Genomic DNA, 57,671 nt, shown 5'->3' on the forward strand with positions numbered 1-57,671 from the left:
TATTGTAATCGATGGTTTTAGAAGGTCTTTTGATAAAAAAGGACTTCGAATTAAAAAACGTGGTATCCTTCAAAGTATGGATATTAAAAAACCTTTAGAATTCGATTATGAAAACGATACCATTCAAGATATAGTTGAAAAGTTAGAGTACGCTATCGAGCAACATCCTTCATTTCTTAAAGTGATTCCTTCTGAAGAAATTCAGAGTGAAGAAGAACTTAACAAAGAGAGACAGTGGCGTTATTAAGAGAAGTTTTAAGTAGGAATTTTTATAATTCCATTTTTTCTAACTCTTTATAATTCTTGTATAACCTTTTCATTAAGATACCATAAATAATTCTGTAAAATAATAGTATAAGTACTATTAGTACGGTTCCAATTAATATTTGGCTTAAAAAAAACATGCTCATAAACCTTTCCTGAGTTACATCACTCAAACCAAAATCTTCAACCATATATTTAAAAACTATATCTTGGTTTAGGTAGTAATAAAAATTAATACAGATAAGTAATACCGTTGTAGCAGTTACATTGTAAATTACAAAGTATTTCACAGTTTTACGTGCGCGTAGAATATTCTGCATCAACTCCTTAACCGAGTCGGTTATCGATATTTTTCGATAATTTTTATAAAATAGATAGATAAATACTCCAAATACTGAATAATTGAGGATGTTTACAACAATAAGGGTGTTGTGAATTCCAATATCATTATTAAACTTAGTGTTCGATTCTGGTACTAAGAATGCTAAAATTGTCCAAAAAATAATTTCAGCGATACTGATATAGAATATCCACTTCACAATGGAAGAAGACTTTTTCAACAACATTTTATAAATGTCGTTAAAACTCAAATGTGGCAAATCCTGCTCACGGCTTTGCCATTGTTTTTTTAAAAGTTCTAATTCATCCATTATAATCTACGGATTTAAAATTTTTTTTAATTTTCCTTTTATTCTATTCATTTTCACTCTTGCATTTACCTCACTAATACCTAGAGTCTCGGAAATTTCTTTGTAATTCTTGTCTTCTAAGTAAAGAAAGACAAGGGCTTTGTCTATATCATTTAAATCTTTAACAGCACGATACATTAACTTTAGTTGTTGTTCGGTAGTATCGTCATAAGGTTCGGAAGAAATTTTAAAACTAACTCCTTCAAAATCTTGTGTTTTTATGGTTCTTTTCGATTTTCTATAAAGTGTAATTGCTGTATTAAGAGCAACTCTGTACATCCAAGTGCTAAACTTACTATCTCCTCTAAACTTTGGATATGCACGCCATAGTTGTATGGTTATTTCCTGAAACAGATCGTTGTGCGCTTCACTGTCGTTGGTGTATAGCCTGCAAATTTTATGTACAATGTTTTGATTTTCCTCAATTTGAGTGACAAAACTATGTTCCAGCTCTTTGTTCAAAGTTATTTTATTGGTACTAGGTTAGTATATGCTAGTTTAGCTTTGTTACAAAAGTCATAAAAATTAAATGAAGCATCTTAACAATTTGTAACTTTAATAAAAATTAGAGCTATGAATATTCCTAAAACCAAAAAGCAGCGTATAATTGTAATAGGAGGCGGATTTGCTGGGGTTTCCTTTATAAAAAAGCTTAGGAATGAAAATTTACAAATTGTACTTTTTGACAGACATAACTACCACACTTTTCAGCCATTGTTGTATCAAGTATCTACAGCTGGTCTTGAACCCGACTCTATAGCATATCCACTTCGGAAAATTTTTAGGAAAAATCTTGATTTTCACTTTAGATTAGCTGAGGTTGAACATATTAATACTGAAGAAAATACTATTTACACCTCAATAGGTAGCTTAACTTATGATTACTTGATAATTGCGACTGGTACGCGTACAAATTATTTTGGAAATGATAGTATAGCTGAAAACAGTATGCCGATGAAGACAGTTCCTCAAGCTTTAAATATCCGAAGTTTGATGCTACAAAATATTGAGAAAGCCGATATAACTTCTGATGAAAAAGAAAGAAAACGGCTTCTAAATTTTGTGATTGCAGGTGCTGGTCCTACGGGTGTTGAGTTAGCAGGAGCTTTAGCCGAATTTAGAAAGGGTATTTTGGAGTTCGATTACCCCGACATAGACGAAAAAGAAATGAATGTTCACCTTATTGAAGGGCAGGATAGAGTTTTGCCACCAATGAGTAAACAGGTTTCAAAAAAAGCACAAAAATTTTTAGAAAAACTTGGCGTTGAACTTCACCTGGAAACTTTTATTAGCAGTTATGATGGGAAAACGGTAACTACAAAAGATGGCAAAACATTCGAAACCGCAACATTTATATGGGCTGCAGGGGTAACTGGAGCTTTAATAAAAGGTATTGATGGAAAGGCTTTAATTGAAAAAGCAAATAGGTATAAAGTTGACGAATTTAATAAGGTTGAAGGTTTTGAAAATATTTACGCCTTAGGAGATATAGCATTAATGAAAACTATAGACTTCCCTAAAGGTCATCCCCAGGTAGCTCAACCCGCAATCCAACAAGGAAAGAACTTGGGAGATAATTTTAAAAAAATGCTGAACGGCAAAAAAATGAAACCTTTTAAATATAACGACAAAGGGACAATGGCTACCGTTGGAAGAAACAAGGCCGTTGTAGATATAGGGAAATTACACTTTGGAGGTGCAATAGCCTGGTTTTTATGGATGTTTGTTCACTTGTGGTTTTTAGTTGGCTTTAGAAATAGGGTGGTAACTTTTTTTAATTGGACCTACAGTTATATCAATTACGATAAAGCAGCTAGATTAATTATTAGACCTTTCAAAAAATAAAATAACTCTAAAGAATTACTTAATTTTTACAGGAATCGGGTTTCCACTTGGTATCCAACTCCCTCCAACTTCTTTTATATTCACATCCAATGCATTCGAGGATTCAACCTTTTTTATATTTACCTTCATTTCGTCGTAAGTGTCAATACTCTTCAGATTGACATTTAGCTTATCGTATGTATTAATGTCTACTAAACGTACATCCATTACATTATTTATAGGTTCAATTTCTTTGCTTTTGTTAGCATAAGCAGATGGAATTAAATTCAAATCTTTCACTAGGTTAAAAGTTAAACAAATTGCGATGATTGTTAAAATAGTCTTGGTGTAAGTATCTGTTTTCATAATTAAATAGATTAGGAATTATTTTTTAGCAATTTTTATATTTATCGTGTAAACCAACGCCTTTTTTAATTAATTCACTAGACTTATCCAGGCGTTTTTGTTGGGTTGCTTCTCGTTTTGCTTCACTGATATATTCAGCATATTCTCTTTGCCTACCGGGGGTTAGTTTGTAAAAGCTTTTTTCTAAAATTTTATCAGTTGCTAATGCGCTTTTAAGTAAAAGAGGAATTGAAACATCTTTTTTCTTAACAGGCTTCATTTCTTTACCAGCCTTAGCGTTTTCAATTGCCTCTTCTATATATTGGAAAATAAGCTTAGAATCAATTTTATCATCTTCTTTAAAGCGCCATTGCCTTAAAGTTTTAGTTACTCCTTCTTGGGCATTAATAAGGGTTTTAGTTTCATCCTTTAAAAACACACCTTGATGAAACCAAAGTGCTAAATGATTTTTGAAATTAGCCATAGCAACTACTAATTTTCCATTAAGGGTGTAAGTTGGTTTGCCTCATTTCACTTCTTCCTTCAATTCGGTTTGTTGAATAACACTGCGTAGAAGTTGAAGCTTATCTTTCCACTTTGTCTGTTTATGGATGAAAATATCTACTTTTTCTGAATCTGTCATTTTAAGATTGATTTAAACCGAAGATACAATAATTCTTTTTTTGTTCAGACTATGGATGATAGAGGCAAAACAACCATATCAGAAATTTGAATTTTACAAAATAGAATAAAGTATTAATTATAAACTTTTTAAGGATAATTCGTAGCTTGTGTGTTGATTATCAATTTAATGTGAATTTTTAAAATCTAAGAAGAAATTTGAATTACAATTGAGCTATGTTTTTTTACAGTTCAGATTGTTTTATTCAGAAATGCCGTGTGGAAAATTCATCTTTGAACCGTAAATCAAAATCCACCATTAGATGAAAGTTTCAGTAGTTTTTTTTCTAATAATTCTCTTTCCATTTTCCTTTTTTGCACAGAGCAAAATTTCGGGAATAGTAACCGATAAAAAAGGTGTTCCAATATTTGGGGCAAATGTTTATTTAACCGGAACTTATGATGGTACTACATCAGATCAAAATGGAAATTTCACATTTGAAACTACCGAAACTGGAGTACAAACCTTAACCGTATCCTATGTTTCATTTGAAACATTTACAATGATAGATGACGTTTTGAAACTAAAAAATCTTAAAGTTGTTCTGCGTGACGATGTAAATTCTTTAGAAACAGTAACAATTTCTGCAGGCTCCTTTTCAGCCGGTGATAATAGTAAAATTTCTGTTTTAAAGCCGATGGATATAGTTACAACAGCAAGTGCGGTTGGTGATTTTGTAGGAGCACTACAAACGCTTCCAGGAACTACAACCGTTGCTGAGGATGGACGCCTTTTTGTACGTGGTGGAGATGCAGGTGAAACGCAAATCTTTATTGATGGTATTCGAGTTTTTACACCCTATAGCCCTACAACCAATAACATCCCAACTCGCGGAAGATACAGTCCCTTTTTGTTTGATGGCATAACATTTTCTACTGGAGGTTATTCTGCAGAATACGGACAAGCGTTATCCTCAGTCTTACTATTGAATACCATAGACGAACCTGTACAGGAAAAGACAAATATTGCTATTATGAGTGTTGGTGGAGGGGTAGGACACACCGAAAAGTGGGATAATTCATCATTGAGTCTGAATACATCTTATGTAAATCTTGCTCCTTACATTGCTGTGCTTCCTGATAGAAACACTTGGGAAAAACCCTTTGAAACAGCTTCTGGAGAGGCTGTTTTTAGACAAAAAATTGGAGACGGATTATTAAAGGTTTATGGCGCTTTCGACTCTTCAAATTTTGAACTAACACAAGAAGATATTAATCTAGCAGAAGGCTTGTATTTTAAGTTGAATAATAAGAACTTCTATACTAATGCTAGTTACTCTGAAAAACTTAATAAAGGCTGGTCAATTTTTGGAGGTGGGAGTTATACATACGCAAATACAAAGGTAAACATCGATAAAGCACATATAAAGGATGTTGAAAATTCGGCACATTTAAAATTAAAACTCAACAAACGTTTTAGTAATTATTTCAAACTGAATTTTGGTGTGGAACAGTTTCTTACCGATTTTGATGAAAAATATAATGCGTCTGATTTTTCAGCAAATATTAGGTTTAAAAATAATTTGTCTGCCTTTTTCACCGAAGCAGATATCATTTTCTCACGAAAACTTGCATTAAAACTAGGTGCTCGTGGGGAGTATAGTGAATTGTTTAAGGAAGTTACAGTTTCACCTAGAGTATCATTTGCTTTTAAAACAGGTAAAAATAGTCAGCTTTCATTAGCTTATGGAGATTTCTTTCAACAACCAGATAATGAAATTTTAAAGTTTACTACAGACGTAGAAGCTCAACACACCCAACACTACATACTGAATTATCAATATGCTGCAAACAATAGAATATTTCGTGCTGAGTTGTTCAGAAAGCAATACAATAAGCTTGTAACATACAACGAAACCATTCCCGATGTAAATAGTTTATTTAATAATACAGGAAATGGCTATGCCCAAGGATTGGATGTTTTCTGGCGTGATAACGAAAGTATAAAGAATGTAGATTATTGGGTAAGCTATTCATATTTGGATACCGAAAGAAAATATAAAGACTACCCAATTAAGGCCACACCAAACTTTGCAAATACACATAATCTTTCGGTTGTTGCAAAATATTGGATTGACGATTGGAAAAGTCAGATAGGATTTAGCTATCAATACGGCAGTGGTAGAACTTACACCGATTTAAATTCGCCTGGCTTTCTTCAGAAAAAAACAAGAGATTATAACAGTGTAAGTTTAAACTGGGCGTATTTATTATCGCAACAAAAGATACTTTATTTCTCCATAAACAATGCTTTCGCTTTTAAAAATGTGAATGGATATCAGTACGCAAATACTCCTGATGCCAATGGGAATTTTGCTAGAAGGAAATTACTTCCAGCAGCAGATCAATTCTTTTTTGTTGGTTTCTTTTGGACTATTAGTGAAGACGGGAAAAATAATCAACTAGATAATCTGTAGGAGTTTAATATTACAATTCAGTCAATGTAATCAACATTTCAGCTGTTTCATTTTTAAATAATAGAAGTATTAAAGGAAATTTGAATAATAATAAAACTTTAAACCAAAACTAAAATATCAATTATGCAAAACGTACTCACTTACTTAAGTATAGTCTTAACTGCTTTTTTTATGCAGGTAGAGGCTCAAACAACTTCAACAGAAGTTTCGAAACCAACCAAATACCAACAAGGAATGCAAAAAGCATTTAAGCTTTGGCAGGAAGATAAATCTTGGGAAGCAGCCAACTTGTTTGAAAGAATTGCAACAGCAGAAACAGACAAATGGCTGCCGCCTTATTATGTAGCTCAAATAAATATTATAAACAGTTTCACAGAAAAAGACGCAGCGAAGTTGAAAGCGCAACTAGACAAAGCACAGAATTTTATAAATGATGCTACAGCTATATCAAAAGGTAATCCTGAATTATTAGTGCTGCAAGCACAGTTGTATACCGCCTGGATAGTTTTTGACGGGCAGCAATACGGAATGACTTATTCTCCAAAAGCGGCTGCGCTTTACAATCAGGCTTTAGCTATCGCTCCAGAAAATCCAAGAATAATCTTGGCTAAAGCTGAGTGGGATATAGGAAGTGCGAAATATTTTAATCAAACAATAGATACTTACTGCAAAGACCTTCAGCGAGCGATAGAACTTTTTGCTAATTTTAAACCCGAAGGAGAGTTCTACCCAACCTATGGTGAAAAAAGAGCAAAACAAATTGTTGCAGAAAGCTGTAAGTAAAACTTTTCCTAATTTCAAGATTATTAATTAACTGATATTCTTGTGTATAATTTTTAAAATAATCATTCAATGCGCATTTTTAAAGACATAGGGAAAGCATTTTTTGTAGGGACTATTGTGTTTATTATTCTTGTGATAATTCAACATATAAATGGACATTTCTTTAAAAATGGTCGTCAGCTGCTAATTGCTTTTTCGTACAACCAATTATATTCTGTAATTCTATATTTGGCTAATGCATACTATTTTGGATTTTTACTCAAGACATTTCCCAATCAAGTCTTTAAAACTAAAAACCTTTTAAAAGGGCTTTTAGGAGGTGTTTTGGTTACATTAGTAGCGCTTTTTGTTATTCGTATAATAACACAAGTAGGAATAGAAGGAAAAGATTTTTCAGTATTTATTTCTTCTGAAAAGATTGATTACTATTATCTCTCATTCATTATTTCTGTAGTAATTACTGCGATATTTTATTCTTTTTATTACTATCGAAATAAACAACAAACCATTGTAACAGAACAAAAACTAATTGCTGGAACAGCATCAGCAAAGTTTGATGCTCTAAAAAATCAATTAGACCCTCATTTTCTCTTTAATAGCCTGAACGTACTTACTAGTTTAATAGAAGAAAATCCAGAAGCAGCTACTCGTTTTACAACTTCGCTTTCAAAAGTATATCGCTATGTTCTAGAACAAAAGAATAAAGATCTGGTTACCCTAGAAGAAGAACTAAAGTTTGCCGAACTCTACATGTCTCTTTTAGCAGTGAGATTTGAGGATAGCATCATTTTTAATACACCACAACATTTAAAAAATTCGCAAGCGAAGGTGGTGCCATTATCGCTGCAATTACTGTTGGAAAATGCTGTAAAACACAATCAAGTTATGCCATCGAAAAAACTTTATATTACTATAACCGAAAAAGATGGGGTTTTAATGATAACCAATAACATTCAGCCTAAACAAGTTTTAAAACAAAATACAGGTTTGGGGCTGCGAAACATTCGAGAAAGGTATGCGCTTCTTACTAAGCAACCCGTTACTTTTAGTAAAAATCTAGAGGAGTTTAGTGTTGCAATACCAATATTAACAGAAAACTTTGAAGTTATGAATTCACCAAAAATATATATTTCAGAAAAGAAATTTAAACAAGCTCAAAAGAGAGTGGAGAAGCTAAAATGGTTTTATGTGCATTTAGCTATTTTCGTGTTTTTTATTCCAGTACTTATTTACTTAAATATAATTTCACATGCAGGATTTCCTTGGGCGTTATTTCCAATTTTTGGATGGGGATTTGGAGTAATAGGTCACGCATCAGAAACATTTAATTACAATCCGTTCTTTAGCAAGTCTTGGGAAGAAAGAAAAATCCGTGAACTAATGCGTAAAGATGAATAAATTACAATTCGTCGCCTAATAATGACGATTCAGTGCCTTTCTCTTTATAGCGAGCACATTATTCGATACTTTTAAGATAAGGTTTAAAATTACAGTTATGGAAATAAATAAAGAAGATCGTAAATATATCAAGGCAAAACGACGTGTAGAAGAAATGAAAAAGTTTTACACTAATGTTGCGATGTATGTTATTTTCATTTGTGCTTTAGCGGGATTAAATTACTATGTAAACGAATTTAAAAATCCTTGGTTTTTATGGGCTGCTTTTGGATGGGGAATCGGAATTTTTTTCCAAGCTATGAAAGTATTTAAATGGGCACCATTTATGGGTAAAGATTGGGAAAATCGTAAGATTAAGCAGTATATGGAAGAAGAGGAAAGGCGAGAAAATAAAAGCGATTTTTAATCAAATTAAAAATGGAAGACAAGAAAAGATTATCATATTTACGAGCTAAGAAAAAGGTGGAAACTCTAAAAGCATTTTATGGACATTTGTTGATATATGTGATTGTTAACCTTATAGTTGTTCTTATTTCGGCTAATGTTTTTAATAGCAAGCCATTAGACTTTAAACACTGGAGTAATTACGCGATTGCTTCTTTCTGGGGTATAGGATTATTTTCGCATGCTATTTATGTTTTTTTTGAATTCAAATTCAATAATGTGTTTTTGAAACGATGGGAAGAAAAGAAAATCAAACAGTTTTTAGAAGAGCAATAGCAAATTGATTTTCAAATAACATGAATTAAAATTTAAATAATACTATTAAATAATGGTAGCTAAGTAGTTTTAGTGTGAAAACACCTAGATGAAAACGCTACATTTACCCACACTAAATTCACGGAACCACATGAATGTAATAATTATTGAAGATGAAAAACCATCAGCTCGTTATCTTCAACGTATGTTAGCGAAACAAGATGTAAATGTAAGTCAAATGCTACACAGTGTTGAAGAAGCAGTAACGTGGTTTAAAACAAACGAGCATCCAGATTTAATTTTTTTAGACATTCAATTAAGTGATGGACTTTCTTTTGAAATATTTGATATTGTAGAGGTTAATAGTGCTATAATTTTCACTACAGCTTTTGATGAATATGCTTTACAAGCTTTTAAGCTTAATAGTATAGATTATTTATTAAAACCAATAGATGAAGAAGAGTTACAAGCTGCCGTTAAAAAATACATGTTTTTAAAGCCTTCAAATAATAATCTACAAATTAATTTTGAGGACATTAAAAAGCTTCTTGTCAATCCAGTTGAGCGCGAGTATAAAAAACGATTTACAACTAAAATAGGGCAGCATATCAAAATGATTTTGGTAGATGAGATAGAGTGTTTTTATTCTGAAAATAAAGGTACATATGCACACACTGTAGATGGGCGAAATTATCTTTTAGAAACAACTTTAGAACAGCTTGAGCAAGAACTTTCTCCAGAACTTTTTTTCAGAATTAGCCGTAAATATATCATAAATATAAACTCAATCGAGGATATAATATCTTACACAAACTCTAGACTTCAATTGAAGTTAAATAGCTATAAACAACAAGAAGTTGTTGTGGCTCGTGAGCGAGTGAAAGACTTTAAACTTTGGTTGGAGTAAAAAATAAAAGTCATTTAATTCTATTGTCCTGAAAAGAAGACGGTAATAATTTCGGAATAAATTTAACTAATAGCGGTAGTAGCAAGCTTCCCCCTGGTAAGAGAAAAATAGTGAGCGAAGGAATAGACTTGCAAATGTCTAATAATTGCTCTTTCACTTTATTTTTTTCTTCTGTTGTTAGATCACGAATTGTCGAATGTCCAAGTAAAATAACCAATTCACCACTTTCTTCAAGTTCTTTAGCAATTCTATCTTTATTTCTAAGAATTAGTAACTTAACCGTTGCAGAGGATTGCTTGTAAAATTGCTTTACGGGGTGTGAATATTCAAAGAGTAGAATTTTTTCCGTGTATTTTTCAGCAAAATTTTTAAGAGATAAAAGACTTCCCGCTAAATCCTTTTGAGAGAAATTTAAGGTGACTAATAATTGTTGTAAAAACTGATGTTCAGAAATATCCATTGTAAGATCTTCCCAAACAGTAAGGCAGCACAAGTCCAGGATAAACTGTTTTTCTAATGAGTTTTTATCGCTGTTTAAGTAGTTTAAACTCTCTAAAAAAGTAGCCGCACCACCTTCACTATAATCTATTATATAATCTGATGATGATTCAAAAAATGCTACTAATAACTTATCGTATTTTGTTTTTTCTTTTTTGGAAATTAAGGTGTAAAAACAAGCAGTTAAGGTAGTGGATTCTAATTCACGATAATAAGTTTTCACCGAACTAGGATCTTTTTGCCATTGTTTAAATGCAAGAATATCAAGGTAGAGTAGGGCGTGGGTGAGTAAAGAAATTGTATTCTTCTTTAAAATGGTATTAACCGACTGTAATCGCGCTGTTAATATATGTTCTAAAGTATTTGACGGACTTTGTGCTACAGAAAACATTTGAAAAAATCCTGTTTTCCCTTTTTCTAAGTGATTATAAAATGTTAGAATACTTTTTATGGCATCATCGTAACTCCCCTTTTCGTTGTTTTGAAAATATTGAAAAAGTAAAGTATGAAAGAGATTAATTTTAGTAAGCTCTTCTTTTGTATATTTTAAATGTCCAAGAGATTTTTTTGGAATAACAGAAACAGTAACACCATAAATAAATCCTGTTTGCTTTAAAGCTTCGTAAAATTGATGATTGTTTTTAAAAGAATCAACTAACTCCTCCTTTTCAAATAGATTTAAGAATTTTAGTATCCAATCGGGTGCTGAAGGGTTCATCGAATTTATTATAGTTATTTTTGACTGTTCAAGCCTTGATTTTTTCTTGTTTCCCAAAAAATATCGCATTTTTGAAAATCAAGATTGTACATTTAGACCTTCATTAAAATGAACAAGTAAAATTAATTAATAAAAACTTACTAAAAAGATGAAAAAATCAAAACTTTTTGCAGCCATAGGTGGCCTTGGAATGGTTGCATTATCTGCTTTTTTGATGTCTGCAGATCATATGGATGCCCCATCGGTAAAAGGATCTTCTGCAGATATAGCAGATTTTTACGCCTTTCAAGGTGAAAACAATAATAATTTTGTTTTTGTTGCTAATATTCAAGGATTACTGCCAGCAGGACAGGCTACCGAGCAAGCTGTTTTTGACGAATCAGTGCTTATAGAATTTAATATAGACAAAGACAACGACCTTAAAGAAGATTTAGTTATCCAAGCTATCAAACGTGGAGATTCTATGCATTTCTTTGGTCCAGCAGTTCCTGAGTATACGGGGGAGGAAGGATTAAGAAGTACTATTTTAAGCTCAAGCGCAAGAAGAAGTGTAAAAATTTCTACTATAGATGATATTCAGGTAGCTGAAATAGATGGGATTAAACTATTTGCAGGACCTCGTGAAGATCCTTTCTTTTTTGATCTAAACAAGTACAACAGCATCGTAGCTGGTGATGCAACAGAGTTCAGTACCGAAGGAACAGATTATTACGCAGGAAAAAATGTTTTAAGTGTAGTAATTGAACTACCAAAATCAATGCTTCCAGGTGGTACAGTAGGGGTAAATCAGTTTTCACCTGATACTCCAATGTACAATGTTTGGGTAGAGTCTAAAAGAAAGATTTAAAACGTTTTAATCAACAAAACAATAAACATGAAAACTTTAAAACATATAACGCTCTTTGCTGCTTTGGGTTCCTTATTATTATTCACCCAATGTAAAAATGATGACGATAATATTATAATTAATGCTACTTGTTCCGATGGTATAAAGAATGGGGATGAAACTGGAATAGACTGCGGAGGAAGTAATTGTGAACCCTGTGATGAGAGTGGTTTAGATTTTACTGGTGTTTACATTCAGGAAGACCAAATGGGTAGACCGTCTATAAATACTGTGTTTGGAACATCAGGCTATAGAGATACTTACAATGTAACAGTACCTTCAAAAATGCAAGTTGAATTTCAAAGTATAATGGAAAGTAAATTGTTGTTACTAAACCCAAATTATACAACAAACGTATGGGGATTAGATGCAGGTGCATTTTCTACTTTATTGTCAAACGATGTATTGTGGTTGGCTGAAACAGGAGAAACAACTTATTCAAACGGAGTTGATCTATTAACAGGAAGAGCCTTAGGGGAAGATGTGATGAATACAACACTTCAATTAATTTATGGCGGTGCCGATGGTACAGAAAATCCAGGATTAACTGATGATGGCGTATCTTCAAATGATGCCGAATTCTCTAATAGTTTTCCTTATTTGGCTCCGCCATTTTAATGGAATTACAATAAAACAAAAAAGAGAACTCAAAATGTTCTCTTTTTTTTTGGTTTTATATAATAGAAAAGCTATTACTTAGCTATAGTTCCTAATGTGTACAATTGTGAAAGATTAGGTGTTTCACTACCGCCTTCTTCTTCTAAAGTTATACCAATAGCCTCAGATAAAGAAAAATCTGAAAATTTATATATTCCATTAGCAACCTTGTTTTCAAGATTGATTAAGCCGATGCTTGTTGCGGTAAAGGGCTCCATTTTGAGTGTCCAAACTTGATAAGCCTTCCCATTAGGAGGTGCAGGTAGATTTTTAATATCTATATAAGTATTTCCTTCTTTTTGGTTTAAATATACCTTAACAAAAGCAGTAGGTGCTACAGCTTGATTACCTGCTAATGTAAAAGTTTGCACATCTTTAGCTCTTAAAATTTCAAGAATTTTATTACTTTCTTTTAATTGATTCTCTGTTTTAGAATTTTTGGTTTTTAAAACTGTATTCTGAACGGTAGCATTTTGTAGCGCTTTATTCAAATCGTTATTTTGTTTTAGCATCCACAAAATTCCTCCCATAAAAAATATAGCTGCCGCCCATCCTAAAATAGCCGGTAAATTGCGTGGTTTTGATTTTTTGATATCAGAAGCTGTATTCTCGTTCATTTAGATGATAATTTAATTTCTGTAAAAGTACTCATATTGTCGAAACATAATTAAGTATAAAAACTCTTGCTTAATAACGTTAAATAAATAAGGATGCTATTGTAAAGGTTGTAGCAGAAGTATTTTTTAATAGCTTTACAAGCACAAATAGTACAATTTATACATATTAATTAAAATCAACCCCCCAAAAAACATGAAAAAAGTTACAAGAAATTTATTTCTGGCGGCTGTCTGTTTGTTTTCAGGCAGTATGATTGCTCAGAATTTTTCAAAGACTATTTCCGACCAATTGAATCAATTTGTAGAGAAAGGAGAGTTATTACCTGAAGATCTTCAATGGCAAGTTACAGACGAATCTAAAAGTCGTACAAGTGGAATTCAGCACGTATATTTCAGACAATTATTAAACGATATCGAGATTTACGGTACCGACTCTGGAATACATACTTTACCAAATGGCGCTATTATTTCACAAGACAGTAAATTTATTAAAAGTACTTCCGAAAAATTATTTGGAAATACACAACCAGGATTAACAGCTTCACAAGCAGTTCAGGCAGCAGCAATGCAATTAGGTTTTACGCTTAATGAGTCCTTAACTGTATTAGAGAAAGCTAAAGGTGCTTCTAAAGAAACACTATTAAGTGATGGAGGTATTTCTTTAAGTCCTATCCCGGCAAAACTTGTGTATGCTATTACCGATGACAATCAATTAGTATTATCTTGGGATATTTCAATTCAAGAGAAAAGCCAACAAAACTGGTGGAGTTTAAGAGTTGATGCTACAACTGGTAAAGTTTTAGATAAAACAGATTGGATGGTAAGCTGTAATTTTGATCACGACCATAGTAACGACGTGAAAGAAGTGAATTTTAACACCAATTTATTTGACGTGCCTAATTATTCAGAATTAGTAGCAAAATCTAATAGTACTAATTGTACCGAATGTTATGAGGCATTCGCTTTACCTATTGAGAGCCCATATTTCGGAAATAGAACCATTGAAGTTCAACCGGCACACCCTGTGGCTTCTCCTTATGGATGGCACGATACTGATGGAGTTCCTGGAGCAGAGTATACAGTTACACGCGGTAACAATGCAAATGCTTACGAAGATGGGAATAACCCAGGATATCAACCAAATGGTGGACCAAATTTAGATTTTACCGGTTATCCGTTTAGTCAAACATATTCAAGTTCTAACCAATATGAAGATGCTGCAATTACTAATTTGTTTTATTTAAACAACATCATTCACGACGTAATGTATATGTACGGTTTTGATGAAGAAAGCGGTAACTTTCAAGAAAATAACTACGGTAATGGCGGTATTGGTGGCGATTCAGTAAACGCTGAGGCACAGGACGGTTCAGGTACTTGTAACGCAAACTTCGGAACTCCACCAGATGGAGGTAACCCAACAATGCAGATGTACATTTGTGGTGATAAAGATGGCGATTACGATTCGTTAGTTGTAATACACGAATACGGACACGGTATTTCAAATAGATTAACTGGTGGTCCATCTGCTGCGGGATGTTTGCAGAATTCAGAACAAATGGGAGAAGGTTGGAGTGACTTTTTTGGAGCTTTATTAACAATTTCTCCAGGTGATGTAAGTACAGATTCTAGAGCTGTAGGAACATACTTATTTGGTCAAGGACCAAACGGGGGAGGTATTAGAGATTATCCTTATAGTACTGATATGAGTGTAAATCCTCAAACTTATGATTTTATTAAAACAGCTGCTGTACCACACGGAGTTGGTTCTGTATGGGCACAAATGTTATGGGAAGTAACTTGGGCTTTAATCGATGAGCATGGTTACGATCCGAATCCATATAATTTTACTGGTGACGTAAACCAAGATGCTGGAAATATTATGGCTATGGCTATTGTAACGGAAGGATTGAAGTTACAACCTTGTAGCCCAGGGTTTGTTGACGGTCGTGATGCTATTATTGCAGCAGACCAAGCTATATACGGCGGTGCAAACGAGTGCTTGTTATGGGAAGCTTTTGCAAAAAGAGGTTTAGGCTACAGTGCAGACCAAGGATCTTCAGGAAGTAGAAGTGATGGAACTCAAGCTTTTGATACACCTCCTTCCAGTGCTTCATTAAGTGTTTTAGAAGAAGTATGTGTTTCTTCAAGTGTGATAACAGATTTAACTGGTGGCGCTCCAAGAGGTGGAGTTTATAGCGGACCAGGTGTAACAGATAATGGCGATGGTTCAACATTCACTTTCGATCCTATTGCTGCCGGTGTTGGAGTTCATACAGTTACTTATACTGTTCAAGCTAGTAATTGTACAGTTGCATCTTCTGACACCGATACTATTGAAGTTCTTTCAGTTCCTGATGGACCAACTACTGTAGGAGCAACAGACGTTTGTATCGGTGAAGAGGTTACTGTAACTGCAACTCCTAATGATCCTTCAAACATTATTAGATGGTTCGACGCTCCAATAGGAGGAAACTTTTTACACGAAGGAACAACTTATACATTCACACCAACAGACGATAGTAATGTATATGCTCAAGAAAGTGAACCGGGATTATTATCTAAATTGGTTATTTCTGAAATAAGCGTTGAGACTCCAGATAGATTTGAAATTCAAAATATTGGAGTAGCTACAAATTATGTAGGATATAAAGTTGCAATTAGTGATCAACCATATACAAACATAAATGCAGTTAATTCAATTGTAAGACCACTATTTCACATGGATGAAAATTCTGTAAGAGTTTTTAGTGATGAAAGTGGATCTGATTATTGGGGTAATAATATTTGGTGGGGTAATTCTGGTACTGGATGGATTATAATTATTGATCCCGACGGTAACGTTGTAGATTCTGTTTTTTGGGGCTTTAATGCTTCTCAAATTTCAAACCTCAATGTAACCATTGCTGGTTTTAACATTACTGCTTCCGATTTAGATTGGAGTGGTGCAGGTGCTGGCTTTATCAATGACTGTGGTTCTGATTCATTTAGAAGACACGGAGATACAGATTCAGCTGCTGATTGGTCTGGAATATGCGAGCCTTCAGATTTTGGAGTTCCTAACTCTGATATTAATATTGGCCCAACAGGATGCCAAGCATTAAGAACTTTAACTGAAATTACTGCAGAAACTGTAGCGCCAGTTATTACTTGCCCTGCCGATGTGGAAGTTGAGGTACATCCAGGTACTCAGTTTACATTACCTGATTATACAGTCGACGCAGTAGTAACAGATAACTGTAATTTAACTCCTACTATTACACAAAACCCTGCTGTAGGAACTATGGTGGATGCTGGGATTACAACTATTACGTTAACTGCTACCGATGCTTCAGGAAATGAAAGCACTTGTACTTTCACAGTTACAGTAGAAGATACTTTAGGTGTAGATGAAAATGAGTTTTTTAATAGTATTGCCCTTTATCCAAACCCTACTTCTGGTTACATTACCTTAGCCAATAAAACATCTGAACAGCTTGTTAATGCTGTGATAACTGATGTTAAAGGAAGTGTTGTTAAAAGCATCGATTTAAGTAAGTCTGGTACAGAAACTTCTATCTCAATGGAGAATCTAGCTGCAGGAATGTACTTTATGAAAATTAACACCCTTAATACAAGTATTGTTAAACGAATAGTGAAGCAATAAAAATTTATAAATTGAATACTTAAGAACCCGCGTCAAACTTGTTTGGCGCGGGTTTTTTTCAATAACTTTGTCGCCCAAATAAACTTATAGAATGAGTAAAATTCTTTTCCTAGCAGGTAGCAATAGCAGTACATCTATTAACCATAAACTTGTAAGCTTTGCTGCAACTCACATCCCAAATCACAATACTGAAATTATTAAATTAACAGATTATGATTTGCCAATGTTTGGGGTAGATCTTGAACGCGAAAAAGGTTATCCTGTTAATTTAAAAATGCTAAATAACAAGATACAAGAGTCTGATGCGCTTGTAATTTCAGTAAATGAACATAACGGAAATATTTCGGCTTATTTTAAAAATACGTTAGACTGGTTATCCCGTTTAGATAGAAAGTTTCTAGAAGGAAAAAAAGTGTTGTTAATGAGTACTTCTAATGGCAAACGCGGAGCAGCTTCAGCTCTGGAGTACACAAAAAATGTACTTCCACGCTTTGGTGCAAATGTGGTTGAGAGCTTTAGTATCCCATCTTATTCTGAAAATTTCTCAGAACAGAAAAACACCATTACCAATGAAATTTTACTATTAGGTTTTATAGACGTTATTCAAAATTTTGTACATCAAATTGAAATTTAATGCGGACTGTTAAGAGTTTTTCTTTTTCTTTAACCGAAGCATCTAAACAAAGCTTCCTTCATTGGGCACAGCAATATGATGAGGTAGTATGGTTAGACTCAAACAGCTATAAACAAGCTCACGAAAGCTATCAAGCTATTCTTGCAGTTGATGCATTTACGGCTATAAAAACCGATGCTTATAATGCATTTGATAAATTAAAAGAGTATCAAACCACAACTCTCGATTGGATTTTTGGTTACCTTTCTTACGACCTTAAAAATGATGTCGAGCCGCTTCAATCCAATAACTTTGACGGGTTACACTTTCCTGACTTATATTTTTTTCAACCTAAAAAGCTTTTTCTTTTTACTGAAGAAAATGTTGAGGTTCATTATTTAAATATGGTCGATGATGAATTAGAATCAGATTGGAAGGAAATTTTAGAATTTCTACATTCATCTAATTATATTAACCCTCATAAAGCTTTGGATATAAAAGCTCGTACAGCTAAAACTAGTTATATTGAAAAGGTAGATAAGTTTTTAGAGCACATAAAAAGAGGAGATATTTATGAAGCAAACCTATGTCAAGAGTTTTATTCTGAAAATACTGAAATAGACCCCTTAAATACCTTTTTCGAACTCAATAAAATCTCAAAACCACCATTTTCCGTTTTTTTGAAACTGAATGAATTATATGCACTTTCTGCTTCCCCTGAACGATATATTAAAAGAAGCGGAAATACTATAGTCTCACAACCTATTAAAGGAACGGCTAAGCGTCTAGCTAATGAAGTTGATGATTTTAATATGATAAAACAGCTTCAAAATGATCCTAAAGAACGCAGTGAAAATATAATGATTACAGATCTTGTGCGTAATGATTTATCTCGAATAGCTCAGAAGGGTACTGTAAAGGTGGAGGAGTTATGCGCTATTTATACATTTGAACAAGTGCATCAAATGATTTCTACAATTTCCTGTCAAGTGAGTTCAGAGACTACTAGTGTAGATATTTTAAAAAATTCATTCCCTATGGGAAGTATGACAGGCGCACCAAAAATTTCTGCAATGCAAATTATTGAAAGTACAGAAGATGCTAAACGCGGATTATATAGTGGTGCCATAGGCTATTTTACACCTTCAGGCGATTTCGATTTTAACGTAGTTATTCGGAGTATTTTATATAATTCTCTTAAAAAGTATGTTAGCTTTTCGGTGGGAAGTGCGATTACAATAAATTCTTTACCAGAAAATGAATACCAAGAGTGTCTGCTGAAAGCAAAAGCAATGCGCTTGGTTCTTAATCCTTCCATATAATCTCATTTATTAGCTTTTTAACTGATAAGCCTTATTTATTAGTGTTTAAGCTAATATAGTTTATTTATTAGTATTATGACTAATAAATTTGTATATTTGAATAAATTTATAATGAATGAAATATTCGGTTATATCTGGCGACATCATATCTTCTACTAGTTTAACAGGGGAAGATCGTAAACTCGTAGAGGAAAGATTAAAGAGTCTTCTAAAAGATTTAAAGGAAGAATTTAATGTATATGGTCGTATTATTAAAGGCGACTATATAGAATGTGTAGTGCCAAATGCATCGGAAGGGTTACAAGTGGCTTTAGCTATAAAGAGTTTTGTAAAAGCAATTCCAATTGAAGTTAAAACCTACAAAACATCCGACAGTAGAGTAAAACAATTTAAGACACACGGAATTCGTCTTGCTATAGGCTATGGTGAATTGAGTAGATATAGCCCTAAAAATGGAATAGTTGATGGTGAGGCAATTTACTTATCAGGCCGCGAAATAAGTGGAGAAACGACCTATAATAAGGAGCGAATCGTTATAAAAAACACTTTGTTTTTTGCTTCAAAAGACGAGTCTTTAAATAAAAATTTCCAACCTTTACTAGCACTTTTAGATGTATTAATAAGTAAAGCAACATCTAGACAATGTGAGGTTTTATATTTAAAGCTGATGAATAATCAAGAAGATGAAATTGCAAAACGTTTAGGTATTGGGCAGTCTGCAGTAAATCAGCACTCGACTAGTGTAGGTTGGAATGCAATTGAAGAAGCTGTAAATTACTATAAAATAATAGTTACAAACTAAAACACTATGGGAATAAAGGAATTATTGCTCCTCCAATTTATAGCACATTTGTGTTTGGATTACTTTTTTCAAACTAATAAATTAGCTAAACAAAAAAACACAATAGGCTTTAAAAGTTCGTTTTTGTATTGGCACGCTTTAATGTGCTTTGTATTATCATGGCTATTTTCATTACAAGTTGAATTTGTTTGGGCTGCAGCAATAATAACAATAACTCATTTCTTAATTGATGGATTTAAACTCCACCTTAATAACAGTAAATATTTGGGCAGGTACGCTTTTTTTATAGACCAGGCCTTACACTTAATAATCTTAACTGTAGTAGTACTTTTGTTTGATAAATGGCAAGGAATAAATCCCTATGTAAACACCTTTATAGAATTTAAATACCTATTAATAATAGCGGGATATATGGTGTGTTTAAAGCCTGCGAATATTTTTATTAGAGAAGTATTTAAAGCAACAGATATACAGGTTTCCAGCGATAATGAAATGCCCAACGCAGGAAAAGTAATTGGGGTGTTAGAAAGAATTCTAACGCTAACATTTATCATCGTTTCACAATATTCAGCAGTAGGGTTTTTGATTGCTGCAAAATCAATTCTACGTTATAGAAATGATGAAACATTAAAAACAGAATACGTGCTTATAGGTACTATGTTGAGCTTCGGAATAGCAGTAATAGTAGGTATAATTATTAATTTATTTTTATTCATTTAAGTGCTAACTAACTTCAAAAAACATATCGAGGAAAACTTTTCATTTTTAAAAGGAAAAAAAAATCTTATTGCTTGTAGTGGAGGAGTAGATAGTGTGGTTTTAACACACTTAACTAAAAATCTAAATCTTGAAATCGCTCTTGCACACTGTAATTTTTCACTTAGAGGAGAAGAAAGTGACGGCGATGAGCAATTTGTAACAGCGGTAGCTGAAAAATTAGATATTCCCATTTTCACTGAAACATTTGATACTCATAAGTATGCGGATGAACAAAAGGTTTCAACGCAAATGGCAGCCAGAACCTTGCGATATAATTGGTTTGAAGAGGTTTTATCCAATTTTAATTACGATTATCTACTAACAGCTCATCATCTAGATGACGATTTGGAAACTTTTTTTATAAATCTTTCAAGAGGAACAGGCCTAAATGGGCTTACGGGAATTCCAAAAAAGAATCATAAAGTAGTAAGACCATTATTGAATTTTTCAAGAGAAGAAATAATGAATTACGCTGAAGCAAATAAGCTTAAATGGCGAGAAGATAGTACAAATCAAAAAACGGATTATCTTAGAAATAAATTGAGGCTCGAAGTTATTCCTTACTTTAAAGAGACTAATGAAAATATCCTTAAAAATTTTAAAAAGACACAAGACAACCTAATCGCATCTCAAAACTTGATAGACGATTATATATCATTGGTATACAAACTTGTTATTTCCAAAAAATCTGATTCCTATCATTTAAATATCCAAAAACTACAGGAGTTACCTCATACTGACGAGTTACTATATGAATTGCTTAAGGATTTTGGCTTTCCCGAATGGAATGATGTTTCCAACTTGTTAGATGCTCAAACCGGGAAACAAGTTCTATCAAAAACTCATAGACTTTTAAAAAATCGCGATGAATTGATTCTTTCTGAAGTTGTTAAAAATCCCAAAGAAGAGGAATACTTAGTTCCTGAAGAGGGAATTAGTGCACCAATTAAATTAGAAATTAATCAATCTATAGCTATTGGCGAAACAGAAAAAAATACTATTTATTTAGATGCCGAAAAATTGAACTTTCCATTGAAATTAAGAAGATGGAAGAAAGGAGATAGTTTCAAGCCTTTTGGAATGAGTGGATCTAAGAAATTGAGTAAATTTTTTAAGGATGAGAAGCTTTCAGCAACCGAAAAGGAAAAAATTTGGGTTCTTGTAGATAAAAATAAAGTAGTTTGGATTGTAGGAAAAAGAATGGATGACTCCTATAAAGTAACTGATAAAACAGAGAAAATAGTTGAGATTACTTACGTTAGCTAAGTGCCTAAAAAGCGAAAATCTCGACTTGTGGTCGAGATTTTCTAACAAACCTAACTTTAGTAAACTTTATTTGCACTTTGAATATTTTCTATCCCCACAAAAAATATAAACAATGTGCATTATCCACTAATTCTATGATTCAAATATACAGCACGTTATTGTATTTTTATATACGTACTAACACGTATTTTTGTTTCTGACATTAATCATTAAATATTGTAAACATATATTGTAACTTTCCAATTATGAAAAACTCGATGAAAATAGGAGTGTTAACAAGTGGTGGAGATTCTCCAGGGATGAATGCTGCAATTAGAGCGGTTGTCCGTGCTTGCGAATATCAAGGTGTTCAATGTCTAGGTATTTACCGTGGATTTCAAGGATTGATAGAAGCAGATTTTAAGGAGTTAAATGCAAGATCGGTTAAGAACATTATTAATCGTGGTGGAACTTTTTTAAAATCTGCACGATGTGATGAGTTTAAAAATTCTAAAGGAAGAAAAAAAGCCTATGACAATCTTATAAATGAAAACATTAATGCTCTAGTAGTAATTGGAGGTGATGGAACTTTTAAAGGTGCTACAGCATTTCAGAAAGAATTTAATTTTCCAATTGTTGGTATTCCTGGAACTATTGATAACGATATTAATGGAACAGATTATACAATTGGTTATGATACAGCTTTAAATACAGTTGTAGAGGCTATTGATAAAATTCGAGATACTGCTAATTCTCATAATCGGCTTTTTTTGGTGGAAGTTATGGGACGTGATGCTGGAGATATAGCTCTTAATGCGGGAATTGGTGCCGGTGCTGAAGAAATATTGATTCCTGAGCAAGATATGGGCTTGGAACGTTTATTAGAATCGCTAGATAAAAGTAAAAAATCTGGTAAAACATCTAGCATAGTAGTAGTTTCTGAAGGAGATCAGATTGGAAAAAATATTTTTGAATTAGCCGAAAATATCGAGAAAAATTTAAAAAATTACGAAGTAAGAGTTTCTGTCTTAGGACATATTCAACGTGGTGGAGCGCCAAGTTGTTACGATCGTGTTTTGGCAAGTAGATTAGGAGTGGGAGCTGTAGACGCACTTTTAAATGGTGAAACTAATGTAATGGTAGGGATTGTTCATAATAAAGTAAAGTTAATTCCTTTTGCTGAAGCAATTAAATCTAGCAATCAATTTGATGTAAGTCTAGTACGTGTGGCTGATATTATCTCTATATAAGTAATACTTTCTCACATTCTATTTTTAAAAACTAATCAAATTCGCTAAATTAATTTTTATATTAAATAAAAAAACTATGATAAAAACAGGAATAAATGGACTAGGCCGTATAGGGCGTTTGGTTTTAAGAGCAGCATCAAAAAGAAATGATATCGAAGTAGTTGCTGTTAACGATTTACTAGATATAGAGCATTTGGCTTATTTATTAAAATACGATTCAGTACATGGAAAATTTCCGGGAACTATAACTGTAGATGACAATAACCTTGTTATTAATGGTAAAAAGATTCGAGTTACTGCTGAAAAAAATCCTGAAAACTTAAAATGGAATGAGGTAGAAGCCGAAATTATTATGGATTGTACTGGGATTTTTAAGGAAGTAGATTCAGCTTCTGCTCATATTAAAGCTGGAGCAAAAAAAGTAGTCATTTCTGCACCTTCCAAAACTGCACCAATGTTTGTAATGGGAGTGAATCACAAAAATGTAAAAGCATCAGATACAATCATTTCAAATGCATCTTGTACAACCAATTGCTTGGCGCCATTAGCGAAAATTATCAATGACGAATACGGGATTGAAGAAGCCCTTATGACTACTGTACACGCAGTAACTACTTCACAATCAACGGTAGATAGTGCCTCAAAGAAAAACTATCGTATTGGAAGAAACGCATTAAACAACATTATTCCAACAACTACAGGTGCTGCAGTAGCAGTAACTAAAGTAATCCCAGAACTTGAAGGAAAATTAACAGGAATGGCTTTTCGCGTTCCAACAACAGACGTTTCCGTGGTAGATTTAACTCTTCGCACTAAAAAATCTACAAACTACAAGGCTATAAAACAACTTTTTAAAAACGCTTCAGAGAATGAATACAAAGGTCTTGTAAATTATACCGAAGACGAAGTGGTGTCTCAAGATTTTGTTTCAGATCCATATATTTGCACTTTTGATGCTAATGCTGGGATTGCGTTAAACGATATTTTTTTCAAATTAGTAGCTTGGTACGATAATGAATATGGTTATTCGTCAAAATTAGTAGATTTGACAGTTCATATTGCAACGCTATAAACTATGACCCTCATAACTGATGGTGGCTCGACAAAATGCGATTGGGTCCTGCTAGATAATTCAGGAAATGTACTTTTTAAAACTACAACTTTAGGTTTAAATCCAACGGTTGTGCCTAAAGAAGAACTTTTGTTTCGAATTTCTTCCAACGAAAATTTAAAAAATGAATTTTCCCAAGTCGAAACACTTCACTTCTATGGAGCCGGTTGTGGTACTATAACTCCTAGAAGCGTTTTAAAGGAAGTTTTAGAAGCGCTATTTGTAAATGCATCTGTAAGTGTTTCAGAAGACTTAACTGCTGCGGTTTATTCTGCTACTTCAGAACCAGGAATTGTATGTATTCTAGGTACTGGCAGTAATAGCTGTTACTTTGATGGAGAAGTAATCCATTCAAATATTCCTGCTTTAGGCTACATTTTAATGGACGAAGCTAGTGGTAATTATTTTGGGAAAAGACTGATTAGAGACTACTATTACAATAGAATGCCTGTCGAAATTGCATCTGAATTTGAAAATAACTTCAATCTGAACGCAGACGATATCAAGGTGAATTTATATAAAAAAGCAAATCCGAATACATATTTAGCTTCATTTGCTCAGTTTATTTTTAATTCTTCTTCTCAAAACAATAACATAGAGGGAAATGATTTAGGTAAGGATAAAATAAACTCATATTTTTACGCTCTTATAAAAGAAGGAATTTCAAATTTTATAGAATGTCGTATTCTAAATTATGAAAATGCAAGAGTAGTGCCAATACATTTTGTTGGTTCAATAGCACATTTTTCAAAACAAATAATTAAAGAATGTTTTGACGAATACAATCTCGAATTGGGAAATATTGTACAACGACCAATCGATGGATTAATAGCGTATTATAAAAATATAATTAAGTAAAAACACCAATCACTTATAAAATGCCCTTACCTGCAATAAATCCTACAAAAACAAATGCTTGGAAAGCCCTTGAAGCTCATTTTCAGGAATTAAAAGATAAGCAAATGCAGGATGTATTTTCTAATGAACCTACTCGTGCAGGCCGTTTTAAAATAGAATGGAAAGACTTTTATGTAGACTACTCTAAAAATAGGATTACAGACAAAACAATTTCACTATTACTTAACTTGGCAGAAGAGGTAGGTTTAAAAGAAGCTATAAATCAACAGTTTTCTGGAAAACCTATAAACCAAACAGAAGGTAGAGCGGTTCTTCACACAGCACTTAGAGATTTAAATAACCTTAAACCTGAAGTGGCTAGTACACTTCAAAAAATGAAGGGTTTTTCAGAAGAAATACTAAGTGGAAAGCATAAAGGATTTTCAGGGAAACCGATAACAGATGTTGTAAATATTGGAATTGGAGGCAGTCATTTGGGCCCGGAAATGGTCACTGATGCACTTCAGTATTATAGAAATCATTTAAATATTCACTTTATTGCGAATATCGATGGGGATGATGTAAAGGAAATATTAAAAAAACTAAATCCTGAAACTACATTATTCATTGTTGTTTCTAAAAGTTTTACTACTCAAGAAACTATCGTAAACGCTACAGTTGTCCGAGATTGGTTCTTAAAAACTACAGTTGAAGAAAATATTCAAAGTCACTTTGTTGCGGTTTCGGCTAATATACAAGGTGCAATAGATTTCGGAATTTCAGAAGATAATATCTTCCCAATGTGGGATTGGGTAGGAGGTCGTTTTTCTCTATGGAGTTCCGTAGGTCTATCTATTTGTTGCGCTGTTGGTTATCATAATTTTGAAGCTATATTAAAGGGGGCTTCAGAAATGGATGGCCATTTTAAAAATGAAGAGTTCGATAAAAACATTCCTATAGTACTTGCTTTATTGTCAATATGGTACAATAACTTTTTTAAAGTTGAAAGTGAAGCCGTTGTAGCATATTCTCAATACCTAAATAAACTTGTGCCTTACCTTCAACAGGCTATAATGGAAAGCAATGGGAAGAATATTGATAGAAACGGGGACAAGATTGACTATCAAACTGGAACAATAGTTTGGGGGAATGTAGGTAGTAATTCGCAACACGCATACTTCCAACTTTTACACCAAGGTACCAAACTTATTCCAACCGATTTTATTGGCTTTTCAAAGCCATTACAAGGTAATTTCAAGAACCACAATATTTTAATGGCAAATTATCTTGCTCAAACTGAGGCATTGTGGGAGGGGACGTACAATAAGGAGGTTGAAAATCCTTTTAAATTCTTCGAAGGAAATAAACCTACAAATTCAATTTTGATTAAAAAGCTCACACCAAACAGTCTCGGAAAACTTATTGCGATGTATGAGCACAAGCTTTTTGTTCAGGGTATCATTTGGAATATCTTCAGTTACGACCAATGGGGTGTTGAATTAGGCAAAACCGTTGCCAAGGGAACCCTAAGTTCTATCGAGAATAAAAATGCTTCTGAAATTAAAAATTCATCCACTCAAAATTTGATTAAAAAATTATTAGACTCTTAGTTTAAATAAATTCAAAGGATTTTAATTATAACTCATACACTTTCTAAGGTTGTAAGTTTTTAATAGTGAGGGTTTTAAAGATTTTTGTTATCTTACTTAAAAATCTATTCTAAAACCTCAAGCATATGCTCACAAAAGTTTATGGAAGTGCCGTTTTTGGTGTAGAAGCTACTACTATTACCGTTGAGGTCAATGTAGATAAGGGAGTTGGTTACCATTTAGTTGGACTACCAGACAACGCTATTCGCGAAAGCAACTATAGAATTGCAGCAGCGCTTCAAAATAATGGATATAAAATTCCAGGAAAGAAGTTAATTCTCAATATGTCGCCAGCAGATTTGAGAAAAGAAGGTTCGGCTTACGACCTAACTTTGGCTATGGGAATACTTATCGCAACAGAACAGATACAACAACGGAATCCACTTTCAGATTTTATTATAATGGGAGAGTTGTCCTTGGATGGCAATTTACAACCAATTCGAGGGGCATTACCAATAGCTATTAAAGCAAAAGAAGAAGGTTTTAAAGGGATTGTTTTACCAAATCAAAACGCCAAAGAAGCCGCTATTGTTGAAGGTTTAAATGTATATGGAATCGATAACATTAAAGAAGTAATCGATTATTTCAATGAAGATATTCCATTAGAAAAAACTATAGTTGATATGGAAGCTGAGTTCTATAATCATCTAGAACACCCAGAATTTGACTTTGCTGATGTAAAAGGTCAAGAATCTATTAAACGCTGTATGGAAATCGCTGCTGCTGGAGGACATAACATTATATTAATAGGACCACCAGGTTCTGGAAAAACTATGCTAGCCAAACGATTGCCAAGTGTATTGCCTCCTATGACACTTCAAGAAAGTCTCGAAACCACTAAAATACACAGTGTAGCTGGGCGAACTATGGAAAAAGGTGGGATTATGACTTCTAGACCTTTTCGCAGTCCTCATCATACTATTTCGGATGTAGCCCTTGTAGGAGGTGGGCAATATCCACAACCTGGAGAAATAAGTCTTGCTCATAATGGAGTGTTATTTTTAGATGAACTTCCTGAGTTTAAACGTGGAGTTCTCGAAGTAATGCGGCAACCTTTAGAAGATCGAGAAGTGACTATCTCTCGAGCAAAATTTACAGTTACCTACCCCTCAAGCTTTATGTTGGTAGCTAGTATGAATCCTAGTCCAGGCGGGTATTTTAATGATCCTGATGCCCCTGTGATGTCCTCACCAGCCGAAATGCAGCGTTATTTGAGTAAGATTTCAGGTCCGTTATTAGATAGAATCGATATACATATTGAGGTTACTCCAGTTCCATTTGAAAAACTTAGCGAAGAACGCCGTGGTGAAGCAAGTGTGGTTATTCGAGAGAGAGTTACTAATGCCAGGAAAATTCAGTCTCAACGCTTTTCTGATTTCGATAATATCCACTACAATGCGCAAATGGGAGTAAAGCAAATACGTCAGTTTTGTAAACTAGATGAAGATTCTTTAGGGCTGTTAAAAACAGCAATGGAAAAATTAAATCTATCCGCTCGAGCTTACGATCGAATTTTAAAAGTAGCAAGAACTATTGCCGATTTAGAAGCTTCTGAAAGAATAAACGGCAACCATATTTCTGAGGCAATTCAGTATAGAAGTTTGGATAGAGATGGTTGGTTTGGATAAAAGATGACTGAGTGATTATGCCATTTTTTTTATTTAATTTTACTAAAGTCTAGATTTTAATTGTTGGTTCGTTTCTTGAACATAAGGTTTTAGTAGTACCTAATATTAGGAATTAAATCAATTGATTAGGTGATTTTATTTTAAAATAATTTTCAGCTAATTGATGGAAATGTTTATATCCCAGCTATAATCTATTTATCTTGCACTAAACTTTCTTATTTATGAAAAATCACTTGCTATATATTTTTTCAGCTTTAATAGTAATTAGTTGTAATAACCCCTCAAATAAAAATTCTGAAATTTCTAAAACAGAAGTTGTATCAATGGAAAAATTTGAAGATCCATCATTTACACTAGCTGAAGCGAACAAATTAATTGAACTTCCTTTACATTGTGTTGCTACAGAATATCCATATAAGCCTGGTGAAGTTTTAGAAAGTGAAGCAGATTTAGTAGAACCTATTAAGGTACATCCAATTTTTTATGGCTGCTTTGATTGGCATAGTGCTGTACATGGTTATTGGTCGATGGTTACACTTTTAAAGCAATTTCCAGATATGGACAAAGCCGAAGAGGTAAAGAATATTCTACAAGAGAAGATTACTGCAGAAAATGTAGCTACAGAGGTTGAGTATTTTAAAAAGCCTATCAACAGTTCCTTCGAAAGAACCTATGGTTGGGCTTGGCTATTAAAACTTGCGGAAGAATTACATAACTGGGATGATCCTACGGCTCGACAACTTGAAGAAAACTTAAAACCACTAGCTGATATTATTATTACTAGGTATAAAGAGTTTCTGCCGAAATTAAATTACCCAATTAGAGTAGGAGAACACTCGAATACCGCTTTTGGGTTAACCTTTGCTTACGATTATGCTAAAACAATAGGGGATGATGAGTTGAAACAACTTATAGAAAAACGAGCTAAAGACTTTTATTTAAATGATATAGATTGTCCTATTACTTGGGAGCCTAGCGGCTTTGATTTTTTGTCTCCTTGCTTAGAAGAGATAGATATTATGCAACGCGTACTTTCTAAAGATGAGTTTTTGAATTGGATAGATGCATTTTTGCCAGAATTGGCTAATGAAAATTATCAATTAAAAGTAGGAGAAGTAAGTGATAGAACTGATGGAAAATTAGTTCATCTAGACGGCTTAAACTTCAGTAGAGCGTGGGTTTTCTATGCCTTAGCTCGGGATTATCCAAAATACAAACACCTTAAAAATGTAGCTAATGAGCACTTAGCCTATTCATATCCTAATTTGGTGGGGGATAGTTACGAAGGTGGACATTGGTTAGGAAGCTTTGCTATTCTTGCTTTAAATACGCTTCATAAATAGTAAGAATAGTTCTGAGTTCAATTATTTTGGAGCTCTAAACTATTTACAAACATCCCAAAGCACATCAGTGGGAGTAGGGGCTTCAAATGTGAATTCTTCTTTTTGTACGGGATGAACTAAAGTTAGTTTTCTTGCGTGTAGATGAATGCTTCCATCGGGATTACTTCTGTCGAAACCGTATTTTAAATCCCCTTTTATCGGGCAACCAATAGAAGAAAGTTGTGAACGAATTTGATGATGTCTACCAGTTTCTAACTCAATTTCTAATAAGTAATAATTGTCTAGCTTCTGAATTAATTTATAATGAAGAATAGCTTTTTTACTTTCTGGAACTTCTTTTATGTGAGCATAAGACTTGTTTTGTTTAGGGTTTCGCTTCAAAAAATGAATTAAAGTATCTTCCGTTTTTGGTGGAGCGTTTTTCACAAGTGCCCAGTATATTTTTTGAGTTTCTCTTTTGGCAAACAGTTTATTTAAGCGGGTTAGTGCTTTTGATGTTTTAGCAAATAAAACAATTCCGCTTGTAGGTCTGTCTAATCGATGAACAACACCCAAATATACCGCTCCAGGTTTATTATACTTTTCTGCGATATATTCTTTTACCACTTCGGAAAGAGGCATATCTCCGGTTTTATCTCCTTGAACGATATCGCCAGGACGTTTGTTTATAACTATTAGGTGATTGTCTTCATATACAACTTGAAGATTCTCTTTAGTGCTGTGATTTTTTGAAGTTCCGATTATTAAGTAATTTTAGAATTCAACTTTTCAAAAATAAGGAAAAGAAAATTTACTTAGTTTGTAAAAAAATGAATAATAAATAAAATAACTATGGTTATAGGACGCTCTTAAGCACTACCTTTGCGCCAAACTATTAAAATGGAATCTTTTAACGACTTTAACCTAAATAAACAACTACAATTCGCAATAGACGATTTAGGCTTTGAAAAACCTACACCTATTCAGGCACAATCGTATTCGGTTATTTTGTCTGGTACAGATATGGTGGGTATTGCTCAAACAGGTACTGGAAAGACTTTTGCGTATATGCTGCCTATTCTTCAAGATTTGAAATTCTCGAAGGATATACATCCACGTGTTTTAGTAATGGTTCCTACGCGTGAACTAGTAATACAGGTTGTTGAAGAAATTGAAAAGTTTGGTAAATACTCTTCTGTACGTGTGATTGGAGTTTATGGCGGTACAAACATAAACAGACAAAAAGAAGCTGTTGCCGAAGGTGCAGATATAATAGTTGCTACTCCAGGACGATTGTACGATTTAGTGATTAGCCGAGCATTACAGCTTAAATCGGTTAAAAAAATGGTGATAGATGAAGTAGATGTTATGCTTGATTTAGGTTTCCGTTTTCAGCTTACCAATATTTTGGAACTGCTTCCAAACAAGCGTCAAAATATTATGTTTTCTGCAACAATGACAGATGATGTGAATGTATTTATTCACGATTTCTTTATTGCGCCAACTACTGTTTCGGTTTCGGTAAGTGGAACTCCTTTAGATAATATTTCACAATACGCATATAAAGTTAAGAACTTTTACACCAAAGCGAATTTGCTAAAGCACATCCTTCAGGATGAAAAAGATTTTAAGAAAGTACTTGTTTTTGTTCCTAATAAGAAGAGTGCCGATTTACTTTTCGATATTTTAGATGAATTTTTTGGAAGTGAAGTAGCCGTAATCCATTCAAATAAAACACAGAATTACAGGCTGCGTTCTATAGAAAACTTTAATGACGAAAAGACGCGTATTCTTGTGACTACAGATGTTATGGCGCGTGGGCTTGATTTAGATAAGGTTTCACACGTTATAAATTTCGACACACCATTGTATCCAGAAAACTATATGCACCGTATAGGAAGAACTGGTCGAGCGGAGCAGAAGGGAACGTCAATATTGCTTTATACGGAAGATGAAAATGAAGCGAAACAAGCCATTGAGAATTTGATGGATTTGAAGATTACTGAATTAAATTTTCCTGAAGAAGTTGAAATATCAAAGCAGTTAACCTACGAGGAGCAACCTAAGGTTTTAGAAATAAACAACCCCAATAATATAGAAGAGGTTGGACCTGCATTTCACGAAAAAAAGGAGAAAAACAGAAAAGAAAACTTAGGAGGTTCGTACAAACGAATAATTAAGCAGAAATATAAAAAACCTAAAACTAGAGGTGATAAAAATTATAACAAGAGGAATAAACGTAAATAAGCTATAACTATTTATCGAAATAGTAAGTTTTGAGTAAATTCTAAAAGGAAAAATCCAACTCACCCATAATTAATTTTAACTGATAACAGAATACTAATTACGAATCCTCGATTAACTTGAACTCAGAATCCCGTAATCCGATTTTAATAATTTTAGCGTTTTTCTCCATATATGTTATTTGGGGTTCTACGTATATGCTTAATAAAGTAGCTGTTACTGAGCTATCTCCGTTTTTTTTAGCTTCCATTCGCTTTACAACTGCAGGTGTACTTATCTTCATAATTGCTAAGGCAATGGGTAAAAGTCTTGCTATAACGCGTAAACAACTATTAAATACCATTATCGTTGGATTTCTTTTTCTTTCCTTTGGAAATGGAGTAATTGTTTGGGCATTAAAATACGTAGATAGTGGTTTTGCTGCATTGGAAATTTCTGCTCAGCCCTTGGTTGTCCTTTTTTTAATGAGAATTTTACAAGGAAAAAAGATTAAACTCATGTCTCTTATTGGGGTGGGGCTTGGTATACTAGGGATAACACTATTGGTTACTCAACAACAGATAGTAACTCAAGAAGGTTCAATAGTTGGAATGATAATGATTTTTGCCTGTATGCTTAGTTGGGCATTTGGTAGCTTATTTGTGGGAAAAGCAGAGTTTCCTAAAAACTTCTTTGTAAATACAGGGTATCAGATGTTTACGGGTGGAATTACACTTGCAATAGCCAGTTTGGCTTTTGGAGAAGCTTGGCTCGCACCAAACGAATGGAGTATGCAAGTACAATGGAGTATGGTATTATTAATAATTTTTGGAAGTATTGTAGCTTTTACATCTTTCAATTATTTATTAAAATCTGTTTCCCCAGATAAAGTTGCTACATCTACCTATGTGAATCCTCTTATAGCTTTATTTTTAGGATGGTATTTTTTAGATGAAGAAATAACCTCGCAGTCTTTAATCGCAGCTGCAGTGTTATTAACCGGAGTTTATTTTATAAATACGGCAAAGACAACTGTTACATTACCACGATTTACTAGTAAAATATTTAATAAGCATAAAAAAGAAGAGTTTTAGTAACGTCATTCACAAGGTCTAAAACTCCCTTTGTAAAAATAAAAAAGTCAGAAAATAATTGAATCATCGATTATTTCCTGACTTAATTTTTTAGAAGAAGGTTATAGGTTTTTCTTAAAAGTACTTCGTTCCTTATGCTGCTCTGGTGAATAGTCTTTCCAAAGTAATTGTACAGCAGTATTTTCTTTTAATTCAGGATTTGTTTCAACGGTATGAATTCCTTTTGAATTAAATAAATTTTGCATTTCTTCGAAAATAATGGCTGTAACCCCCTTACCTTGGTATTCTGGATCAATTCCAATTAAGTAAAATGCAGCGGTATCATTCTTTTTCTGAGCTTTCAATATATGAGTCCAACCAAATGGAAAAAGCTTTCCATTGGCTTTTTTCAAGGCTTTAGAAAATGAAGGCATTACTATTGAAAAGGCAATTAGTTTTCCAGTTTCATCCTTAATACAACAAATGTAATCTGGATGAATAAAGTTGAAATACTTTTTTTTGTAATAATCTATTTGATATTGTTGAATGGGTACAAATGTTTGAAGTGTATTATAGGTTTTATTCAATAATCCAAACATCTCATCTACATAAGGTAAAATTTCTTTTTTATCCTTAAAACGAATTACCGAAAGCTTATATCGATCACGTACAATTTTCGAAAACTTAGCAACTTTTTCAAAAATTGTTTCTGGGATTCTTAACCTATATTCTACCCAAGTCGCTTGTTTTTCAAAGCCTAGTTTTTCAAAATGTTCGGCATAATAGGGGTAGTGATACCAAGTAATCATGGTATTCATTTCATCAAACCCCATTGTTAGTATTCCAGCTTTTTCCATATTGCTGAAACCAACTGGCCCCTCGGTGTATTCTAAGTTGTGCTCTCTGCCTTTTTCATAAACTCTTTCCAATAGCGCTTTGGTAACTTCAATATCGTCTACCATATCAAGCCAACCGAATCGGATTTTCTTTTTTCCTTGTTCGTTAACTTCAAGATGGTTTAAAATTACGGCTATACGTCCAACAACTTTGTTGTTCTTATAAGCAAGGTAATACCAAGATTCTGCATTTTTAAAAACAGGATTTTTAGCCTTATCTAGCGTTTCCATTTCATCTTTAATAAGAGGAGGAACCCAATGCTTACAGTCTTTATATAGTTTAAATGGAAAAGTGACAAATTTTTTAAGATCACTTTTTGAGGAAATTAATTGAGTAGTAATCATATTGATTAATGCTATTTTTTAGCCGTTATTATCAGGAGTGAAGTCGTCTAAACGCTTTTCTTTTTTCTCTTTCTTTTTATCCTTTTTAGATTTCAATTTGTCTTTGGCTTCATCTTCCAAATACTCATCTTGTTTATGCATATCAAATCTATATGCCGCACCAACACGACCATAAAACATAGAAGGAGTGTCTTTTAAGCTATAAGTAAGCGAAAGGTCTACGTGAAAATCTTTATTAACTAAAACTGCTGCTCCGCCACGTATTAGTTGATCTGAGTAGAAATCACTTTTAAATCCTTGGTTTTCTAGAAAGATAGAGAAATATCGGTTGGTAGCGTGTGTAAGGGTAACGATATATCCGTAGGTAGGATAATCTGTAGTAACACGATCTACAATTAAGTTTGTTACAAATACCCAACCTCCAATCCAGTTATTTTGGGTGGATAATACAAACTTAGGGCTTATAGTGTTATCGCGTGGGGGTACAAAAGGATTAACAACATCTTCATCTATATAATCAAAGTTTGCACCTACATAGAGTGCCACAGCAGGAATTAAATCTTCTACTTGAAATCTATTATTCTTTTTCCAGCTATAAAGATTTGGACCTTCTAGTACTTTTTTACGATACGGGTCATAAATAAGGTATTTTAAGCCTAACGTATTACTCTTAAAATTTGCGACACTTCTTTTTTCTTCGGGTGTAAAATTGGTATAAGTGATATTATTTGATTGAAAATCTCCTATAAAGCTCACTTCTAATCGTTCTTTCCAAAACCCATATCTGATAGAATAATCAATATTTAATCCATTAGTTTCGGTATTTAGAAGAGAGTGTTTTTCTTTTCCAAGGCTCATACCTGCTTCAAACTGAAGTACATTTTTACCCACAGAAAAAGCACCTTGTGACACACCTGGACGATTGGTATTTATCATTTCGGTGTACTGGCCAAATGAATATTGACTAATAATTGTCGTGATAAATAATGTAAATAAAAGCTTTATTTGCATAGTGAGTCAGGTTTAAATTCAAAGATAGAAGATTTTACCATTTATTTAATAATCTATATTCGTCTTTTTGCACCCCAATCCTTATTTTTGGAGACAATTTAGATTATTATGATTTCATTTCTTAAAACGATTTTAATCGTTCTATTGATATATTTCGGACTTAAATTTTTATTTAGGCTCGCTACTCCTTATTTAATGCGTTACATTTCTAAAAAAGCTAATCAAAAGTTTGAAGAGTTTTTTAATACAAATTCAACTGCAGCTTCTCATCAACAACGTGAAGGAGATATAAGTATCGATAAAATGCCCTCACGAAACTCTCGAACCGCTAATAAAGTAGGGGAGTATGTTGACTATGAAGAAGTAGAGTAAATTTGGTTACCTATTTCTTCATAGCAACCACCTAATTATTTATTTTAACTTTCAAGTTTAGCGGAAAGCTCGAACCAACGTTCAGTTTTTTTATCTATTTCATCTATAATTTCCTGAAGTTTAATAGACTGCTTATCTATTTCTTCACCATCCCAATTTTCTGTTGCAAATTTATTTTGAAGCGTTTCTCGTCTGTTCTCTAAATTCGCTATTTCCTTTTCAAGTTTATTGTATTCCTTTTGCTCGTTATACGTTAGTTTAGCAGGACTTGAAGATTGTTTCCAATCTTTTTTTACTTTTGTAGCTGCTTCACTAGCCTCACGCTTCTCTTGAATATTGCTGTCTTCATAAGTCCTAAAATCGGAATAATTTCCAGGGAAATCTTCGACTTCTGCGTTTCCACGGAACACAAAAAGGTGATCTACAATCTTATCCATAAAGTATCTATCGTGGGAAACCACTAATAAACACCCAGGGAAATCTAACAGAAAACTTTCTAAAACATTTAAAGTAACTATGTCTAAATCGTTTGTGGGCTCATCCAGAATTAAAAAGTTTGGGTTTTTGATTAGTACCGTACATAAATACAGACGTTTTCTTTCACCGCCACTAAGCTTTTCTACATAATCGTATTGTTTCTTAGGATCGAAAAGAAAACGTTCTAATAACTGCGAAGCTGAAATCTGTCTTCCTTTTTTAAGTGGAATATACTCCCCGAATTCGCGAATAACATCTATAACCTTCTGACCCTCTTTTATATTGATACCTGCTTGGGTGTAATATCCAAACTTAACGGTTTCTCCTATTACAACTTTCCCCGAATCTGGTTTTAAGGCACCTGTAAGGATATTTAAGAACGAAGATTTTCCAGTTCCATTTTTTCCAATAATCCCTACACGTTCACCACGGTTAAAATTATATTCAAACTTGTCTAAAATTTTCTTTTCACCAAAAGATTTTGAAACACTGTGAAACTCAACAACCTTAGTTCCCATTCGTTCCATATTTAGCTCAAGTTGAACTTGGTGGTCGTTTCTTCGCTTGCTTGCACGTTCCTTTATATCGTGAAAGTCATCAATTCGACTTTTGCTTTTAGTTGTTCGCGCTTTTGGTTGACGACGCATCCAATCTAATTCTTTTTTGAATAGTTGTTTTGCTTTTCCAGTTTCGGTAGCTTCATTTTCTATTCTAGCATCACGCTTTTCAAGATAGTAGCTATAATTTCCTTTGTAGTTATAAAGTACTCCTTCATCAAGTTCTACTATTTCATTACATACGCGCTCCAAGAAATATCTATCGTGCGTAACCATAAATAGGGTGAAGTTTTCCTTTGCAAATAGATTCTCTAACCATTCAATCATTTCGAGATCCAAATGGTTTGTAGGTTCATCCATTATTAGCAAGTCAGGTGTGGTAAGCAGAGCGTTTGCCAGTGCTAATCGTTTTTTCTGTCCGCCACTAAGCTTGCCAACTTTAGCGTGTAAATCTTCAAGCTTTAATTTAAAGAGGATTTGTTTGTAACGTGTTTCGAAATCCCAAGCTTGATGTGCTTCCATATCGTCAAAAGCTTTTTGATAGGCTTCTGAATCGTTAGGGTTTTCTATTGCGTGTTCGTATCGCTCTATTATTTTAAGAATAGGGTTATCTGAAGAAAAAATAGTTTGCTCTACAGTAAGCTCAGGATTTAAATCTGGTTCTTGAGGGAGATAAGAAATTTTTAGTCCTTTTCTAAAAACAACATTTCCGGTATCGGCTTTGTCATTTCCAGCGATAATATTTAGGAGGGAAGTTTTTCCTGTTCCATTTTTGGCTACGAAACCTATTTTTTGTCCCTCGTTAATTCCGAAGGAAATATTTTCAAACAATACCCGCATCCCAAAGGATTTAGATATATTTTCTACTGAAAGATAATTCACAATTTTAATTTTTCACAAATGTAATGAAATAGCAGATAGGGTTTCATTATTTGCAAGTCTATAAAACGCCAAACTAAGATAATAAAAGAATATTAAGTATTCTTTTTTATTTTTAAGGTTGTTTTGATGAGATACTGTTGTAATTAACTTTCAGTTTCGATATTAACACCTATTTTAGTTATAAATGTAATAATGTTTCATTATTAATTGTGTTAGTTTATATTTGTTCATCAACACTCTAAGCTCTTTATGAAGTTTACATATATATTATTGTTTTTATTTTTGGTTATCTGTACTAGTTCATGTATTTCTACAAAGCAACTTACCTATTTACAGGAAAATCAGTCGAAAACAGACACCCTTTCAATTTTACGTAAAAGACCAGAACCTTACAGGCTGCAGATTAATGATCTATTAAGTATTCGCGTAAAAGCTTTAGATCAAGAAACAGTGGGTATATTTAATCCCATAAGTGATGCTAATCCCAATGCAACTGGTGAGGAAAAATTGTACTATGATGGTTTTGTAGTAAACGACCATGGTAACATTCGAATTCCAAGTCTTGGAGAAATAAATGTATTAGGTTATACAGTCGAAGAAGTGCGTGAAAAGCTCGAAGATAGACTGTTAAAAGATTACTTTAAAGCAGAAGCCAATGTTTTTGTAACTGTAAAATTAGCTGGTATTCGTTATACCATTAATGGAGAAATAGGAAGACCTGGTTCAAATATCATTTATCGCGACCAAGTAAGTATTATGGAAGCAATCGCAAATAGTGGTGATATTTTAATGACTGGCGATAAAAGTGATGTTGTAATAATAAGGCAGTATCCCGCAGGACAAAAAGTACATCATATCGATTTAACTTCTATTGATGCAATGAGCTCGGATTATTATTTTATTAAACCCAACGATTTAATTTTGGTTAATCCACTGCCACAAAAGTCTATTGGAACAGGCACAACGGGGTTACAGTCATTTACAACAATTGTATCCATTACCTCGGCGTTGATAACTACTATTTTACTTTTTACCAGATTATAAGTTATGAACGACGAATTTGAAATAAACGAATCTCACGCTACTTTTGATTTCAAAGGATTTTTAATACGACTATTGCGTCACTGGCCTTTGTTTTTAATTTCGTTAGCAATTGGATTCACAATAGCCTATTTTGTAAATATCCGGAAACAGCCAATTTATTTAATAGATAATGTAATTTCTATCAAAGACGATCAGAATCCATTTTTCACATCTAATACAAGCCTTACTTTTAATTGGGGAGGGACTACAGATAAGGTAAATACGGCTATAATTACTTTAAAATCAAGATCTCATAATGAAAAAGTAGTTGAGCGATTACAATATTATACCAACTATCTTAAAGATGGAAAATACGAGCAGATAGATGCTTATCAACAAACGCCATTTTATGTAAGTGTGGACACGGTAGGCCCACAAATGCTAGGTCATCAAATTCAAATAATTTTTAAAGACTCGGTAAATTTTGAGTTTAGCACTACTTTTCCTGAAAGTGGTAGTATTACAGTGCAAGACTACACTACTAAGGAGAAACAAAATATAGCAGTTACACCAGGTAGTTTCTCGAAAAACTTTAAAATAGGCACTCATATTAAACTTCCGTTTTTTAACGGAACATTTATGCCAAACCCTGAAGTAGGGGTGAACCCTGGTGTTAAATACTATATTTCGTTTGGTGATTTTGATGCTGTAGTAAGAAGATATCTTGGCATTCGCGTAGAACCAGAAAGCAAAGGTTCTTCGGTGTTGAAAATGAGGCTAACAGGTCACAACAAAATGCGTTTAGTAGATTATTTAAATACATCTGTGAGCGTGTTAAGTGAAAACATGTTAGAACGAAAGAACCTTTTTGCAACGAAAACTATAAAGTTTATTGACAGTAGTCTAGCTCAAAAATCGGAAGAATTATCTAATGTTGAAGATGAGTTAAATAGATTTAAAAATAAAAATGCCATTTTTAATCTTGAAGCTGAAGGGTCTGATATTACTGCTAAATTAAGTGAGTTAGATTTGCGTAAAGAATCAGTTAATCGAGAGCTAAATTATTACGAAACTTTAGAAAGTTACCTTATTAGTCGTTCCGACTATAGAGATGTGCCGGCGCCTTCAGTTGCAGGAATTTCTGAAGCGAGTATTGTAAGTGGTGTAAGCAGAATTGTAAATTTAGCGGAAGAACGAAATAAACTTCAATATTCATTTAAAGAAGGAGCACCTATATTCAGTGATATAGATCGAAAAATTGATGCAGTAAAATCGGTTTTACTCGAAAATATTCGTTCATCAAAAAGTTTAAAAAAGGAGGAGTTAAGATATATTAATGGTGAAATAGGTCGCAATGAAGGCAAAATCCGGAAGTTGCCTAAAGAACAACAAGATTTACTTAAAATTGAAAGACGCTATAACTTAAGTCAAGGTACTTACAATCTCTTTCTAGCAAAAAGAAGTGAAGCAGGACTGGTAAAAGCGGCAAACGTTAGTGATGTTATGGTAATCGATTCGGCCAAGGATACTGGTGGTGGGAAAATTGGCCCAAACACACAACTCAACTATATGATGGCAGCATTGTTGGGCTTGCTATTTCCATTTTTGATAGTATTTGCACGTTTTTTCCTAGATACAAAAGTAAATGGCATTGATGAATTAAAACGATTAACTCCAATTCCTGTATTAGGAGTTATTGGAAACAATCCAATAAAATCGAATTTAGCGGTAATTTCAAAACCAAAATCCTCAATTGCTGAAGCTTTTAGAGCTTTGCGATCGAGTTTACAGTTTATCTATAGAAAACAAGGAATTAAAGGGTCAAAAACAGTATTAATAACAAGTTCTATTAGTGGTGAAGGAAAAACGTTTTGCTCTATAAATATGGCTACTGTTTTTGCACTAAGCGGCAAAAAAACTGTTTTACTCGGGCTAGACCTTAGAAAGCCTAAGATATATGGGGATTTTAACTTACATAATGAGAAAGGAGCGGTTAACTATCTTATAGGTGAGTCTGAAATTGATGAAATAATTCAAAACACAGAATTGGAAAACCTAGATATTATAACCTCAGGTCCAATTCCACCAAACCCATCGGAGTTGTTAATCGATTCGCCTTTAGAGAGTCTTATAGAAACTTTAAAAGAAAGATACGACTACATTATTATCGACTCCCCACCTTTAGGATTAGTATCTGATTCCCTAGAGCTTATTAGATATGCGGATGCTACTTTGTATGTTGTAAGATTTAATTATACTCATAAAAACATGCTCACATTTGTAAATGAAAAGTATAAGTCTGGTGAAATTAAACATATAAGTATTGTACTTAATGACTATGTTGAGAAAGCAGGAAAAGGATATGGGTATGGTTACGGATATACATATGGCTATGGTGTAGATGGATATCATGAAAACGACAAAAAGCCTTCAATTTCTGAAAGAATTAAGAAGACTTTAAAGAGGTAGTAACTCTTAATCTAAATTTTTCCTTTAATTTTGCAGTCTTAAAAATTTATCATAACTAAAACATTGTAAATGATTCAAAATCCCACAATTGCTGTTATTGGCCTTGGATATGTAGGTTTACCACTTGCTGCTGCCTTTGCTGAAAAATATAAAGTAATAGGTTTCGATATTAATGCAGAACGCATTTCGCAATTACAAAACGGAGAAGACCTTACATTAGAACTTTCTTCGGAAGCATTAAAAAACGTTTTATCCAAAAATGACGGCATTGGGTTAACAGTTACAGATAATCCAGCTGACATGGAAAGTGCAACTGTATATATTGTAACCGTACCAACTCCAACAAATAAATACAATCAACCTGTTTTAATTCCTCTAGAGCGCGCAAGTGAAACAGTAGGGAAAATATTGAAAAAAGATGATGTGGTTATATACGAGTCTACTGTATATCCAGGGGTTACAGAAGATATTTGTGTTCCTATTTTGGAAGAACATTCAGGATTGAAGTTCAATAAGGACTTTTACGCTGGTTATTCTCCAGAACGTATTAATCCGGGAGATAAAGAACATACTGTAACTAAAATTATGAAAGTTACATCAGGTTCTACACCAGAATCAGCAAAATATATCGATGAGTTATACGCTTCTGTAATCACGGCTGGAACACATCTAGCATCGTCTATTAAGGTAGCGGAAGCTGCAAAAGTTATTGAAAACTCTCAACGTGATATCAATATAGCATTCGTGAATGAGTTGTCTAAAATATTCCGTCTATTAGATATTAATACAAACGATGTTTTGGAAGCTGCAGGAACAAAATGGAATTTCTTAAAATATAGTCCAGGTTTAGTTGGTGGGCATTGTATAGGTGTAGATCCATATTATCTAGCACAAAAGGCTCAAGAAGAAGGGTATAACCCTGAAATTATTCTAGCTGGACGTCGTATGAATGACGGAATGGGACAATATGTGGCTCAAGAAGTTGTAAAGCTTATGATTCGTAAAGAATGTAAAGTTAAAAACGGAAATATCTTAGTTATGGGTATAACGTTTAAAGAAAACTGTCCCGATATAAGAAATACTAAAGTTATAGACGTAATTACTGAATTAGAAAAATATAACTTAAATATTGATGTTTACGATCCTTGGGCTAATCCAAGTGAAGTTGAAAAGGAATTTGGAATTTCAATGATAACTGATGCTTCTAAATTACAAAAAGATTATAACGCAGTTGTTGTAGCTGTTCCACATAATGAGTTTAGAAGTTTTGAAATTAAAAATCACATGTCTGAACCATGTGTGGTATTTGACGTAAAGTCTTTATATCCTAAAAACACCGTTGACGGCACTTTATAATGAAAGAAAACATATATCACAATAACGACTTATCTTCTTTTTCCTTTTTAGTTACTGGTGGTGCAGGATTTATAGGTTCGAACCTTGTAGCTTATTTGTTAGAGAATAACGCAAAAAAAGTACGTGTATTAGACAACCTTTCTACAGGTTCCTTAGATAATCTTGCAGAGTTTAATGATGACTCTCGTTTTGAATTTCTTGAAGGAGATATCCGTGATTTACAAACCTGTAAAGATGCTATGGATGGGATAGATTACGTTTCTCATCAAGCTGCTCTAGGGTCTGTACCTCGTTCTATCAATGATCCTGTTACTTCCAATGAAGTAAATGTTTCAGGGTTTCTTAATATGTTGGTTGCTCAGAACGAAAGTAAGACAGTAAAGAGATTAGCTTATGCAGCCTCTAGTTCAACTTATGGTGATAGTAAATCATTACCCAAGATTGAAGATAACATAGGAAAACCACTTTCTCCGTATGCAGTTACTAAATTGGTAAATGAATTATACGCAGACGTTTTTTATAAAACCTATGGCACACCAACAATAGGGTTGAGATATTTTAATGTCTTTGGACCAAAACAAAGTCCAACAGGCGCTTATGCAGCGGTAATTCCATTGTTTATGCAGGCATTAAAAGATGGGAAATCTCCAACTATGCACGGCGATGGTGAACAGACTCGTGACTTTACATTTGTTCAAAATGCTGTTCAAGCAAATGTTAGAGCATTTTTCGCTGAAGATAAAGCTGTAAACGAGGTTTTTAATATTGCATTTGGTGAAAGAACAAGCTTAAATCAATTATGGGATAAGCTGAAAAGTATTTCAGAAAAAGAAATTGAAGCAACTTATGGACCACCAAGAAGAGGGGATGTAAGAGATTCTCTTGCTAATATTGAAAAAGCAAATAATTTAATGAATTACAAGCCTTTATATTCAGTTTCTGAAGGACTTAAAATTACGTGGGAAGCATTTATGAAGCAGTAAGTTTCTCACTCATTAAATGATAAAATATTAAAGCTCCAAATTTCAAAATTTATTGTTTTGAAACTTGGAGCTTTTACTTTATAGCTATTTGTATTTATTTCTTTTTAAAGTCTAATGAAAGTGAATTAACGCAGTATCGTTGACCTGTTGAAGTAGGGCCATCATTAAAAATATGTCCTAAATGGCTGCCACAACTAGCACAGAGTATTTCCGTACGAATCATTCCGTGTGAAGTATCTTTTACGTATTCTATTGATCCTTCAATAGAATCGTCGAAAGAAGGCCAACCACAATTACTTTCAAACTTATTGTTGCTTTCAAAAAGTGGGGTGTTACAAGCTCCACACACATAGGTTCCGTCTTCAAATGTCAGATTGTATTCCCCAGTTCGAGGAAATTCAGTCCCTTTTTCGCGTAGAATGTGATAGCGTTTGTCACCTAATTCTTTTCGCCATTCGGCTTCAGATTTACTAATTGGATATTTTTTTGAATCACTCATCTTTTGGAATAAATTTTAATGCAACGCCGTTAATACAATGTCTTTTACCCGTGGTTTCTTTTGGACCATCATTAAACACATGACCTAAATGACCACCGCAGGTAGCACAATGTTCTTCAACTCGTGTATAGCCTAGTTTTTTGTCGGTAGAAAAACCAACATTACCTTTTATTTCTCTATCAAAACTTGGCCAACCTGTACCACTATCAAATTTATGTTCGCTTTTAAAAACTGCTGTTCCGCAACCTGCACAAACATAAACACCTTCTTCATTGTTGTTGTTCAAGTCGCTAGAAAATGCACGTTCAGTAGCTTCTTGTCGCAAAACACTATATGCTAGGGGTGAAAGTTGAGCTTTCCATTCGGCATCGGTTTTTGTTACCTCAAACGGAATTTGTTGCTCCTCCTTACTTTTTTGAGCAGGTGAATTACAACTAATAAGTAATGAAGTCAATATTATTATTGAACTTAATAACTTCATCTTAAAATTCGATTTTTTCAACTTCAGAATCATCTATTTGCATAAGTTCTAATAAATCCTCCATCGATGGATTTGTTTTGGCAAACTCTGCAGGTACAACAGCAATTCGAAATGTTTGATTATCTAATACAGACCCATCGTTTAATGTAGAAAGGTCGAAATTACCCTCAATAATCATTTGGACATCTACAAATGTATTGGTAAAAATATACTGAATTATATCACCATTGTTATAAAATATGTTTTGTGGTAAAGGGCTCCAAACATCAGCCATATTACCGCCACCAATTCCAGCTTGACCTTCATATCTATAAACCAGAACTACATCACTTTCATAAACTGTAAAAGGAAATCCTATATATGGTGAACTAAATATGTTATTTCCATTTTCATATTGGAAATCCACGGTTGTTTCAAAAACTTGAGCCAAAAAGTCTTGTCCGTCTTGTCCTGGAGGTCCTGGATCGCCTTCACAAGAAGTAAATAAAATGGTTGAAGACAGTGCTAAAAAGAGAAGTAAATTTTTCATAATGCTATATTTTAAGATTTCATATCAAAGTTTACAAAAGTCATTCCAACTTTATAAAGTCTATAAATATAAGGGCTTAAAACGTCTTCATATATTAAAGAAACAATAAAATTTTCATTTGTGGAACAATATTTGAATTTTAGAATTTTTTTATAATATTAATCAATTTTATATATCTAAATTTAACTTTTTAACATAACACTTATATTTATGATACTTAGAAAATCACTTATAACACTCTTATTAGGAGTAATGGTTGTTGCTTGTAGCACCAATCCATTTACAGGAAAGCAAACATTGGCTTTGGTTCCAAATTCGCAAATTTTACCAATGGCTTTTCAGCAATACGATCAGTTTTTATCTGAAAATAAAGTTGTTAAAGGTACGGCAGATGCTAATATGGTTAAAAGTGTTGGTCAAAAAATGGCTGCGGCAGCAGAGCGTTATCTCAATGCAAATGGTTATGCAGGTTACCTAACAGATTATCGTTGGGAATACAATCTTATTGAAAGTAAAGACGTAAATGCTTGGTGTATGCCTGGTGGTAAAATTGTAGTTTATACAGGTATTCTTCCTGTAACTAAAACCGAAGCTGGACTTGCTGCAGTAATGGGGCACGAGGTTGCTCATGCCTTGGCAAACCACGGACAACAGCGTATGAGTGCTGCACAATTACAACAATTAGGAGCAGTAGCAGGAAATGTTGCCTTGGCTAATAACCCTGAAAATCAACAAATCTTTAATACCGCTTATGGTCTTGGAAGTAATTTGGGTGTAATGCTTCCTTTTAGTAGAAGTCACGAAACAGAAGCAGATCATATTGGATTGATATTAATGGCAATTGCTGGATACGAGCCTATGGCAGCTGCACAACTATGGGAGCGTATGCAAGCGCAATCACAAGGAGCACCACCAGAATTTTTAAGCACTCACCCTGCTAGTACTACAAGAATTCAAAATATTAAAGGTTGGGCTGCAAGTGCAAAAGCAGAAGCCAGAAAATTTGGAGTTACAACTTTTAAAAATTAGTATTTAAAATATTTCAACTTAATTAAAATCCCGTTTGTAGCGGGATTTTTTTATTAGTTTAGCGACTTATAAATTTAACCGAATATTTTTTATGCCATATTTACCTAAAGGAAGTAAAAAACTTTTGAATGCTTGGGCATTTTATGATTGGGCTAATTCGGTTTATAGTTTGGTAATTGCTTCGGCAATTTTTCCTATATACTACCAAGCATTATTTAAATCTGCTAATGTAGAGATTGTAAATGTTTTAGGAGGTGCTATCAGAAGCACTCCTTTAATTAGTTACACCACTGCAGCAGCATTTTTAGTTGTCGCTTTAATTTCACCCATACTTTCAGGAATTGCCGATTATGTAGGTAATAAGAAGAGCTTTATGAAATTTTTCTGTTATCTCGGGTCTGTTTCTTGCATGGGACTTTATTTTTTTAGTATTGAAAATATTTACATTAGCCTGCTGTTTTATTTCTTCGGACTAATTGGCTTTTGGGGAAGTTTAGTTTTCTACAATTCGTATTTGCCAGACGTTGCATTTCCTGAACAACAGGACAGAATTAGTGCTAGAGGATATTCAATGGGATATGTAGGAAGTGTTATTTTATTGCTTTTTAATTTGGCAATGGTAATGAAACCTGAGCTTTTTGGATTTGGAGAGGGCGGTGAAGCAAGTATGAAAGCTATGAAATGGTCTTTTGTAACTGTGGGGATTTGGTGGATTGTTTTCAGTCAATATTCCTTTTATTTTCTTCCTAAAGGTAACAAAAGTGGAAAAAAGGTTAGTGCCCAAATATTTTTAAATGGATTTAAAGAATTAAAAGGTGTTTACAATTCCCTATCAGAAAATATTCAACTTAAAAGATATTTAGCGGCCTTCTTTGTTTATAGTATGGCGGTTCAAACAGTAATGTTAGTTGCCACGTATTTTGGAGAACAGGAAATAGCTTGGGGTGGAGATGATAATAAAACAATGGGGTTGATTGTAAGTATTCTTATAATTCAATTGGTAGCAGTAGGTGGAGCTACATTAACCTCACGTGCTTCAGAAAAATATGGAAATATCTTTGTGTTAATTTCGATTAATATAATCTGGGTTTTTATTTGTGTTGTAGCCTTTTTCATAGAATCTCCGACACAGTTTTATGTTACGGCCGGAGTTGTAGGTTTGGTAATGGGAGGAATTCAGTCGTTATCTCGCTCTACATATTCAAAGTTTTTACCTGAAACAAAGGATACAACTTCATACTTTAGTTTTTATGATGTTGCTGAAAAAGTTGGTATCGTAATAGGAATGATGATATATGGTTTTATAGACCAAATAACTGGGAGTATGCGTAACTCAATTTTATTTTTAGTTTTATTTTTTATTACAGGAGTAATTTTACTCTTAAGAGTTCCAAGAAATAAAAACTTTTAAACAATTTTTGTTTAAGTTTGTCTCTATTATATTCCAAACAACCTACCGGATGAAGAAAATTAATTTTTTTAAAGTTGTACTTTTGGCATTACTTACTTTTCAATTTATTGCCTGTGAAGACGAGCCTCTAACTGGAGATTTTCCACAAGATGATGATACAAACGCTGAAATAGGCCAATTTAAAGCTTTAGTGGATGGCAATCAATTTATAGCAGCCACTACAGACGCTTCATTGTCATCAGAAAATGAATTGGTAATTACTGGAACAAAAGTTACTGGCGAAAAAATTAAACTTACAGTATTTAATGCTGCTGTAGGAGTTTTTGATTTAAGTGCAAATCAAAACCTAGGGTCTTACTATGATACTTCTATAAATGAAAGGCCATTTAATTCATCATTAGCAAATGGTGGTTCTGGAGAAATTGAAATCACTGAAATAAATACTCAAGAGTTAACTATATCTGGAACTTTTAAATTTGTTGGGTTTAGAGTAAAAGTGGATAGTAATGGCGAAACAGTTTTAGATGGCAATGGAGATCCTGTTTTAGAAAGCATTGATATTACTAAAGGAACCTTTAATGCCATTCCTTATCTTGACGGCGGAAGTGGAAATGGTGGAAACGGCGGAAATCCATTAGATGAATTCTTCGCAAAAGTTGACGAAGTTGGGTTTATAGCTGATAGCATTTCTGTTACAGAACCTATTGTTGCAAATACTAGAATGCTTAAGATTGAAGCATTTAACGATGAAGGAGCTTCTATACGAATAGACATACCAAAGTCCTTAGGAATAGGAACTCACAATATGGTGAATATATCAAACGGTACAGACTTAATTGGGCTTTACAATGCTGGTGGTGGTTCAGAGTTTTTAACTTCAAACCCGGGAACACTAACAATCACAGAGTTTGATTTAGAGTTAGGTATTTTAAAGGCTAACTTCTCCTTTAGAGCAAATGACCCATTAGGACAAGTTGGTGATGAAGTGCTAGTTACTGAAGGTAGATTAACTGCTCATTTTGAAGGAGTGCCTGGGGGTAATAACTTATTTAAGGCAAAAATAGGAGATGCATCGTATAATCCTTTAGATATTGAGGTAACTACTGATGTTGTTAACCAATATCCTACAATAACCATTACTACAAATATAGAAAGCCAACGTATGGTTTTAACCTTCCCTGCGACTATTTCAGAGGGTACTTATGCAATGGGTACAGAAGTAATTGAAGGAAATGAAATTGTTGGGACTTATACTCCTGAAGTAGGTACATCAATAGATTTTATCTCAAATCCAGGTACGCTTACAATTACTAATTATAACTATCAAGAAAATACAATTCAGGGAATTTTTACATTTAAAGCCAAGGACTTAAATGAAGTAGATCCTACAATCTACAATATTACTGAGGGTTCTTTCTATCTCGAATTAGAGTAATTTCTACATAATATTTTTTAAAAGTCGTTTTTATAATATTTAAAAACGACTTTTTTATTGGTGATTTTTGTGCTTGAACTTCTAAACTTATATCATAGACTGGCACAACTCTTGAATTACTATAGGTGGAAGACTGGAGATAGTTTGATTTTCAGGGTTTTTACGCAAAAAAGTTAAAAAAAATCAATAATAAGAATTGTGTTTGCTTTTAAAAGTGACACAATGTCCTAATACAATATATGGCTAAATCAAAATTCACATCAATAGACAAGTTGTCATTTCAAGATTTACATGAAGATTCTGAGTTCATTCCGTTAATGTCTGCTGAAGACGAAGACGCAATGCACAAGGAGGAACTTCCTGAAATACTTCCTATTTTACCTTTAAGAAACACAGTGTTGTTTCCAGGAGTTGTAATTCCAATTACTGCTGGAAGAGATAAATCTATTAAGTTAATTAATGAAACAAATAAAGGAAACAAGGTAATAGGTGTAGTTTCTCAAAAAGATGAAAATGAGGAAGAACCAGGTGTGTCTGATATCAATACCGTTGGTACAGTTGCTCAAATACTTCGTGTTCTTAAAATGCCTGATGGTAATACTACAGTAATAATTCAAGGTAAAAAACGCTTTGAAGTTGCTGAAGTTATAACTACAGAACCTTATATGACTGCTACAATTAGAGAAGTAGCAGAAGCAAGACCAGAGAAGGATAGCGATGAGTTTAATGCTATTATCGATAGCATTAAAGAAATGGCTTTGCAAATCATTAAGCAAAGTCCTAACATTCCAACTGAAGCTTCATTTGCAATAAAAAACATAGAAAGCCCAAGCTTTCTTATAAACTTTGTTTCATCAAATTTAAATATTGAAGTAGAACAGAAACAAGCGCTTTTAGAAATTAACAATCTAAAAGAACGCGCTTTGGAAACGCTTCGATATATGAATATGGAAATTCAAAAGTTGTCGTTGCGAAATGATATCCAAAGCAAGGTTCAGAGTGATATTAATCAGCAACAACGCGAGTATTTTCTTCAGCAACAAATGAAAACTATCCAAGAGGAATTGGGAGGTTCTTCTATGGAGCAGGAAATCGAAGAAATTCGCGAACGTTCTAAAGACAAAAAATGGAGTGAAGAAGTAAACAAGCACTTCCAAAAAGAACTTTCTAAGTTACAGCGAATGAATCCGCAGGTTGCCGAATTCAGCATTCAGCGTAACTACTTAGACTTATTGCTTGAACTTCCATGGAATATATACAGCAAAGATAAATTCGATTTAAAAAGAGCTAGAAAAATCCTCGATCGCGATCACTATGGTCTTGACGATGTTAAAAAACGTATTATTGAATACCTCGCTGTTTTGAAACTTCGAAACGATATGAAGTCGCCAATTCTTTGCCTTTACGGACCTCCAGGTGTTGGTAAAACATCCTTAGGAAAATCGGTAGCAGAAGCTCTAGGTAGAAAATATGTAAGAATGAGTTTGGGAGGACTACGTGATGAGGCAGAAATTCGAGGTCATAGAAAAACTTACATAGGCGCTATGCCTGGAAGAATTATTCAAAGTATAAAAAAGGCAGAAACAAGTAACCCAGTCTTTGTTTTGGATGAAATAGATAAGATTTCTGCAAGTAATCAAGGAGATCCTTCATCAGCTATGCTTGAAGTGCTTGATCCGGAGCAAAACAATGCGTTTTACGATAACTTCTTAGAGTTAGGCTACGACCTTTCAAAAGTTATGTTTATCGCTACGTCTAACAGTTTAAGCACCATTCAGCCAGCTTTATTGGATAGGATGGAGATTATAAATGTAACTGGTTATACTGTTGAAGAAAAAGTTGAAATTGCTAAAAGACACTTATTGCCAAAGCAATTAAAAGAACATGGATTAACTGGTGATTCTTTAAAAATCGCAAAACCTCAACTTGAAAAAATTGTGGAAGGCTATACTCGTGAAAGTGGGGTTCGTGGTCTTGAGAAACAAATTGCTAAAATGGTGCGTTATGCAGCTATGAAAATAGCAATGGAGGAAGAATACGATGTAAAAGTAAGCAATGAAATAATTGTTGAAGTATTAGGTGCTCCAAAAATGGAACGTGACAAATACGAAAACAACGAAGTTGCAGGAGTAGTAACCGGATTAGCTTGGACTCGTGTAGGTGGTGATATATTATTTATAGAATCGGCACTTTCAAAAGGTAAAGGAGCATTAAATATGACTGGTAACCTTGGGAAAGTAATGAAGGAGTCTGCTACAATTGCATTAGAATACATTAAGTCTAATGCAGAAAAACTAGGAATAGATCCAGAGATTTTTGACAAGTACAATGTTCATATTCACGTGCCAGAAGGAGCAACCCCTAAGGATGGCCCAAGTGCGGGAATTACAATGCTTACTTCTTTAGTGTCGTTATTTACACAAAGAAAAGTAAAGAAATCTATTGCAATGACAGGAGAAATTACGCTTCGAGGAAAAGTATTACCTGTTGGAGGAATTAAAGAAAAAATCCTTGCTGCCAAACGCGCTAGAATTAAAGAAATTCTACTTTGTGAAGACAATAGGCGAGATATTGAAGAAATAAAAGATGAATATCTAAAAGGCTTAACCTTTCATTATGTGAAAGATATGAGCGATGTTTTAGAGTTGGCACTTACAGATGAAAAAGTAAAGAACGCTAAAACACTTTAAGGTAACCTAATAAAAGATGATTAATGTATTTTTGTTTTTATGCAAATGTGCATTAATCATCTTTGTTTTCTTTTCTTTGCAAAAATAAATTACACTTGCATTCGTTTAGACTTTAGTTACGGTAACTCACACTTATGACCCAAAAGGTTTTCTTGGTAATTTTTGTATTAATTTCTCAGCTATTAGAAGCTCAGGTGGGAGGTAAGGCGACTTATCAATTCCTGAATCTAGTTAATAGTCCAAGAATGGCCGCTCTAGGAGGTAAAGTTGTTACAAATTACGATTACGACCCGTCACAAGCATTGTTTAATCCTGCAACTATTAATGCAGAGATGGACAATCAATTATCGCTAAACTACACAAACTATATTGGTGATGTAAATTATGGGACAGCAAGCTACGCTTACCTTTGGGACAGACGTACTCAGGTATTACACGCAGGTGTTAGCTATGTAAATTACGGGAAATTTGATGGATATGATGAAGCAGGAACCCCAACAAATAGTTTTAGTGGTGGTGAAGTAGCTCTTTCTTTGGGTCACGCAAGAAATATTCCTTATACCGACTTTCACGTAGGATTAAATGTAAAGCTTATATCTTCAAAACTAGAGCAATACTCGTCATTTGGAGCTGCTGTAGATATTGGACTTATGTACGTTTATGAAGATTGGGACCTTCAAATTACTGGAGTTGCAAGAAACTTGGGGACACAAATCACCCCTTATCATGAAGAATACGAACCATTACCATTTGAGCTAATATTCGGAATATCTCAAACGCTAGAGCATATTCCCATTCGATGGCATCTTACTTTAGAAAATATGCAGCAATGGAATGTAGCCTTTTCTAACCCTGCTAGGGAACAAACCGACCTTGAAGGTAATGTTCAAAAAGAAAACATTAATTTCCTAGACAATGCATTTAGACATACTATAGTGGGAATCGAGCTATTTCCAGAAAGTGGGTTTAATATTAGGTTGGGATATAATTTCAGAAGAGGTGAAGAGCTTCGTATAGTAGATAAACGTGCATTTGCAGGAGTAAGTGCGGGTTTTGGTATTAAACTTAATAAATTTCGCTTAAGCTATTCATATTCCAAATATAGCGCTGCAGCTACATCTAGTTTCTTTGGATTAAATTTAGATCTTCAATAATGAAAAAAATTACTATTGCTATTGACGGTTATTCTTCTACAGGTAAAAGTACAGTTGCGAAACAACTTGCAGATTACTTAGGCTACATATATGTTGATAGCGGTGCGATGTATCGAGCAGTTACCTTATTCGCAATGCAAAATGGAATAATATCGAAAGAAAATTTTGATTTTGAAAAACTTAAAAAATTACTTCCTTCAATTCAATTAGAGTTTAAAAAAAAACCAGATTGGAGTAAGGCACATATTTTTTTAAATGGGAAAGATGTGGAAAATGATATTCGAAATTTAGAAGTTTCAGAGTTTGTAAGTCCTATTGCAACAATTCCAGAAGTACGCACTAAATTAGTGGCACAACAACAAGAAATGGGTTTGTTGAAAGGAGTAGTAATGGATGGTAGAGATATTGGTACCGTAGTTTTCCCAAATGCCGAACTAAAGATATTTATGAATGCTTCAGCTGAAAAAAGAGCTGAAAGAAGATATAAAGAACTTACAGATCGTGGCGACTCTGTTAAATTTAAGGATGTTTTAAGGAACATTGAAGAAAGAGACAACATTGATACTACTCGTAAGGATTCCCCGCTTAAAAAAGCTTCAGATGCCATCGAAATTGATAACTCTGATATCAATATAGAAGATCAATTTCATACAGTACTCCAATTAGCTAAGGATAGGATAGCAGGGCGTGTTTAAATTACAACGGCGTACTTTTTCTACTATTTAAAAAAATTTCTATTATTTCACTTTCCAAAAACAACATAAAATGAGTTTTTTAAAAGAATTTAAAAACTTCGCCATCAAAGGTAATATGATTGATATGGCGGTTGGTATCGTTATAGGAACTGCTTTTAACAATGTAGTTAGCACTATAGTTAAAAAGGTTGTAATGCCTCCGTTATCCTTACTTACGGAAGGAGTAAAGCTTTCAGATAAGGAATACGTATTGCGTGAAGCTTCTGAAGCTTCTGATGAAGTTGCAATTGGTTATGGAGAATTAATGGAGGTTCTAATAGACTTTCTAATAATCTCTTTTACCATTTTTGTGATAATAAAGTTTATCAATCGTTTTAAAACGAAGTCTGAAAACCCTAAGGATAAAACCGTAGAAACTCCTAAAAATATTCAACTCCTTTCCAATATTGAAAAGTTACTAGAAGAGCAAAACAGCTACATTAAGAATAAGGGAGCTAAGGACTAACTTTTCGTGCCGTAGCCTTACTAGAACTCGTTTTACCTACTTCTCTAAACTCAAAAGTGTATGTGTCCTTATCTGTGGTTAAAATCTTAATTTGAATCGCTTTCTTTTCAGCTTGATTCTTAGGGTTTATTTTTTGTAGTACGTATTCACAATCGTTTATCCAACGTATAGAGGAGGTATCAGCTTTCCCTTCATAATAATCTATTTCTATAGAATCGTTACGTGTGATGGTAGTTTTAAAGACCTCAGTTCCTGAAAGTGCTTCGAATTCAAAGGTTCCTGTTTTAAAATTTGAGCAGTTACGCTCTTTTTCATAACAACTACTGAATAAAAACAGCGGTAATAAAAGTAGATAAAAACGCATTTTTAATTTTTTATGCGAATTTCCGAAAAATTACTGAGATGAATTAGTTTTGGTAGGCTTTAAAAGTTCCATCGCGATAAAATATCACAATTTTATCAATCTCTTTTCCCGAGTCAAGATTTTGCTCAACACTTTTTATTGATGAAACACTCTTCTTTTCATCATTCGAAGTGGTTGTCGAAAATAGGTCTAAACTTTTCTCACTCGTATTTGAAGGTTTAAGTTTTTGTTCTTCTTTCTCTTTAGAATTTTCTAAAGTAGAAGGGAAGCTTCCTTTTCCATAGAGCAACCAATTCATTTCAATTTCTGGAAATTCCTTCAATAATTTCATGACAAAATCTAAACTTGGCTTATTTCTACCCGATAATAAATGGGAAATTGTCGAGCGATTAAAATCCATTTTTTCAGCAAAAGCCGTTGCTGAAATACCGTAATATTCCAGAATTTTTTCAAGTCGTTTTACAAAATCTTTACTGTTTACCATTGTAACAAATATCGCATCAAAATAACTATTACAAATGTAAACTATTATTTTAAACTAAACTAATATGTGTATATAAACCTTATTTTTAATTAAATTAAAGGTTTAATTATAAGCCAATAACTATTTGATTATAAATATTTTAAATTAAATATATAAAAAATTGATTTTCAGTGGGCTGTAATTGAGGGCAGAAGACTGGAATTTGTTTACTAATGTAACAGATGGTAACTAACTCTCTTGTTTACTTTTGTAAACAATGCAATGTTTAACTTTGTAAACTTCAAAAATTATTATGAAATTAAATGATTGGTATACCCGCAATTTTGAAAGTGCTTTAAGTGGTAGATATATTACATTAAATCACATTAATCCATTATTGGAACTTTATAAAAATGATTACAATATTACAGTTGTTGGTCAGTCAGAAAATGGTCAAGATATCCCCCTTGTAAAAATTGGAACTGGAAAAAAAGTTGTTTTGGCTTGGTCGCAAATGCACGGAAATGAATCTACCACCACCAAAGCTTTATTTGATTTTTTAAAATTTATAAATCAAAAACATTTTTATCAAACTGAAATTGAAAATTTCTTAAGTAGTTACACCTTATATATAATCCCAATTTTAAATCCAGATGGTGCGCAATCTTATACAAGAGTTAATGCAAACGACATTGACTTAAATCGAGATGCACAAAATTTATCACAAAAGGAAAGTAAGTGCCTTAACAGGCTCTTCAGTGAGCTAAAGCCTGAATTATGCCTTAATATGCACGATCAACGTTCTATTTTTGGCTTAAATACAGGAAAACCGGCTACTGTTTCCTTCTTATCACCTGCTGCAGATGAAAGTAGATCTCTTACAGAGGCAAGAAAATTGGCGATGGAGAAGATTGTAAAGATGAATAATTATCTTCAAAACATTATTCCTGGCCAGGTGGGAAGGTATGATGATAGCTTTAATGCAGCATGTGTAGGTGACACTTTTCAAAAAGCTGGTGTTGCTACTATACTTTTTGAAGCGGGGCACTTCGAGTTAGATTATGAAAGAGAAAAAACTCGTGAGTTTATATTTTATGCGCTTTTATCATTATTCGATATTATTGGTAATGAAAAGGAACTTATTGACTATGAGGATTACTTTAAAATCGGTGAAAATCAAAAAAATTATAATGACATTATTTTAAGAAATGTAAAAATCGAAACCGAAAAGAAGTCCATTGATATCGCAATTCAGTATAAAGAAGTGCTAAAAGGTGATAAAATTCGTTTTGAGCCTATAATAGATGCATTTGGCGATTTGGAAAACCGTAAAGGGCATAAAGAGAAAAATATAAAAAACAAAAATATTTTAACAAAAACCCAACAAAATTTAACAATTGGCACTCAAATTTCAGAATTATTTGATAAAAGTGATGAATTGATGATATTTTTTCAAAAAAAAGCTTCCATAATAAGGTAAAACTACCTAATTTCGCGAAAAAAATATACGAAAATGGGTAAATTCAAATTAGACGAAACGGATCACAAAATTTTAGATCTATTAATTGACAATACACGTATTCCTTTCACAGATATCGCTAAGAAGCTTGAAATATCTGCAGGTACTGTACACGTTAGAGTTAAGAAAATGGAAGATGCAGGAATAATCACAGGTTCTTCATTACAAGTAGATTATCAAAAACTGGGATACTCTTTCATTGCTTATGTTGGAATCTTTATTTTCAAAACCTCTCAAACACAATTTGTTTTAGAACGCATTAGTGAAATTCCATTTATCACAGTTGCTCACGTAACTACAGGAAAATTCAATATTTTCTGTAAAATTAGAGCAAGAGATACAGCTCACGCTAAAGAAATTATCTACGAAATTGACGATATAGAAGGTGTAAGTCGTACAGAAACAATGATTTCTATGGAAGAAAGCATTAATGATAAGAAGAGAATGTTACACTCAATCTTTAATGAGATGTAATCTTATTAAATAAACGCTATTAAAACCTTTACCACTTGGTAAAGGTTTTTTTTTATTTCAAAACTTAAGGAGTTGTAATTACTTAAGTTTTTCTAAATTTATAAAAATCAACAATTGAATATGAAGCTATTCAAACTCTTAAAGAATACCTATTTAAGTTGGGACAAAAATGATCCTTGGGCTAAAAGTGCGATTATCGCTTATTATGCATTATTCTCACTGCCTTCCTTACTGATTATTACTGTTCATTTTGCAGGCGTATTTTTCGGTAGAGAAGCGGTAGAGGGAAAAATTACAGAAGAAATAAGTGGCTTAATAGGAAAGGGAAGTGCAGATCTTATTCAAACAATGATAATAAATTCAGCATTATCTGAAAGTTCGCTACTATTTATAATCTTTGGTGTAGGGGTTCTTATTTTTGGTGCTACAGGAGTGTTTTTTCAGCTTCAAAAAGCTTTGAATAATATTTGGAGCGTTCGTGCACTAAAAAATAACATTTTAGATACCTTAAAACGAAGAGCGGTTTCTTTTGGAATGGTGCTAATTATAGGTTTATTGTTATTAATATCATTAGTATTAAGCACAGCTGTAAATGCATTAAGTGATTTAATTGGAAACTATTTTGACGAGTTTTCTACATTTTTTATAAAACTGCTGAATTTTGTCATTTCACAAGTTATAATAACCTCTTTATTTGCATCAATTTTTACGTTACTTCCAGATGTAAAAGTTAAGTGGAAAACCAATCTAATTGGTGCGTTTATGACTTCCTTGCTATTCTTAGTAGGAAAGTACTTAATAGGATTTTACTTTTCAGAGTCAGATCCAGCTTCAGTTTATGGTGCTGCAGGAAGTGTTGTTTTGGTTTTATTATGGGTGTATTATACTTGTTTAATATTATTTTTTGGTGCTGAATTTACCGTCAACTGGGCGCTTTATAAGAACATTAAAATTGAACCCACTGAAAATGCAACGCTATCATACGAATTAGAAATGCAGGAACTTAGAGAATATAAACGTAAAGTTGAGGAAGATAAAAAAAAAGCCTTAGCCTTAAAAAATAATGCGAAGAAATGAGCATTGCCTATAAAGAAAAAAGAGGCTTTATTGAGCCTCTTTTTTTATAAATGTATTCTAAAAAGGATTACTCCTCCTCATCCATTTTTCTCTTATCTAACATTTCGCTAAT

55 protein-coding genes and 1 pseudogene (2 of these 56 cut by a window edge) are annotated in these 57,671 nt (G+C 33.3%); 39 read left to right on the forward strand and 17 right to left on the reverse strand.

Annotated elements, in window-relative coordinates; translation table 11 throughout:
- Positions 1–247: the final stretch of a lysophospholipid acyltransferase family protein gene (locus K8344_RS03530; protein WP_237606908.1), read on the forward strand. 557 nt of this gene lie to the left of the window's left edge; only the last 247 of its 804 coding nucleotides appear in the window; its start codon lies beyond the left edge, outside the window; its stop codon occupies positions 245–247.
- 22 nt (positions 248–269) lie between these two features.
- Here K8344_RS03530 and K8344_RS03535 read toward each other — a convergent pair whose 3' ends face one another.
- Entirely contained in the window at positions 270–914 is a 645-nt protein-coding gene (locus K8344_RS03535) for a hypothetical protein (RefSeq protein ID WP_237606909.1), read from the reverse strand.
- Between the two features lie 6 nt (positions 915–920).
- A complete protein-coding gene (locus tag K8344_RS03540) occupies positions 921–1,415 on the reverse strand; it encodes an RNA polymerase sigma factor (protein WP_237606910.1) in 495 nt (164 codons plus the stop codon).
- A 111-nt stretch (positions 1,416–1,526) separates the two neighbouring features.
- Here K8344_RS03540 and K8344_RS03545 point away from each other — a divergent pair, with 111 nt between their 5' ends.
- Positions 1,527–2,798: an NAD(P)/FAD-dependent oxidoreductase gene (locus K8344_RS03545; protein WP_237606911.1), complete on the forward strand. Its 1,272-nt coding sequence runs from the start codon at positions 1,527–1,529 to the stop codon at positions 2,796–2,798.
- Between the two features lie 15 nt (positions 2,799–2,813).
- Here the strand turns inward: K8344_RS03545 and K8344_RS03550 are convergent, their stop codons facing one another.
- From K8344_RS03550 to K8344_RS14105, 3 genes and pseudogenes are all read right to left on the reverse strand, one after another.
- Complete coding sequence (locus tag K8344_RS03550) at positions 2,814–3,143, reverse strand: hypothetical protein (RefSeq protein WP_237606912.1); 330 nt, start codon at positions 3,141–3,143, stop codon at positions 2,814–2,816.
- A gap of 25 nt (positions 3,144–3,168) precedes the next feature.
- Positions 3,169–3,402 (reverse strand): YdeI/OmpD-associated family protein, encoded by a 234-nt coding sequence (locus K8344_RS14100; RefSeq protein WP_262913389.1) that lies wholly within the window; start codon positions 3,400–3,402, stop codon positions 3,169–3,171.
- Positions 3,403–3,438: 36 nt separating this feature from the next.
- A pseudogene (locus tag K8344_RS14105) lies at positions 3,439–3,636 on the reverse strand (DUF1801 domain-containing protein); the annotation flags it as partial.
- Positions 3,637–4,066: 430 nt separating this feature from the next.
- Here K8344_RS14105 and K8344_RS03560 point away from each other — a divergent pair.
- The 6 genes from K8344_RS03560 to K8344_RS03585 all read left to right on the forward strand — a co-directional run bounded on the left by K8344_RS03560 (position 4,067) and on the right by K8344_RS03585 (position 10,007).
- Entirely contained in the window at positions 4,067–6,220 is a 2,154-nt protein-coding gene (locus tag K8344_RS03560; protein WP_237606914.1) for a TonB-dependent receptor, read from the forward strand.
- 123 nt (positions 6,221–6,343) lie between these two features.
- The gene (locus K8344_RS03565; protein ID WP_237606915.1) at positions 6,344–7,003 is read left to right on the forward strand and encodes a hypothetical protein; all 660 of its coding nucleotides are present in this window, start codon (positions 6,344–6,346) and stop codon (positions 7,001–7,003) included.
- A 69-nt stretch (positions 7,004–7,072) separates the two neighbouring features.
- Positions 7,073–8,401 carry a 2TM domain-containing protein gene (locus K8344_RS03570; RefSeq protein ID WP_237606916.1) on the forward strand — a complete coding sequence of 443 codons (1,329 nt, stop codon included), beginning with the start codon at positions 7,073–7,075 and terminating at the stop codon, positions 8,399–8,401.
- Between the two features lie 97 nt (positions 8,402–8,498).
- Positions 8,499–8,807 carry a 2TM domain-containing protein gene (locus tag K8344_RS03575; RefSeq protein WP_237606917.1) on the forward strand — a complete coding sequence of 103 codons (309 nt, stop codon included), beginning with the start codon at positions 8,499–8,501 and terminating at the stop codon, positions 8,805–8,807.
- A gap of 11 nt (positions 8,808–8,818) precedes the next feature.
- A complete protein-coding gene (locus K8344_RS03580; RefSeq protein ID WP_237606918.1) occupies positions 8,819–9,121 on the forward strand; it encodes a 2TM domain-containing protein in 303 nt (100 codons plus the stop codon).
- A 130-nt stretch (positions 9,122–9,251) separates the two neighbouring features.
- Positions 9,252–10,007 (forward strand): LytR/AlgR family response regulator transcription factor, encoded by a 756-nt coding sequence (locus K8344_RS03585; RefSeq protein WP_237606919.1) that lies wholly within the window; start codon positions 9,252–9,254, stop codon positions 10,005–10,007.
- Between the two features lie 10 nt (positions 10,008–10,017).
- Here the strand turns inward: K8344_RS03585 and K8344_RS03590 are convergent, their stop codons facing one another.
- Positions 10,018–11,223, reverse strand: a complete 1,206-nt coding sequence (locus K8344_RS03590) for an LETM1-related biofilm-associated protein (RefSeq protein ID WP_237606920.1) — start codon at positions 11,221–11,223, stop codon at positions 10,018–10,020.
- A gap of 148 nt (positions 11,224–11,371) precedes the next feature.
- Between K8344_RS03590 and K8344_RS03595 the strand changes: the two genes are divergently transcribed.
- Entirely contained in the window at positions 11,372–12,070 is a 699-nt protein-coding gene (locus tag K8344_RS03595) for a DUF4331 family protein (protein WP_237606921.1), read from the forward strand.
- A 27-nt stretch (positions 12,071–12,097) separates the two neighbouring features.
- Complete coding sequence (locus tag K8344_RS03600; protein WP_237606922.1) at positions 12,098–12,727, forward strand: DUF4331 family protein; 630 nt, start codon at positions 12,098–12,100, stop codon at positions 12,725–12,727.
- A 74-nt stretch (positions 12,728–12,801) separates the two neighbouring features.
- Here the strand turns inward: K8344_RS03600 and K8344_RS03605 are convergent, their stop codons facing one another.
- A complete protein-coding gene (locus K8344_RS03605; protein WP_237606923.1) occupies positions 12,802–13,383 on the reverse strand; it encodes an anti-sigma factor in 582 nt (193 codons plus the stop codon).
- Between the two features lie 193 nt (positions 13,384–13,576).
- On the opposite strand from K8344_RS03605, the gene K8344_RS03610 reads away from it, so the two are divergent.
- The 12 genes from K8344_RS03610 to K8344_RS03665 all read left to right on the forward strand — a co-directional run bounded on the left by K8344_RS03610 (position 13,577) and on the right by K8344_RS03665 (position 29,588).
- Entirely contained in the window at positions 13,577–17,029 is a 3,453-nt protein-coding gene (locus K8344_RS03610) for a M36 family metallopeptidase (protein WP_237606924.1), read from the forward strand.
- Between the two features lie 91 nt (positions 17,030–17,120).
- A complete protein-coding gene (locus tag K8344_RS03615; RefSeq protein WP_237606925.1) occupies positions 17,121–17,663 on the forward strand; it encodes an NADPH-dependent FMN reductase in 543 nt (180 codons plus the stop codon).
- Positions 17,663–18,964, forward strand: a complete 1,302-nt coding sequence (gene pabB / locus K8344_RS03620) for an aminodeoxychorismate synthase component I (protein WP_237606926.1) — start codon at positions 17,663–17,665, stop codon at positions 18,962–18,964. The genes K8344_RS03615 and pabB overlap by 1 nt, the downstream gene beginning before the upstream one ends.
- A gap of 115 nt (positions 18,965–19,079) precedes the next feature.
- Positions 19,080–19,766: a SatD family protein gene (locus K8344_RS03625; RefSeq protein WP_237606927.1), complete on the forward strand. Its 687-nt coding sequence runs from the start codon at positions 19,080–19,082 to the stop codon at positions 19,764–19,766.
- Between the two features lie 6 nt (positions 19,767–19,772).
- Complete coding sequence (locus K8344_RS03630; protein ID WP_237606928.1) at positions 19,773–20,486, forward strand: DUF3307 domain-containing protein; 714 nt, start codon at positions 19,773–19,775, stop codon at positions 20,484–20,486.
- Entirely contained in the window at positions 20,487–21,791 is a 1,305-nt protein-coding gene (gene tilS, locus K8344_RS14235) for a tRNA lysidine(34) synthetase TilS (RefSeq protein ID WP_237606929.1), read from the forward strand.
- A gap of 245 nt (positions 21,792–22,036) precedes the next feature.
- Positions 22,037–23,020: a 6-phosphofructokinase gene (pfkA, locus tag K8344_RS03640; RefSeq protein ID WP_237606930.1), complete on the forward strand. Its 984-nt coding sequence runs from the start codon at positions 22,037–22,039 to the stop codon at positions 23,018–23,020.
- A gap of 76 nt (positions 23,021–23,096) precedes the next feature.
- Positions 23,097–24,092 carry a type I glyceraldehyde-3-phosphate dehydrogenase gene (gene gap / locus K8344_RS03645; protein ID WP_237606931.1) on the forward strand — a complete coding sequence of 332 codons (996 nt, stop codon included), beginning with the start codon at positions 23,097–23,099 and terminating at the stop codon, positions 24,090–24,092.
- A gap of 3 nt (positions 24,093–24,095) precedes the next feature.
- The gene (locus K8344_RS03650) at positions 24,096–24,989 is read left to right on the forward strand and encodes an N-acetylglucosamine kinase (RefSeq protein ID WP_237606932.1); all 894 of its coding nucleotides are present in this window, start codon (positions 24,096–24,098) and stop codon (positions 24,987–24,989) included.
- 20 nt (positions 24,990–25,009) lie between these two features.
- Positions 25,010–26,578 (forward strand): glucose-6-phosphate isomerase, encoded by a 1,569-nt coding sequence (pgi, locus tag K8344_RS03655; RefSeq protein WP_237606933.1) that lies wholly within the window; start codon positions 25,010–25,012, stop codon positions 26,576–26,578.
- Between the two features lie 125 nt (positions 26,579–26,703).
- Positions 26,704–28,245 carry a YifB family Mg chelatase-like AAA ATPase gene (locus K8344_RS03660; RefSeq protein ID WP_237606934.1) on the forward strand — a complete coding sequence of 514 codons (1,542 nt, stop codon included), beginning with the start codon at positions 26,704–26,706 and terminating at the stop codon, positions 28,243–28,245.
- A 221-nt stretch (positions 28,246–28,466) separates the two neighbouring features.
- Positions 28,467–29,588, forward strand: coding sequence for a DUF2891 domain-containing protein (locus K8344_RS03665; RefSeq protein ID WP_237606935.1), 1,122 nt, complete (start codon positions 28,467–28,469; stop codon positions 29,586–29,588).
- Between the two features lie 39 nt (positions 29,589–29,627).
- Here the strand turns inward: K8344_RS03665 and K8344_RS03670 are convergent, their stop codons facing one another.
- On the reverse strand, positions 29,628–30,329 hold the full coding sequence (locus K8344_RS03670; protein ID WP_185098139.1) for an RluA family pseudouridine synthase: 702 nt from the start codon (positions 30,327–30,329) through the stop codon (positions 29,628–29,630).
- 138 nt (positions 30,330–30,467) lie between these two features.
- Between K8344_RS03670 and K8344_RS03675 the strand changes: the two genes are divergently transcribed.
- Positions 30,468–31,814: a DEAD/DEAH box helicase gene (locus K8344_RS03675; protein ID WP_237606937.1), complete on the forward strand. Its 1,347-nt coding sequence runs from the start codon at positions 30,468–30,470 to the stop codon at positions 31,812–31,814.
- A gap of 116 nt (positions 31,815–31,930) precedes the next feature.
- Positions 31,931–32,884 carry an EamA family transporter gene (locus K8344_RS03680; protein ID WP_139854501.1) on the forward strand — a complete coding sequence of 318 codons (954 nt, stop codon included), beginning with the start codon at positions 31,931–31,933 and terminating at the stop codon, positions 32,882–32,884.
- A 101-nt stretch (positions 32,885–32,985) separates the two neighbouring features.
- Here K8344_RS03680 and K8344_RS03685 read toward each other — a convergent pair whose 3' ends face one another.
- Both K8344_RS03685 and K8344_RS03690 read right to left on the reverse strand, forming a co-directional pair.
- Positions 32,986–34,104: a GNAT family N-acetyltransferase gene (locus K8344_RS03685; protein WP_139854502.1), complete on the reverse strand. Its 1,119-nt coding sequence runs from the start codon at positions 34,102–34,104 to the stop codon at positions 32,986–32,988.
- A gap of 18 nt (positions 34,105–34,122) precedes the next feature.
- Positions 34,123–35,115, reverse strand: a complete 993-nt coding sequence (locus K8344_RS03690) for a transporter (protein ID WP_237606939.1) — start codon at positions 35,113–35,115, stop codon at positions 34,123–34,125.
- Between the two features lie 108 nt (positions 35,116–35,223).
- Here K8344_RS03690 and K8344_RS03695 point away from each other — a divergent pair, with 108 nt between their 5' ends.
- Entirely contained in the window at positions 35,224–35,487 is a 264-nt protein-coding gene (locus K8344_RS03695; RefSeq protein WP_221442672.1) for a DUF4834 family protein, read from the forward strand.
- Positions 35,488–35,531: 44 nt separating this feature from the next.
- On the opposite strand, the gene K8344_RS03700 is transcribed toward K8344_RS03695, so the two are convergent.
- Complete coding sequence (locus K8344_RS03700) at positions 35,532–37,403, reverse strand: ABC-F family ATP-binding cassette domain-containing protein (protein ID WP_165150006.1); 1,872 nt, start codon at positions 37,401–37,403, stop codon at positions 35,532–35,534.
- A 249-nt stretch (positions 37,404–37,652) separates the two neighbouring features.
- Here K8344_RS03700 and K8344_RS03705 point away from each other — a divergent pair, with 249 nt between their 5' ends.
- The 4 genes from K8344_RS03705 (at position 37,653) to K8344_RS03720 (ending at position 43,234) form a co-directional block, all read left to right on the forward strand.
- Entirely contained in the window at positions 37,653–38,447 is a 795-nt protein-coding gene (locus K8344_RS03705; RefSeq protein WP_139854505.1) for a polysaccharide biosynthesis/export family protein, read from the forward strand.
- Between the two features lie 3 nt (positions 38,448–38,450).
- Complete coding sequence (locus tag K8344_RS03710) at positions 38,451–40,895, forward strand: GumC family protein (protein WP_237606940.1); 2,445 nt, start codon at positions 38,451–38,453, stop codon at positions 40,893–40,895.
- Between the two features lie 72 nt (positions 40,896–40,967).
- Complete coding sequence (locus tag K8344_RS03715; RefSeq protein ID WP_394344268.1) at positions 40,968–42,251, forward strand: nucleotide sugar dehydrogenase; 1,284 nt, start codon at positions 40,968–40,970, stop codon at positions 42,249–42,251.
- On the forward strand, positions 42,251–43,234 hold the full coding sequence (locus K8344_RS03720; protein ID WP_237606941.1) for an SDR family oxidoreductase: 984 nt from the start codon (positions 42,251–42,253) through the stop codon (positions 43,232–43,234). The genes K8344_RS03715 and K8344_RS03720 overlap by 1 nt, the downstream gene beginning before the upstream one ends.
- A 94-nt stretch (positions 43,235–43,328) precedes the next feature.
- Here the strand turns inward: K8344_RS03720 and msrB (K8344_RS03725) are convergent, their stop codons facing one another.
- The 3 genes from msrB (K8344_RS03725) to K8344_RS03735 are packed head-to-tail and all read right to left on the reverse strand — an operon-like array spanning position 43,329 to position 44,743.
- Positions 43,329–43,733: a peptide-methionine (R)-S-oxide reductase MsrB gene (gene msrB / locus K8344_RS03725; protein WP_237606942.1), complete on the reverse strand. Its 405-nt coding sequence runs from the start codon at positions 43,731–43,733 to the stop codon at positions 43,329–43,331.
- A complete protein-coding gene (msrB, locus tag K8344_RS03730; protein WP_237606943.1) occupies positions 43,726–44,214 on the reverse strand; it encodes a peptide-methionine (R)-S-oxide reductase MsrB in 489 nt (162 codons plus the stop codon). Before msrB (K8344_RS03730) ends, msrB (K8344_RS03725) begins: the two co-directional genes overlap by 8 nt.
- A gap of 1 nt (position 44,215) precedes the next feature.
- On the reverse strand, positions 44,216–44,743 hold the full coding sequence (locus K8344_RS03735) for a collagen-like protein (RefSeq protein WP_237606944.1): 528 nt from the start codon (positions 44,741–44,743) through the stop codon (positions 44,216–44,218).
- Between the two features lie 210 nt (positions 44,744–44,953).
- Here K8344_RS03735 and K8344_RS03740 point away from each other — a divergent pair, with 210 nt between their 5' ends.
- The 7 genes from K8344_RS03740 to mscL all read left to right on the forward strand — a co-directional run bounded on the left by K8344_RS03740 (position 44,954) and on the right by mscL (position 53,662).
- The gene (locus tag K8344_RS03740; protein WP_237606945.1) at positions 44,954–45,772 is read left to right on the forward strand and encodes a M48 family metallopeptidase; all 819 of its coding nucleotides are present in this window, start codon (positions 44,954–44,956) and stop codon (positions 45,770–45,772) included.
- A gap of 91 nt (positions 45,773–45,863) precedes the next feature.
- On the forward strand, positions 45,864–47,183 hold the full coding sequence (locus K8344_RS03745; protein WP_237606946.1) for an MFS transporter: 1,320 nt from the start codon (positions 45,864–45,866) through the stop codon (positions 47,181–47,183).
- 49 nt (positions 47,184–47,232) lie between these two features.
- Entirely contained in the window at positions 47,233–48,618 is a 1,386-nt protein-coding gene (locus K8344_RS03750; protein ID WP_237606947.1) for a DUF6252 domain-containing protein, read from the forward strand.
- A gap of 239 nt (positions 48,619–48,857) precedes the next feature.
- Entirely contained in the window at positions 48,858–51,308 is a 2,451-nt protein-coding gene (gene lon / locus K8344_RS03755; protein ID WP_139854515.1) for an endopeptidase La, read from the forward strand.
- A 134-nt stretch (positions 51,309–51,442) separates the two neighbouring features.
- Positions 51,443–52,462, forward strand: a complete 1,020-nt coding sequence (gene porQ, locus K8344_RS03760; protein WP_139854516.1) for a type IX secretion system protein PorQ — start codon at positions 51,443–51,445, stop codon at positions 52,460–52,462.
- Positions 52,462–53,157, forward strand: coding sequence for a (d)CMP kinase (gene cmk / locus K8344_RS03765; RefSeq protein WP_237606948.1), 696 nt, complete (start codon positions 52,462–52,464; stop codon positions 53,155–53,157). The genes porQ and cmk overlap by 1 nt, the downstream gene beginning before the upstream one ends.
- Positions 53,158–53,227: 70 nt before the next feature.
- The gene (mscL, locus tag K8344_RS03770; RefSeq protein WP_139854518.1) at positions 53,228–53,662 is read left to right on the forward strand and encodes a large-conductance mechanosensitive channel protein MscL; all 435 of its coding nucleotides are present in this window, start codon (positions 53,228–53,230) and stop codon (positions 53,660–53,662) included.
- Here the strand turns inward: mscL and K8344_RS03775 are convergent.
- Together K8344_RS03775 and K8344_RS03780 are read right to left on the reverse strand one after the other, a co-directional pair.
- Positions 53,652–54,026, reverse strand: a complete 375-nt coding sequence (locus tag K8344_RS03775) for a DNA topoisomerase IV (RefSeq protein WP_139854519.1) — start codon at positions 54,024–54,026, stop codon at positions 53,652–53,654. The two genes, mscL and K8344_RS03775, sit on opposite strands and share 11 nt — an antisense overlap.
- Before the next feature lie 43 nt (positions 54,027–54,069).
- Complete coding sequence (locus tag K8344_RS03780; protein WP_139854520.1) at positions 54,070–54,510, reverse strand: helix-turn-helix domain-containing protein; 441 nt, start codon at positions 54,508–54,510, stop codon at positions 54,070–54,072.
- Between the two features lie 292 nt (positions 54,511–54,802).
- Here K8344_RS03780 and K8344_RS03785 point away from each other — a divergent pair, with 292 nt between their 5' ends.
- The 3 genes from K8344_RS03785 (at position 54,803) to K8344_RS03795 (ending at position 57,559) form a co-directional block, all read left to right on the forward strand.
- Positions 54,803–55,969 carry a M14 family zinc carboxypeptidase gene (locus tag K8344_RS03785; RefSeq protein WP_237606949.1) on the forward strand — a complete coding sequence of 389 codons (1,167 nt, stop codon included), beginning with the start codon at positions 54,803–54,805 and terminating at the stop codon, positions 55,967–55,969.
- A gap of 33 nt (positions 55,970–56,002) precedes the next feature.
- A complete protein-coding gene (locus K8344_RS03790) occupies positions 56,003–56,482 on the forward strand; it encodes an Lrp/AsnC family transcriptional regulator (RefSeq protein ID WP_139854522.1) in 480 nt (159 codons plus the stop codon).
- A gap of 120 nt (positions 56,483–56,602) precedes the next feature.
- A complete protein-coding gene (locus K8344_RS03795) occupies positions 56,603–57,559 on the forward strand; it encodes a YihY/virulence factor BrkB family protein (RefSeq protein WP_237606950.1) in 957 nt (318 codons plus the stop codon).
- Positions 57,560–57,626: 67 nt separating this feature from the next.
- On the opposite strand, the gene K8344_RS03800 is transcribed toward K8344_RS03795, so the two are convergent.
- Positions 57,627–57,671 carry the final stretch of a hypothetical protein gene (locus K8344_RS03800; protein ID WP_139854524.1) on the reverse strand. The gene runs 249 nt beyond the window's last position, so only the last 45 of its 294 coding nucleotides appear in the window; the start codon falls outside the window, past its right edge; the stop codon is at positions 57,627–57,629.

The organism is Aequorivita xiaoshiensis, from assembly GCF_022008395.1.
Classification (GTDB): domain Bacteria; phylum Bacteroidota; class Bacteroidia; order Flavobacteriales; family Flavobacteriaceae; genus Aequorivita; species Aequorivita xiaoshiensis.

Coding starts and splice junctions, on each gene's coding strand:
- K8344_RS03535 (WP_237606909.1), bottom strand. CDS start 914: ATGGATGAATTAGAACTTTTAAAAAAACAATGGCAAAGCCGTGAGCAG.
- K8344_RS03545 (WP_237606911.1), top strand. CDS start 1,527: ATGAATATTCCTAAAACCAAAAAGCAGCGTATAATTGTAATAGGAGGC.
- K8344_RS03550 (WP_237606912.1), bottom strand. CDS start 3,143: ATGAAAACAGATACTTACACCAAGACTATTTTAACAATCATCGCAATT.
- K8344_RS14100 (WP_262913389.1), bottom strand. CDS start 3,402: ATGAAGCCTGTTAAGAAAAAAGATGTTTCAATTCCTCTTTTACTTAAA.
- K8344_RS03560 (WP_237606914.1), top strand. CDS start 4,067: ATGAAAGTTTCAGTAGTTTTTTTTCTAATAATTCTCTTTCCATTTTCC.
- K8344_RS03565 (WP_237606915.1), top strand. CDS start 6,344: ATGCAAAACGTACTCACTTACTTAAGTATAGTCTTAACTGCTTTTTTT.
- K8344_RS03570 (WP_237606916.1), top strand. CDS start 7,073: ATGCGCATTTTTAAAGACATAGGGAAAGCATTTTTTGTAGGGACTATT.
- K8344_RS03575 (WP_237606917.1), top strand. CDS start 8,499: ATGGAAATAAATAAAGAAGATCGTAAATATATCAAGGCAAAACGACGT.
- K8344_RS03580 (WP_237606918.1), top strand. CDS start 8,819: ATGGAAGACAAGAAAAGATTATCATATTTACGAGCTAAGAAAAAGGTG.
- K8344_RS03585 (WP_237606919.1), top strand. CDS start 9,252: ATGAATGTAATAATTATTGAAGATGAAAAACCATCAGCTCGTTATCTT.
- K8344_RS03590 (WP_237606920.1), bottom strand. CDS start 11,223: ATGAACCCTTCAGCACCCGATTGGATACTAAAATTCTTAAATCTATTT.
- K8344_RS03595 (WP_237606921.1), top strand. CDS start 11,372: ATGAAAAAATCAAAACTTTTTGCAGCCATAGGTGGCCTTGGAATGGTT.
- K8344_RS03600 (WP_237606922.1), top strand. CDS start 12,098: ATGAAAACTTTAAAACATATAACGCTCTTTGCTGCTTTGGGTTCCTTA.
- K8344_RS03605 (WP_237606923.1), bottom strand. CDS start 13,383: ATGAACGAGAATACAGCTTCTGATATCAAAAAATCAAAACCACGCAAT.
- K8344_RS03610 (WP_237606924.1), top strand. CDS start 13,577: ATGAAAAAAGTTACAAGAAATTTATTTCTGGCGGCTGTCTGTTTGTTT.
- K8344_RS03615 (WP_237606925.1), top strand. CDS start 17,121: ATGAGTAAAATTCTTTTCCTAGCAGGTAGCAATAGCAGTACATCTATT.
- pabB (WP_237606926.1), top strand. CDS start 17,663: ATGCGGACTGTTAAGAGTTTTTCTTTTTCTTTAACCGAAGCATCTAAA.
- K8344_RS03625 (WP_237606927.1), top strand. CDS start 19,080: ATGAAATATTCGGTTATATCTGGCGACATCATATCTTCTACTAGTTTA.
- K8344_RS03630 (WP_237606928.1), top strand. CDS start 19,773: ATGGGAATAAAGGAATTATTGCTCCTCCAATTTATAGCACATTTGTGT.
- pfkA (WP_237606930.1), top strand. CDS start 22,037: ATGAAAAACTCGATGAAAATAGGAGTGTTAACAAGTGGTGGAGATTCT.
- gap (WP_237606931.1), top strand. CDS start 23,097: ATGATAAAAACAGGAATAAATGGACTAGGCCGTATAGGGCGTTTGGTT.
- K8344_RS03650 (WP_237606932.1), top strand. CDS start 24,096: ATGACCCTCATAACTGATGGTGGCTCGACAAAATGCGATTGGGTCCTG.
- pgi (WP_237606933.1), top strand. CDS start 25,010: ATGCCCTTACCTGCAATAAATCCTACAAAAACAAATGCTTGGAAAGCC.
- K8344_RS03660 (WP_237606934.1), top strand. CDS start 26,704: ATGCTCACAAAAGTTTATGGAAGTGCCGTTTTTGGTGTAGAAGCTACT.
- K8344_RS03665 (WP_237606935.1), top strand. CDS start 28,467: ATGAAAAATCACTTGCTATATATTTTTTCAGCTTTAATAGTAATTAGT.
- K8344_RS03675 (WP_237606937.1), top strand. CDS start 30,468: ATGGAATCTTTTAACGACTTTAACCTAAATAAACAACTACAATTCGCA.
- K8344_RS03685 (WP_139854502.1), bottom strand. CDS start 34,104: ATGATTACTACTCAATTAATTTCCTCAAAAAGTGATCTTAAAAAATTT.
- K8344_RS03690 (WP_237606939.1), bottom strand. CDS start 35,115: ATGCAAATAAAGCTTTTATTTACATTATTTATCACGACAATTATTAGT.
- K8344_RS03695 (WP_221442672.1), top strand. CDS start 35,224: ATGATTTCATTTCTTAAAACGATTTTAATCGTTCTATTGATATATTTC.
- K8344_RS03705 (WP_139854505.1), top strand. CDS start 37,653: ATGAAGTTTACATATATATTATTGTTTTTATTTTTGGTTATCTGTACT.
- K8344_RS03710 (WP_237606940.1), top strand. CDS start 38,451: ATGAACGACGAATTTGAAATAAACGAATCTCACGCTACTTTTGATTTC.
- K8344_RS03720 (WP_237606941.1), top strand. CDS start 42,251: ATGAAAGAAAACATATATCACAATAACGACTTATCTTCTTTTTCCTTT.
- msrB (WP_237606942.1), bottom strand. CDS start 43,733: ATGAGTGATTCAAAAAAATATCCAATTAGTAAATCTGAAGCCGAATGG.
- msrB (WP_237606943.1), bottom strand. CDS start 44,214: ATGAAGTTATTAAGTTCAATAATAATATTGACTTCATTACTTATTAGT.
- K8344_RS03735 (WP_237606944.1), bottom strand. CDS start 44,743: ATGAAAAATTTACTTCTCTTTTTAGCACTGTCTTCAACCATTTTATTT.
- K8344_RS03740 (WP_237606945.1), top strand. CDS start 44,954: ATGATACTTAGAAAATCACTTATAACACTCTTATTAGGAGTAATGGTT.
- K8344_RS03745 (WP_237606946.1), top strand. CDS start 45,864: ATGCCATATTTACCTAAAGGAAGTAAAAAACTTTTGAATGCTTGGGCA.
- K8344_RS03750 (WP_237606947.1), top strand. CDS start 47,233: ATGAAGAAAATTAATTTTTTTAAAGTTGTACTTTTGGCATTACTTACT.
- lon (WP_139854515.1), top strand. CDS start 48,858: ATGGCTAAATCAAAATTCACATCAATAGACAAGTTGTCATTTCAAGAT.
- porQ (WP_139854516.1), top strand. CDS start 51,443: ATGACCCAAAAGGTTTTCTTGGTAATTTTTGTATTAATTTCTCAGCTA.
- cmk (WP_237606948.1), top strand. CDS start 52,462: ATGAAAAAAATTACTATTGCTATTGACGGTTATTCTTCTACAGGTAAA.
- mscL (WP_139854518.1), top strand. CDS start 53,228: ATGAGTTTTTTAAAAGAATTTAAAAACTTCGCCATCAAAGGTAATATG.
- K8344_RS03775 (WP_139854519.1), bottom strand. CDS start 54,026: ATGCGTTTTTATCTACTTTTATTACCGCTGTTTTTATTCAGTAGTTGT.
- K8344_RS03780 (WP_139854520.1), bottom strand. CDS start 54,510: ATGGTAAACAGTAAAGATTTTGTAAAACGACTTGAAAAAATTCTGGAA.
- K8344_RS03785 (WP_237606949.1), top strand. CDS start 54,803: ATGAAATTAAATGATTGGTATACCCGCAATTTTGAAAGTGCTTTAAGT.
- K8344_RS03790 (WP_139854522.1), top strand. CDS start 56,003: ATGGGTAAATTCAAATTAGACGAAACGGATCACAAAATTTTAGATCTA.
- K8344_RS03795 (WP_237606950.1), top strand. CDS start 56,603: ATGAAGCTATTCAAACTCTTAAAGAATACCTATTTAAGTTGGGACAAA.